The following is a 57,671-nucleotide window of genomic DNA, read 5'->3' as shown; positions in this document are numbered from 1 at the left end:
CACGATCGACCCCGAGGCGTTCCCCGGCTGGAAGGAACGCTTGGGCAAGCCGTCGGACGCCGACGTCGCCGCACTGGCCAACGACCCCGAACTTCGCGCCGAGGTCCAGGCCGCCGTCGACGAGGCGAACAAGACGGTCTCACACGCCGAGGCGATCAAGAAGTTCCGCATCCTGCCGTCGGACTTCTCCGAGGAGACCGGCGAGATGACCCCGACGTTGAAGGTCAAGCGCAACGTGGTGGTCGACAAGTTCTCCGACGACATCGACGCGCTGTACACGAAGTAGTCCCGTCGCCACGCGTCTAGAGCAGTTGCTCCAGACGCGCGGCCATGTGTCGCCACTGCCATCTCTCTTCTGTGAACGCGCGGCCGGTGGCGCCCATGGCCGCGGCCGCGGCGCGATCGCTGAGCATGGCGAGGGCAGCCAGCGCGATCGCCGGGACATCGCGGCCGTCGACCACCGTCCCGGTCTCGCCTTCGACGACCGTCTCCGGTGCACCACCCGACCGTCCGGCGATCACAGGCACGCCCGTCGCGGAGGCCTCGAGGTAGACGATCCCGAACCCCTCCACATCGAGTCCGCCACCGCGTGTGCGCGCGGGCATGGCGAAAACGTCGGCGATGTTGTGGTAGGCGCCGAGTTCCGCTGCGGGAACCGAGCCCGTGAAGATCACGTGGTCGGTCACCCCCTCGTCGCGCGCGAGACGATGCAGGGCGTCCGCGTAGGGCCCGCCCCCGACGATGACGAGCTTCACGTCGGGCATCTCCCTGCGGATCAGCGGCAGCGCGCGGATCAACATGTCCTGCCCTTTGCGCGGCACCAGTCGCGACAGACACAGGATGGTCGGCGCGTCACCGAGCGACAGTCTCGCACGTAACTGTTGGCGCGCAAGGGGGTTCGGCGCGAACCGGGTCGTGTCGACACCCGGCGGCAGGTACTCGAGCGCCGCGTTTCGCCCGAATGCCGAAGCAAACCGATCCCGGGTGTACTTGCTGACGTAGGTGATCGCGTCCGTGTGATTGCCGATGTGGCGCAGCACCTGGCGTGCGCCGGGCAGCATCGACCAGCCCACCTCGTGGCCATGCGTGCTGGCGATGATCCGGTTGGCGCCTGCCCGACGCAGCGCGGGCGCCATCACCGCCAAGGGCGCAGCAGCGCCGAACCACACGGTCTCGATGTCTTCGCGACGAATGATGTCGGCAGCCCGGCGGGCGACGAACGGTGTCGGCAGCATCAGCGTCGTACCGTGTCGATACACGCGATAGGGCTGTTGCGCATCGAATTCCAGATGCCCCTTCCATCGCGACGCGTAAACGACGATGTCGTCGGAGGGAAGTAGGTCGACGAGATTCTGCAGGTACGACTGGATTCCACCAGCCCGTGGCGGAAAATCGTTGGTCACCAACAGAGTTCGACGCACCGCACTCCCTATCCCGGAACCTGTTGCGCGAGCCATCCGCGCCATTCGGCGATCAGACGGTTGCGATCGACGCCGAGCGCGGTCACGATCGCGTTGTCCTGTCGGCCGGCGTCTCCCGACGCCGCGACCCCTCGATACAGGGCCTTGAGCCGTACCTCACCGTAGCGGTCGGCGACATAGGCCGCGAGCGCCCACGCGGTTTGGTAAGCCAGCGCAGAGCGGTCCGACGCGACATCGAATTCCTGATCCGACGGCAGTGCATTCGGACTCTGCCCGGCTCGCACGGCGGCGGCGAGGTCCGGAGCGGCGTCGTCGAGCCGTACATAGGTGCCCTTGCGGCCGACATACTCCGCGACGCCCTCCGTGATCCAGAGCGGCGCGTCCTTTGCGGTCACCGACCGCGCGGCGACGTGGGTGAGTTCGTGCCGGAGCACCACGGCAAGTGCCGGTTGCGGCAGTTCCTGCGCCGCGGGGGCGAGGACGACGCGTTGGCCGACCACCGTGTCGCCGTCGACGCGATCGAACACGGTGGCCGCCGCGGCCGACGACGTATCCGTCGGCGAGCTGTGCGCGATCGCGGCGAACTCCTCAGGCGTTGCCGTCGCCACCACGACGGCACGACGCGGCCATTGCGGTCCCCAGAACGCCGTGACCGCTGAGACCGACTGCCGCAGGACGTTACGCGTGCGGTCCACGGTCCCGTCCGTGCCCGGGTACGAGAGCACTGTCGACGCTCCTCCCCCGGTGAGCACATCGGTGGCCTCGAGTCCGGGCAGATCCCACAGTTGCTGCGCCGCGGCCTCGTCGCCGAGAAGCGTTGCGTCACCGACCAGTTTCCAGTCGTCGCCGTACCGGGCGACCACCAACTCCTGATCAACGGTCACCGTCGGCTCGTCGACGCCGGGCGACGCTGCACCTCCGAGTGCGTAGTGCAGTTGCACCGGCGCCACCCAGGTATCGGTGCTGCCCTGCGCGGCGAGTCTGGTCTGCACCTCGGCGGGCAACTGGATCTCGGCGCCCTGCACCGGCGCCAACCGATATCCGAACTCCTTGAACCGCACCGGAGTTCCCCGACGAGGCGGACTCTGGGTGGATGCCGCTGTGGTGGATGCCGCTGTGGTGGCCGCGGTCGAGCTGCTGCTGTCGGAGAGGTTCTGCGACGCGACTACGAGGGATTGCCGGAAAGGTTCGCTCGCCGTGCCGTCGAGGACGGCGTCGAGCGCACGGCGATCTCCGTCGGTCAGGGCTGTGGTCAGGCTGTCGAGAAGACGCGCAACACCCTCTGACCGCTCCTGCAGGTAGATGTTGGGGTTGGTGCTCGTCGTGGAGACCGTCGACGACGACGATGCACGGACACCCTCATCCGACGAACACGCCGAGGCACCGGCCATCAGCGTTGCAGCGGCCAGGACCACCCATGCGACGCGCGCAGCCGAACGATCAGGATGCACGCTGTCCGCGCATCACGCGTAGCGACGCGCGGCCGCGTACGGCCCGGCCTGGTCGATGGGAACCACCTTGACCGGGACACCGAACGTCGACGCGTGGATCACATAGCCGTCGCCGACGTACATTCCGACGTGGTGGGCGTCCGGGTAATAGATGATCAGGTCCCCGGGCTGCAGGTCGTTGCGATCGACGGCCGTACCCGAACCCATCTGGGCCTCACTCGAGCGCGGGAGAGTCTTTCCGGCCTGCTGGTAGGCCCACACCATGAGCCCCGAGCAGTCGAACGAATCAGGACCGGTTGCGCCCCAGACGTACGGGTCGCCGATCCGGGTGAGAGCGGCCTGGACGGCGGCAAGCGCCGCGGAGGTGCCCTTGGGCACCGCACGGGGGTCGAAATCGAACTTGGGTCCGCGCAGGGCATTGAGTTGCTTGCCGGTCATCGACTCGTAGACCGCGCGTACCTGAACGGCCTGGAGTTGGAGATTGGCCTGCTTGGCCTGCAGATCCCCGCGAACACGCTCGGCGGCCGACACAGCCGTGGTGGCCTCGGCGGCGGTGCGGTCGGCCTTCGCCTTCGCCGACGCCATCTGGGCGCGGGCCTTCTTCAGCCCGGTCAGATCTGCCGACGCCTGTCGCGAGATCACCTCGAGACCCGACATCTGGTCGAGCAACGACTGCGGCGAGTCACTGACGAGCACGGCGTAGAGCCGGTTGACGCGGGCACCCTTGTAACTGGCACGCACGATCGTGTCGACACGCTTCTGGTACGCGCCGAGAGTCTTTCGAGAGGTCTCGAGACTCTTCTGGGCGTCCGCCGAGTCCTTGCGGGCAGTGGTGACGATGTTCCGCTGCTTGTCGTACTCGATCTGCGCGTTGTGCATCGCTTCCGACGACTTCTCGGCGTCGGTGCTGAGCTTCTTGTACTCGGTGAGGAGTTGGTCGGGTGTGCGAGCGGGCTCCGCGTGCGACGGTCCCGCGATCGACATCGAGAAGACCTGCGCCACAGCGATGATCAGCGCAATCACGACGACGGTCACTGCCGAATGCGGTCGACGCCTCGTCGCCTTCGATCCCGCAACCACTCTGTGTTCACTCTCCTCACCGCCGACGGTCTCGTTGGCTCCTCGCGGACACGAGAACGCCGCGCGCTCCACCCTAACGTGAGCGTCACGGCCCAGACCGCCGGTCGGGCGGATCACGTATCTCGACGTGAACCGCCCGACCTCACGAACTCTCGATCAGAATCTTCCGCGCTCAGTAGCGGCGGATACCGACCAGACTCCAATTCTTCACGACGTCCTTCTTCACGGGGACGCCGTAGGTCGATGCGTGGATGAACTGTCCGTTGCCGATGTAGAGGCCGACGTGTCCACCACCGTTGAACACCAGGATGTCGCCGGGCTTCGCAGCGGCCAGCGAGGCGACCGGTGTACCTCCACCGAGCTGCCCGTAGCTGTCACGCGGAATCGTCAGCCCTGCCTGACGGAACGCCCAGCTGGTCAGTCCGGAGCAGTCGAACGCGTCGGGACCCGCGGCGCCGTACGAGTACGGGGCGCCGATCTTGGACTCGGCGGCACGCACTGCCTTCTCACCCGCGGTCTGCGTGGGGGCGAGCAGCGAGCGACCACCCTGCGGACGCAGCTGCGGCGGGATCTGGTTGTCGTTGATACCCGGAAGCGTGAACTTGCCGACGTTCGGGATCTCGACCGTGGCGTCGGGCGCCTTCGCGACGTCCTGCTTCTTGACGACCGGAGCCTTGTGCTCCTGGAATTGCGCCGGGATCTGCTTGGTGTCGACGCCCGGTAGTTCGAAGGTGCCGACATTGGGCACGGTGACCGGGGCGGCCAGAGCGGGACCAGCGGCAGCGGCAAGCGAGCCGAATGTGATCGACCCGGCGATTACCGCCTTCTTTGCGACCTTGCCGCGGTCGGGCTGTTCCAAACGATGTTTGGCCACGAAGGGTGTTCTCCTTTGTTCTCCCTCTACCGCCGACCGGGTTAGCTGTCGGATTCGGGCCGGAAGAAATGGCCCTACGCACACGCGCGTCCGGATGCGAACACCGGAACGAGAGCGCGATTCACCCCATTCGGATCACTCCGAAAAATGTGTGGTTCCCCGGTACGCCGGGACTCGACAGTCCTGGCGATTGAGCGGTGACCCCTGCGAACCTCTCCTGTTGGAGCGGGACGCTCCGCAAAGGTCTCGGAAAGGTTACGAAACCCGGAGCGTGTCTGTCCACTAGCCGACAAACAGCGTGTTCGACCTGTGGAGACTAACCGGCACGCAGCGTAGGCGATTGCGCGCCCGGATTCCCCGGTTGAACTGCGCGAATGGCTGCCCTTGCAGATCGTGCATCAGCGCTGGAGGCCATTGCAGCACGGGTGAACGTATCGATGGCGGCGACGATCTCGGCGTCGCCATCGCGGGTCGCGACATGGCGCTCATGCCACCTCGCGGCGGGAGCGTCATCGCAGGTCAGTGGTCCAAAAAGTACTGTCATCACACACTCGTCGCACGCGTGGTCGCGACCGGGGCAGGTGCTGCAGTCGATGTCCATGATGTGATCTCCGTCTCAGTGGGGGTGCAGAGCCCTGGATGCGCGTGCCGTCGGGAGGCTTCCCCTCCTCCCGACGGGTCTGCGCATCCGCCGACTCCATCTGACGGCGAGACTAGGCACCCCCACCGACAAGTTCGGTCAGGTCTCGTCGAGATCACGGCCCCCTCGCCCCGGCGTCCCAGTGAGAACACGCGCCCCACCAGCAACGACTCGGAGCTGTCAGAGGTTCGAACTACTGTTCGCGAGGTGACAAGCAGCGGTGACCAATTGTCGTTCTCCGACCTGGATGACGACGCCGACGACGAGTTCTCGGATCGTTCCCTGTTCGACACGACGCTCGTCGTCGTCGACCTCGAGACCACCGGCGGGAGCGCCACCGACGATCGCATCACCGAGATCGGGGCGGTCAAGATCCGCGGGGGCCAGGTACTGGGCGAATTCGCCACACTCGTCGATCCCGGGGCACCCATCCCTCCCCAGATCGTCGCGCTGACCGGCATCACCGAGGCGATGGTCTACGACGCTCCCCGTATCGACGAGGTGCTGCCGTCGTTCATCGAGTTCGCACGCGGTTCGATACTCGTCGCCCACAACGCGCGTTTCGACATGTCGTTCCTCCGGCAGAACGCGCTCCGACTGCACCTCCAGTGGCCGTTCACGGCAACGCTGTGCACAGTCACCATGGCCCGACGGATACTTGGACGCGACGAGGCCCCGACGGTCCGCTTGTCCGCGCTGGCCGACCTGTTCGACGTCACCGTGCGCCCGACGCACCGCGCGCTCGACGACGCCCGCGCCACCGTCGAGGTCTTTCATCATCTCCTCGAGCGCGTCGGCAACCAGGGGGTACAGAGTTACCGCGAGCTCACCCGGTACCTGCCGCGCACCGATCCGAGAGTGCGCGCGAAGCGCCACCTCGCCGACAGGATTCCCGCGCGCCCCGGCGTCTACCTGTTCCGCGGTCCGAGCGGCGAGGTCCTCTACGTCGGCACGGCGTCGGATCTCCGTCGACGCGTGCGCTCCTATTTCTCCGGTACCGATCCCCGGCGCCGGATCGGCGAGATGGTCATGCTCGCCGATCGTGTCGATCACGTCGAGTGCGCACACGCACTCGAGGCCGGTGTACGCGAACTACGGCTACTCGCTGCACACGCACCCGCCTACAACCGTCGGTCGACGCAACCGCACCGCGGATGGTGGGTGACGCTGAGCAGCGAACGTTTCGCTCGTCTGCGCGTCACCCGGGCGCCGGGCGAGGTCAGCATCGGACCGGTCGGCAATCGCACCACCGCCGCGACGATCGCCGAGCTGATCGCGCGCGCCGCGGGACTGCGGACGTGCTCCACCCGACTCGGCGCGTCCGCGACTCATCACTGGTGTCGTCTACCCGACGACGGCGGGCCCGTCGTCGGGGGTTGTGCCGCGGCATCGGCCCGGCCGCAGACCCTTCCCGACTATCTGCCGGCCGTGACCGCCGTCGTCGACCTCGTGGCAGGACGATGCGACGACATCCTCGACGCGCTCTCGAGACGCCTCGACGTCATCTCCGAGGCCCAGATGTTCGAAACGGCCGCGCGTCACCGCGACAGGATGGCTGCAGCCATCGATCACCTCGCGCGGTGTCAGCGCCTGGCTGCGCTGTGCACCATCTCCGAACTCGTCGTCGCGCGTTCCGACGGCGCCGGCGGTTGGGAACTCGCGGTGATCCGGCACGGTAGGCTCGCGGCCGCGGGAGTCGCTCGGCGCGGACACGCGCCGATGCCGGTGATCGCCTCGCTGGTCGCTGCCGCCGAGACCGTCGTCCCCGGCGACGGACCGCTGCGAGGAGCGTCGCCCGAGGAGGCGGGCCTGCTGTCCCGCTGGGTGACCGATCCCGCTACGCGCGTCGTGGACGCCAGCGAGCCGTTGGCGACACCGGCCGCGTCGGCACAGCGGTGGCTCGCCTGGTCTCAGACGGCACGGCACGCCCGCGACGCTCCGACAACCCGGCACCGGTCGCACCCGCGCACCGACAGCGGCCGACTACGCTTGCCCGCATGATCACCGCCATCGTCCTGATCGACGCCGACGTTCACCAGATCCCCGAGACCGCGCAGGCCGTGGCAGACATTCCCGGTGTGGAAGAGGTGTACTCGTGCGCGGGAGATGTCGACCTGATCGCGAAGATCCGGGTGCGCGATCACGAGCAGATCGCCGAGGTGGTCACCGGCAAGATCAATCGTCTGCCCGGTGTGCGGCACAGTGCTACGCACATCGCCTTCCGCAGCTATTCGTCGAGCGCCGTCGAGGGCGGCTTCTCCATCGGCGAAGAGTGACCGGTTCTATGTGGTGGCGAGCCGCCCACTGACCTCGACCCACCTGTCGAGGAGCCGGGCCGCAGCGCCCGAGTCGATCGATTCGGCAGCACGTTCGGTCGCCGCCACGAAGGCCTCGGCCAGTCCCGCGTCGTCAGTCGGCGTCTTCTGCTCGGTGGCCACGAGCGCGCCCGCGGCGTTGAGCAGTACCGCGTCGCGCACCGGTCCGGTCGTTCCCGACAACAGCTCGCGCGCAATGGCGGCGTTCACCGTGGCGTCGCCGCCCTGCAGGGCCGACAGGTCGACGTAATCGATACCGAGGTCGCGCGGGTCGATCGTGAGCTCGGTGACCGTCCCGTCGACGACCTGCCACACCGACGAGGTCGTGGTCGTCGTCAGCTCGTCGAGTCCGTCGTCGCCACGCACGACGAGCACCGAACCACCCCGGTCGGCGAACGCCTGTGCGAGAACGGGAGCGAGGTCTCCGAACGCGCAGCCGATCAGTCCTGCGCGGGGATTGGCCGGATTGGTCAGCGGACCGAGCACATTGAACACCGTGGGGATGCCGATCTGCTGGCGGGCGGGCGCGGTGAACCGGAACGCCGGATGAAAGACCGGCGCGAAGCAGAATCCGATGCCTATCTCGTCGATGCATGCGGCGACCTCTGTGGCGCCCAGCGAGATCGTCACCCCGAGTGCCTCCAGGACATCGGCTCCGCCGCTCTTCGACGACGCCGCCCGGTTGCCGTGTTTGACCACGGGCTCACCGGCCGCGGCCACCACGATCGACGTCATGGTCGAGATGTTCACGGTGTGCGAGCGGTCGCCGCCCGTACCGACGATGTCGATCGCCGCCCGATCGGTGTCGACGAGCGTCGCGTGCTCGAGCATCGCCTCCGACAGACCAGCGAGCTCGGCGGGCGCGGCGCCCTTCATCTTCACGCCGACACCGAACGCGGCGATCTGCGCCGACGTCGCGCTGTCGGTCATGACCTCGTTCATCGCCCATCGCGCCTGGTCGGCTGTCAGGTCGATCCCGTCGGTGACGGCCCCCAAGATCTGCGGCCAGGTGTAACTCTGCTCGCTACTCACCCCATGCACCTTAGTTGACCTGCGTACTCGGGCATCCCGCGGTCACGGGAGCGTGCGCGCTCCAGCGTTCATCCCGGCCGTTGCGCTATCTGCCAGCCCAGTGGCAGCCCCAAGTGCCTCGAGGCCAGGCTCGCCATCCGCGAGCGCTCCTGCGACAGATGCAGCGCGTCGACGCGTTGTACACGTGCGAGGACCACCGCCTGTAGCCCCGTAGGGATCTCGAAACGGTCTCCCACCACGTCGACGGACACCATCTCGTAGTCGTCGAGTGCTGCCACTTCCGCCGCCGTCGCGACGTTCGCGGCGGGCAGGGCCAACACATGCCGCACGATGGCCTGGGCGTCGGGACGCAGGGCCGAGTCGTCGAGGACCGACGAACTCGATGCCGCCTCGTCGTCGGACTCGGCGACCACGACGACGTCCGCGTCGGCGAGCGTCAGGACGTCGCGCGACGCGCCTTTGTCACCGATGACCGCGCGCCGCAAGGTTTCCCAGCGACCCGGGGCCACCGGACGACCGTTGAGATCGAACTGCAACCCAGCGCGACGTGGCGGCGGATCCCGCCGACCCGAGATACCCATGGCGTCGAGCAAAGCACGCCTGCGACGCTCGGTCCACCGACGGTCCTGACACGCCGAAAGGCGTGTCCGAGCGGCGCCTACCAGCGGGAAGAGAAATAGTTCCCACGAATATCCGACCCGAGTGGTCAGGGCGTACTACGAACCGTCATACTTCAATCTGTGACTAGCGCTGTAGGTACCTCGGGAACAGCCATCACCTCGCGCGTGCACTCGCTCAACCGCCCCAACATGGTGAGTGTCGGCACGATCGTGTGGCTGTCCAGTGAGCTGATGTTCTTCGCTGGACTTTTTGCGATGTATTTCGTCGCACGCGCCAATGCCGGCCCCGCCGGTTGGCCGCCGGAGCCCACCGAACTGAACCTGAAACTGGCCATCCCGGTCACCACCGTGCTCATCCTGTCGTCGGTGACCTGCCAGATGGGCGTCTTCGCCGCCGAGCGTGGCGACGTCTTCGGGTTGCGCCGCTGGTACATCCTGACGTTCCTGATGGGCGCCTTCTTCGTCTGCGGCCAGGGCTACGAGTACTACCACCTGGTTGCCGAGGGCACGACCCTCTCGTCGAGCGCCTACGGTTCGGTCTTCTACATGGCGACCGGATTCCACGGCCTCCACGTGATCGGCGGTCTCGTCGCCTTCATCTTCCTGCTGGTTCGCACCAAGCTCGCCAAGTTCACACCGAACCAGGCGACTGCCGCGATCGTCGTGTCCTACTACTGGCACTTCGTCGACATCGTGTGGATCGCACTATTCGTCACCATCTACTTCATCCGATGACACCGATCGCAACGAATAACTGACTCGAGGCGGGAGTGCTTCCACCGGAACCACGTTCGCGCCAACAGCTAGAGAAGTCCGTCCGCTTAGTAGAGAGACCATGATGAGTTCATCTCCACCGGGACCGTCGGATAGCCCTTCCGACGTTGGTCAGGTCGACACAGTCACCTCGAGCAAGGCGCCGAACGCCGCGAAGAAGTCACGTTCGCGTCGTAAGCTGCGCCGCCGCGCAAGTGGCGCGCTGCTGTTGCTCGCGGGCCTGATGATGGCAGGCGTGCTCGCCTCCCTGCTGTCCCCCAAGCCACAGGTCGCCGTCGCCGACACCAACGACGCCGCGCTGATCCAGGACGGCAAGAAGCTCTACGAGAGCTCGTGCATCACCTGTCACGGCGCCAACCTGCAGGGCGTGACCGACCGCGGTCCGTCATTGATCGGCGTCGGCGACGCAGCCGTCTACTTCCAGGTCTCGACCGGCCGTATGCCCGCGGCCCGTGGTGAGGCCCAGGCACTGCGCAAGCCCCCGAAGTTCGACACCGCACAGATCGATCAGCTCGGTGCGTACATCCAGTCGCAGGGCGGCGGTCCTCGCCCGCTGTTCGAGAAGAACCCCGACGGAACGCGCAAGACCGAGAAGGTCATGCAGCGTCAGGCCGACGGATCGATGAAAGAGGTCGTGCTCCCCGTCCTCGCGCAGGAGTCGCTGCGTGGCGAGAACCTCGGACGCGGTAGCGAACTGTTCCGCCTGAACTGCGCGTCGTGCCACAACTTCACCGGCCGCGGCGGTGCGCTGTCGTCGGGCAAGTTCGCCCCGACACTCGACAACGTCAAGGAACAGCAGATCTACACGGCCATGCTCACCGGGCCGCAGAACATGCCGAAGTTCTCCAACCGTCAGCTCTCGCTCGACGAGAAGAAGGACATCATCGGCTTCATCAAGTACGTCACCGAATCCAAGCCACAGGGCGGTCTGAGCCTCGGCGGCTTCGGCCCGGTCAGTGAGGGCATGGTGATGTGGTTTGTCGGAGTTGTGGCGGTCGTCGCCGCCGCGATGTGGATGGGATCACGAACATGAGCACCACGGACAAGGACACGCCGTCCGCCGATGAGCTGGACCAGATGACCAATGACGACCTGGTCAAGCTGGGTACCAACCTCGACGGCGTCGAGATCATCCATCGGGGTGAGCGTTTCCCTGAACCGGGCACCAAGGCCGAGAAGCGCGCCGAACGACAGATCGCGGTGTGGCTGACCATCGCCGGGATCTCCGCGCTGGCCTGCTTCGTGATCTTCCTGTGGAACCACTGGGAGTTCGCTCTCCCCGGCACCTCCGACTACTGGCGCTACACGCTGAACACGCCTCTTCTCGGTGTCACGTTCGGACTGTCGATCCTGTCGATCGGCATCGCACTCGTCCTGATCACCAAGAAGTTCATCCCGTCGGAGATCGCGGTCCAGGACCGTCACGACGGCCCCGGATCGACCGAGGTCGACAAGAAGACCATCGTCGCCGAACTCGTCGACTCGGGCACCAAGTCGACCCTCGGTCGACGCAAGATGCTCATCGGCTCCGGACTGTTCGCGTTCGGCGCGCTTGCTCTGACGGGCGTCGTCGCGGGTCTCGGCGGATTCATCAAGAATCCGTGGGCCAAGCGCGAGGACGCACCGCTGTGGCACACCGGCTGGTCGCCGATCTACAACCCGAAATCGCAGCCCAACGAGACGGTCTTCCTGCGTCGCGACACCGGCAACCCCTACCAGGTGGCCCTCGTCCGACCCGAGGACCTCGACTCGGGCGGCATGGAGACGGTCTTCCCGTGGCGGGTCTCCGACGGCTACGGCGAGACCGAGGAGTCGCGCGAGAAGCTGCTCTGGGGCCTGCGTTACGTGTCCAATCCCGTCATGCTCATCCGTCTGCGTCCCGAGGACGCCGCCCGTGCGATCAAGCGCAAGGGTCAGGAGAGCTTCAACTACGGCGACTACTTCGCCTACACGAAGGTCTGCAGCCACCTCGGCTGCCCGACCTCGCTCTACGAGCAGCGGACCAACCGCATCCTCTGCCCGTGCCATCAGTCGCAGTTCAACGCTCTCGAGTACGCCAAGCCGGTGTTCGGTCCGGCTGCCCGTGCACTGGCGCAGCTGCCGCTGACGGTCAATGATCAGGGGTACATGGTCGCCGCAGGCGACTTCATCGAGCCCGTCGGACCCGCATTCTGGGAGCGCAAGTCATGAGCAATCGTCTCGCGAAGCAGGCCGAAGAGGTCGATTCCCGGTATCACCTCGCCGCAGGCATGCGGCGTCAGATCAACAAGGTGTTCCCGAGCCACTGGTCGTTCATGCTCGGCGAGGTGGCGCTCTACAGCTTCGTCATCCTGCTGATCTCTGGTGTGTACCTCACCTTCTTCTTCGACCCGTCGATGTCGGAGGTGACCTACCACGGCGCCTATCAGCCGCTCAACGGCGTGATGATGACGCGCGCCTACGAGACCACCCTGAACATCTCGTTCGAGGTTCGCGGCGGTCTGTTCGTCCGCCAGATCCACCACTGGGCAGCGCTGCTGTTCGCGGCGTCGATCATCATCCACATGGCGCGCATCTTCTTCACCGGCGCGTTCCGACGCCCCCGTGAGGCCAACTGGATCATCGGCTGCCTGCTGCTGATCCTGGCGATGTTCGAGGGATTCTTCGGATACTCACTGCCCGACGACCTCCTGTCGGGTACCGGCGTCCGCGCCGCGATGAGCGGCATCGTCCTCGGCATCCCGCTGGTCGGCACGTGGATCCACTGGGCATTGTTCGGTGGTCAGTTCCCGGGCGACATCATCATCCCTCGCCTGTACGTGCTGCACATCCTGCTGTTCCCGGGCATCATCCTGGCACTCATCGGCGCCCACCTGGCGTTGGTCTGGTACCAGAAGCACACCCAGTTCCCCGGTCCCGGACGCACCGAGAAGAACGTCGTCGGCGTTCGTATCCTCCCGGTGTTCGCCGCGAAGGGTGGCGCGATGTTCGCGTTCACCGCCGGCATCCTCGCGATCATGGCCGGCATCTTCCAGATCAACCCGGTCTGGGTGATCGGTCCGTACAACCCGGCGCACGTGTCCGCGGGTTCGCAGCCCGACATCTACATGATGTGGACCGACGGTCTGGCCCGTCTGATGCCTGCGTGGGAGCTCTATCTCGGCAACTACACGATCCCGGCCATCTTCTGGGTCGTCGTGATCATCACCCTGATGTTCGTGGTGATGTTCGCCTACCCGTGGATAGAGAAGAAGTTCACCGGCGACGACGCGCATCACAACCTGCTCCAGCGCCCGCGCGACACCCCGGTGCGGACGGCGATCGGCGCAATGGCGTTCTCGTTCTACATCATCCTCACGTTGAGCTGTATGAACGACATCATCGCGCTGAAGTTCCACATCTCGCTGAACGCGACGACGTGGATGGGCCGTATCGGTCTGATCATCGTGCCTCCGCTGGCGTACTTCATCGCCTATCGGTGGGCGCTCGGCCTACAGCGCAGTGATCGCATGGTTCTCGAGCACGGCATCGAGACGGGCATCATCAAGCGCCTGCCGCAGGGTGAGTACATCGAGATCCACCAGCCGCTCGGCCCGGTCGACGACCACGGTCACGCGATCCCGCTCCCCTACGAGGGTGCAGCGATCCCGAAGCGGATGAACAAGCTCGGTTCGTCGGGCGCGCCCGGTACCGGTTCGGTCATGGTCGCCGATCCGCCCGAGCAGCAGAAGCGCAACGTCGAGTTCGCGCACGAGCAGGAGCGCGAGGAGATCGACGCCCTGCGGGAGCTGCAGGCCAAGGGCGGTAACCCGCTCGACTGACCTGCGTCCGATACAGCAGTCACCACACGGCTGCCGTCGCTTCACCGCGACGGCAGCCGTGTGTCGTTGTGGGACAGCACTTCTGCGGGTCGATGGTGATGGCCGGAACCGGCGGTCGCCCGACAGCGTGACAAGCGCGAGACGGCGCGCGACCTGGCGGGGTTCCACTCCCCTCCCCCGCCGAGTCGCTACGGTGAAACGATGACACGACTGCGACACATCGGACGTCGCCGACCGGACTCCCTCCACGAGCTGACGAAGGGTCTCGGCACTCTCGACGCCAACCTCTTCCAGACGATCGCTCGTTCGCCGAGTCCCCTCCTCGATCGCACGATGCCACCACTCACGGCCGCCGCAGATCACTCGAAGCTCTGGATGGGCATAGGCGCGGGCCTCATCCTCAGCGGGCGCCCGCGCTGGCAGCGCGCCGCCGTCCGTGGCCTCACCTCGCTGGCCGTCACGAGTCTGGTCACCAATCAGGGGGCCAAACGCATCCGGCAGCGCAAGCGCCCTTCCCCGTCGGTCGTGCCGCTCATCCGCCGCGGCGCACACCAACCGACGTCGAACTCACTGCCCTCCGGCCACTCGGCAAGTGCCGCAGCATTTTCCGTCGGTGTAGCGCTCGAGTCCCCACCGCTGGGTCTCGTCATGTCGGCACTGGCCGGCCTGGTCGGGCTGTCGCGTGTGGCCACCGGTGCCCACTACCCGGGTGATGTGTTCATCGGGTTCGGCATCGGCGCGGGTATTGCGACACTCGGCGGCAAGCTCGTGCCGCCGATCATCCCGCACAACATCGCCACCCCGGCCCCGAGCACGGTGAACGCTCCCCTTCCGCACGACGGTGCGGGGCTCGTCGTACTCGGCAATCCCGCATCGGGAAATGGAAACGGCGCCGAGGTCCTCCGCGCCGTGCGGACCCAGTTCCCCGGTGCCGAAGTCGTCGAGCTCGGACCAGACGACGATTACGCGGCCATCGCCCGCGATGCCGCAGCGCGTGCCACCGCGCTCGGCGTCTGCGGTGGCGACGGTACTGTCGCCACCATCGCTGCCGCGGCGCACGACGCCGACCTGCCGCTCGCCGTCTTCCCCGGCGGAACCTTCAACCACTTCGCTCGCGACATCGGGTGTGCGGATGTCGACGCGTCGATCGCCAAGGTGCGTTCGGGCACCGCAACCCTCGTGGATGCGGCGACACTCAACGACGAACGACTCATCCTGAACACGGCCAGTATCGGCGCCTACCCGCACTTCGTGCGCGCACGAACGAAATGGGAGCACCGGGTGGGCAAGGGCGCCGCCAGCGCACTCGCCATGCTGCAGGTGGCACGCCACTCGACACCGGTAGAGATCACCATCGACGGCGCCACGATGCAGACGTCACTGTTTCTCGTCGGCACGTCGATGTACGGCTCCGCCGGATTCGCGCCGGCACGCCGCGAGCGACTCGACGACGGACTCCTCGACGTCCGATTCCTGGAGTCGGGCCCACGATTCGCGACGATCCGCGTCCTGTCGAGCCTGGTGACGGGACTCCTGCAGCGCTCCAAGCTCTATCACGAGATGCAGGTCCCCGAGTTCACCTTCACCACAGCCGAGCCCACGACCATCGCCCACGACGGTGAGGTCGGTGAGGCCTACACGTCGGCACACTTCCGCGCGGCATACCGGGCGCTCAAGGTCTACGGCGACAGCATCGTGCCCGACTGAGGGCGGCCCCGAAGCATGACGTACGAACGTCGCTGTCGGCCCCGGGCCACTCCGCGGTACGTCACCACACGTTGCGGTAGATCACCAGACGTCGCCCGCCCGCCAGTCGCAGGTCAGCCGTTCGTCGAACGACACGTTGACGCCGACCGCACGGACGAGGACGGCGCCCTCGTCATCCGGCGTCGACACCCAACCGTCAGGGCTGAGCACTCCGAGACTTCCGCGCCACGCCCGCCAACCGTGCGTGCGATACAGCCGCGCGCCCGCGTCGGAGGCGCCGAGGGCACCGAGATCGTATGCACGCTCGATCACCTCCTCGACGGCGGTCATGACGGCACCGCCGAACCCACGCCGCTGGTGCTGGGGAGCCACGGCGACAGCCTCCACGTAGCCGCAGCGCAACGGCCTGTCGCCGACGAGTACCGCGCGGGCGACGACTGCCGCGTGTGCGAGGAGTTGGTCGTCGGCGTCGACGACCAACGCGTGCATTCCCCCGAGCGCATGGTCGAAATCGAACGCGTCGAAATCCCCGTCGAAAGCCGTCTCGCACAGCCTGCGCAATTGCGCGAACCGGTGTGTCTCGAGCTGGGAAGTATGACACAGCCGCACCCGAAGGTCGGGTGCGGCTGTGGTCACGTGCGGCTTGAGTGCCGTGTCAGTGCTTCTCGGGTCCGACGATGTACTCGAAGACGAGACCCGCGGCGCTACCGATGATGCACGCGGCGGCGAAGATCGCCAGCCAGATGTTGCCGGTGGCGAATGCGATCGCGAACAGTGCAGCGCTGGCGGCGATGAGGATCGGCCACCACGAACCGGGGCTGAAGAAGCCCAGTTCGCCTGCGCCGTCTTCGATCTCGGCATCCTCGTAGTCCTCGGGGCGGATTTCCACGCGTCGCGACACGAACCGGAAGTAGGTGCCCGCGATCAGCGTCAGACCCGCGCTGAAGAACATGCCGACCACGCCGACCCACTCGACACCGTTGTCGGTGAGAGCGGTCAACACGGTGTAGATGACGCCCGCGCCTGCGAAGAAGAGCGTGAGCAGTTCGAAGAGTCTGGCTTCGATTTTCACTGGAGTGCTCCGATCGTGCAGTTCGCGATCTTCGTGTTGCCCGCGTCGCCGGTTGCCCCGACCGAGCCGTCGGTGGCACGACGGGTGTCGAACGGAACGGTGACGACCGACTCGGGCTGCTGGCAGATGTGCTGCAGCGCCTGAGCGTTCGTAGCCTGCGGACGCGCCTGCCGGTACTTGATGTAGGCGTCGAAGTCCTGTGGCGACACCGCACGCACCTCGAAGTTCATCATCGAGTGGTAGGTGCCGCACATCTCGGCGCAACGTCCGACGAATGCGCCCTCGCGGTCGATCGACGAGATCTGGAACCGATTGTCGGTGTGGTTCTGCTTCGGGAACGGCATCACGTCACGCTTGAAGAGGAACTCCGGAACCCAGAAGGAGTGGACGACGTCGGCGGAGGCGAGGTCGAACTCGATCCGCTTACTCGTCGGGAGAACGAGGACCGGGATCGTGGCCGACGATCCCACCGTCTCGATCTGGTTGAACTTCAGGTAGTCACGCACATCGTTGCTGCGTCCACCGTCGGGACCGGGGAGCTCTATGGTCTCGCCGTCGTGGATCTGCCGGGTGTTCTGGGTTTCGAGATCGAACGGGTTGCCGTCGCGGACGAAGCCGTTGTAGGTGCCGCCGTCGTTGAACGTGACGTCCCGGTAGCCGAACTTCCAGTTCCACTGGAACGCGGTGACGTCGACGACCACCTTCGGGTCGTCGGTCTTCTTCTCGACGTTGGTCTGCACGATCACGGTGAAGTAGAAGAGCACCGCGATGATCACGAAGGGGATGGCGGTGTAGGCCAGTTCCAACGGCACGTTGTAGGCGGTCTGGCGCGGGAACTCGTCCTTGCCCTTGCCCGGCTTGTAGCGGTGGAAGGTGATCGTCCAGAAGATCAGAGCCCAGACGATGATGCCCATGACGAGGGCGGCGATGACCGACCAGGTCCACAGGTTGCCCATGTCCGTGGCCTCGGGTGTCACACCGTGCGGCCAGCCGAACCGCATCGCGGTACGTGCGTCGCAACCCGACATCAACAGTGCACCGACGCCGAGCGCCGCGACAGCTCCGGCCCGCTTGAGGCCGACCCGGTTGGCCTTCCGCGACGCGGACGTGACACGCCGTACGCGGGGCCGTTCACCGTGTGCCAATTTCACGCCTTCCTGCCAGCTCGGAACCGCCGATCCCGACGTCCGAGTCGCATCCCACCTGACCTGCAACGACGCTGTCGGCGACATCGGGCCGTGCAAGGCAACTCTCACCGTGCAGCGGGCACCGAAGCGCAGCCTTCGCGCCATGTACTACGCAGCGTAGACCAACTCGTGGGAACTTTTTCGGTTGGGGTGACTTCGCGCGTCGAAATCGTTTCCGTCGTTGGCCGGGACCCGCGCGACCCCGTGTTTCGGCGGATTGCGGGGTGTGGCCGACGGGCCGTCGCCTGCCCGCATACGGCATACTCGTGACCGCGGCGGTGAGGTCACTGCCGCTCAACGATCCCCGCGTCGAAAGAGGCTTTACTGGTGTGTGGCTTGCTCGGTCTGTTGACCTCTGACGACACGGCGGCCGATGCCGTCGACCTCGTCGCCAACGCCTCGCACTGCATGCGTCACCGTGGCCCGGACGAGCCCGGAACGTGGAACGACACCGACATTGTGCTCGGCTTCAATCGGCTGTCGATCATCGACATCGACCATTCACATCAGCCGCTGCGCTGGGGACCTCCGGAGAATCCCGACCGGTACGCGCTGGTCTTCAACGGCGAGATCTACAACTATCTGGAGATCCGTGCGCAACTCGCCGCCGACGAGGGCGCGATTTTCCGCACCGAGGGCGACGGCGAGGCGATCGTCGCGGCCTTCCACCACTGGGGGCCCGAGTCCGTTCGGCGGCTACGCGGCATGTTCGCCTTCGCCATCTGGGATACCGAGACGCGCTCGTTGTTCTTGGCCCGCGATCCGTTCGGCATCAAGCCGATGTTCCTCGCGACCGGTCCTGGCGGTACCGCGTTCGGCAGCGAGAAGAAGAGTCTCCTCGAGCTGATCGGGCGCCTCGGGCTGCCCGACACCCTCGACGAGCGCGCCCTCGAGCACTACGTCGTGTTGCAGTACGTCCCCGAACCCGAGTCGCTGCACTCGTCGATCCGTCGACTCGAGTCCGGCTCCTACGCGACCGTGCATCCGGGCGGTGCACCGTCGATCACGCGCTATTTCACTCCGCAGTTCTCGGTCCGCCCCTTCACCGACGCCACTCGCCAGAAGCGATACGACGAGATCGCCGACGTCCTCTCCGACTCCGTGGCCAAGCACATGCGCGCCGACGTCACCGTCGGTTCGTTCCTGTCCGGCGGCATCGATTCGACGGCCATCGCGGCGCTGGCGATCCAGCACAACCCCGACCTGATCACGTTCACCGCAGCATTCGAACGCGAAGGCTATTCCGAGGCCGACGTGGCAGCGGAGTCCGCGGCCGCGATCGGTGCCCGACACATCGTGCGCATGGTCACCCCCGAGGAGTACATCGCGGCGATCCCGGAGATCATCTGGTATCTCGACGACCCGGTGGCCGACCCAGCGCTGGTTCCGCTGTACTTCGTCGCACAGACCGCCCGTGAGCACGTCAAGGTCGTGCTCTCCGGGGAGGGCGCCGACGAACTCTTCGGCGGCTACACCATCTACAAGGAACCACTGTCGCTCAAGGGCTTCGACAGGCTACCCACTGCGCTACGCCATCTGGCGGGCAAGGTCTCCGATCGCATCCCCGAGGGCACGCGCGGCAAGAGTCTTCTGCATCGCGGGTCGCTGACCCTCGAAGAGCGCTATTACGGTAACGCCCGCAGCTTCGACGACGCCCGACTGCGCGCGGTGCTCCGCGACTATCGACCCGAGTGGACACACACCGACGTGACCGAGCCGATCTATGCGCGCAGCGACGGCTGGGATCCTGTCGCGCGGATGCAGCACATCGACCTGTACACGTGGCTACGCGGCGACATCCTCGTCAAGGCCGACAAGATGACGATGGCCAACTCGCTGGAGCTGCGCGTGCCGTTCCTCGACAACGAGGTGTTCAAGGTGGCGGAGGCACTGCCCTTCGACGAGAAGATCAGCCACGGGACCACCAAGTATGCCCTGCGCAAGGCGCTCGAACAGATAGTTCCGCCGCACGTGCTACACCGCAAGAAGCTCGGATTCCCGGTCCCCATCCGACACTGGCTGGCTGGTCCGGAGATGTACGACTGGGCGCGGGAGACCATCGAGAAGTCGCAGACCGACTACCTGCTGAACAAGCAGCCGATTCTCGACATGCTCGACGAGCACCGGGCAGGCATCGTCGACAACAGCCGACGGCTCTGGACGCTCCTCATGTTCATGATCTGGCACGCCATCTTCGTCGAGAAGACCCTCGTGCCCGAGATCACCGACCACAGCTATCCCGTGCGGCTCTAGACGCACGGGACGGCGGACCTCAGATCGCCGCGGCGATCTCCTTCGCGGCGTCGGCGCCGTACGCGCCCTCGATGCGCTCGAGTGCCTCGTCACGGTCCCATGCCCAGTCCTGCGTCGAGATCGTCTCGAGAACCAACACCGCGACCATCGATCCCACCTGAGCCGCGCGCTCGAAGCCGAGTCCTGCCGACACCGACGAGAGGAATCCGGCGCGGAAGCCGTCGCCGACGCCCGTGGGATCGACCTTCGCGGTCTCGGGAACCACGGCGACGTGTGTGCGTGTGCCGTCACGGTCGACGATGTCGACGCCGTCACCACCGAGCGTGGTGACGCGCACGCCGATCAATTCGGAGACCTGTGCCTCCGACAGCCCGGTCTTCTGCCGCAGCAGGCCCCACTCGTAGTCGTTGGTGAACAGGTAGGCCGCGCCTTCGATCAACTCGCGCGCCTGCTCGCCGTCGAGCCGGGCCAGTTGCTGTGACGGGTCTGCGGCGAACGGGATGCCGAGGCGTCGACATTCGCGCGTGTGGCGGAGCATCGCCTCGGGGTCGTCGGCACCGATCAACACGATTTCGGGGTTTCCGACGCGGTCGACGACGTCAGCGAGATCGATGTCGCGCGCCTCGCTCATCGCACCGGCGTAGAACGTCGCGAGCTGTGCCATCGTCTCGTCGGTGGTGCACATGAATCGGGCGGTGTGCTGTGTCTCCGAGATCCGCACGCCGCGGCAGTCGACGCCGTGGGACTCGAGCCACTGGCGATAGTCGTGGAAGTCGGCGCCCACCGCGCCGACGAGGACCGGCGACTGCCCGAGCTCACCCATCGCATACGTGATGTTGCCCGCGACTCCCCCGCGTCGGACGACGAGGTCTTCGACCAGGAAACTCAACGAGATGTGCTCGAGATGGTCGGCGAGAATCTGTTCGGAGAACTTTCCCGGGAACTTCATCAGATGATCTGTCGCGATGGAACCACATACAACGATTGCCACTGTTTCCCCAAGCCTCTCCGCGGTGTGGTGGTCGTCGGACTCGTCATGGATGCCCGACACGAACCGCAACACACGCTACCCAAGGTGCCGGAAATGACTGACCGCACCCCGGCTACTGCCGGGATGCGGTCGGTGACAGGCGTGAAAGACGACGCTCAGTTGAACGAATCGCCGCAGGCGCAGCTACCCGTCGCATTGGGGTTGTCGATGGTGAAACCCTGCTTCTCGATCGTGTCGACGAAGTCGATGGTCGCGCCCTGCACGTAGGGCGAACTCATCCGATCGACGGCGAGCGTGACACCACCGAAGTCGGCGGTCAGGTCTCCGTCGAGTGAGCGGTCGTCGAAGAAGAGCTGGTAGCGCAGTCCCGCGCATCCGCCGGGCTGGACGGCGATGCGCAGCGACAGGTCGTCGCGGCCCTCTTGATCGAGCAGCGCCTTGGCCTTGGCTGCTGCCGCGTCGGTCAGGATGACGCCGGTGGTGGTCGCTGTTCCGGATTCGTTCTGAACGGTCATCGATGCTCCTCGTACTGTGATGGTGCCGTTGGTGCTCGGCCCCGGTCGTGCTGCCCTGGTCACGCAGGCTCGGTGTACACCTCGCTGCGACAGCGGACTCGAACGCGTCGGCTGACGATGCAGGCCTGTTGTTCGTCTCTTGTCAACCGTACCCCCTGTGTACCTATTCCCGGTGCCCGCAGACTGTCGTCGACCCTCAACCGTCCTCGCCCGACGTGGTGGCGGCTCGCGTGGCGAGGGCGGTGAGCTGAGCACGCGCGTCGCTCATCGCGAGTTCGACAGAACCCGCCTGCTCGACGATGGAGTACGCATGCGCAATACCCGCTGCGGCGATCTCCTCGGGCGTCAGCGCCACCTGACCTGCGAAGACGATGGTCGGCGCTCCTGTCTCAGCCGCGGCGGCGTTCAGCGCCGACACGACCTTCCCGCGCAGTGTCTGGGAATCGAACTTGCCCTCGCCGGTCAACACGAGATCCGCGCGAGCGATCTCCGACGCCTGGTCGGTGGCCTCGGCGACCACGGTGGCTCCCGACACACGGTGCGCGCCCAGGGCGAGCAACGCGGCACCGAGCCCTCCTGCCGCCCCGGCGCCGGGTTCTGCGCTGATATCTCTGCCCGCCACCGACCCGAGCACGCGCGCCCACTGGGTCAGTCTCTCCTCGAGACGCCCCACGGTGTCCGGGTCCGCGCCCTTCTGCGGCCCGAACACCGCGGCGGCACCGAGAGGCCCGAGCAGGGGGTTCTCGACGTCGGAGGCCGCCACCAGGGCGACGTCGGCAAGTCGGGCGCTCGCCGCCGCGGTCCCACCGAGCGCGTCGATCATGCCGCGTCCGCCGTCGGTGGTGGCACTTCCCCCGAGCCCGACGACGATCTCACGCGCCCCCGCGCGCAGCGCGGCGTCGACGAGCAGGCCGACCCCGAAGGTGTCGGCCGACTGTGCGGTGCGTGGCGTGGGTCCGCCACCGAGTTGGTGTAGTCCGCATGCCTGGGCGCACTCGATATAGGCGACCGGTTTGTCGGGGTTCCTGTCGTCGAGCAGCCACTGCGCGGTCACCGAGGCGCCGAGGGGCCCGACGATCTTCTCGGTGACGCGACGCCCGAACCGTGTCGCGAGTACGTCGACGAATCCAGGTCCCCCGTCCGATTGCGGAGCGAGCGTGATCTCGTCGTCCGGACGCCCCGCCGACCACCCCTGTCCGATGGCACTCGCCGCCTCGACCGCGGTGAGTGTGTCACCGAAGGAATCGGGTGCGATCAGTACTCGCATCAACGACCTCCATGCCGACCGTTGGAACTGATGTCGGTGCAGGTGCGCGCGCTCACGCCCGGAGAGGCCATGCACCGGAAGTATAGGGAGGTCCGCGAACCCCGGCAGCGCAGATCACCTACCCTCGAAGGCGTGAGACTGCCATGGAACAAGGACGACGACACCGCCGATGAGGGCTCCGTGTCGACTGCGGATACGCCGATGACGATCGACGAGCCCACGACCGAGACCAGGGGCAGTGCGTACACACCGGGCAAGGGTCGCCCGACGCCGTCTCGTCGCGAAGCCGAGGGTCGACGTCGCGGCCCGGTGGCGCCGCCGCCGACCACCCGCGCAGAGGCTCGCGCCCGCAAGAAGCAACTGAAGAGCACCATGAGTCGCGAGGATCGCCGCAGACTCAACGACGAACGTCGGTCCCAGCGTGCTGAGCAGCGCGAGAAGATGATGGAGGGCGACGAGCGTTACCTGATGCCCCGCGACAAGGGCCCGGTACGCCGCTACACCCGCGACATCGTCGATTCCCGGCGCAACTTCGCGGGGCTGTTCATGCCGTTCGCCATCGTGTTGATCGTGGTGATGTTCCTGCCGTCGATCGCCGCGTACGCCAATTTCGTGCTGCTGGCCTTCGTCGTATTGATGGCCATCGACGCCGTCATCCTCGGTCGTCTCGTCAACAAGCGTGTTCAGGAGCGATTCCCCGACACCGACGACACAGGCTTCCGACTCGGTTGGTACGCCTTCACCCGCGCCATGCAGCTCCGCCGGATGCGCGCGCCCAAGCCACAGGTCTCCCCGGGCGACGAGGTCTGAGCTGACGATGACCACGAGGGGCACCCGCACACTGGTGCTCGGGGGCGTGCGGTCGGGCAAGTCGGGTGTGGGTGAGTCGATGCTCGCCCACCAGCGCGCTGTCCGTTATATCGCCACCGGGCCGACTCTGACCTCAGACGCCGAGTGGGTGGCGCGCGTCGAGCAACACCGGCGCCGACGTGACGCGCGGTACACGACTGTCGAGACCACTGACCTCACCGCGGAACTGTCGGTCGCACCCGACACCGCGACACTCGTCGACGACCTGGGCAACTGGCTGGCAGCCGACATCGACGCCACCGACGGGTGGACGTCGCCGACCGATCGTTCCGAGCGCACCGAGCAACTGTGCGCAGCCATCGCCGGCGTCACCGCGGACCTGGTGATCATCAGTCCCGAGGTCGGCTTGGCACCGGTCCCTTCGACACCGGCGGGTCGCCTGTTCCAGGACGAGCTCGGCGCCCTCAACGCGGCCGTCGCAGCCGTCTGCGACCGTGTGCTGCTCGTGGTCGCCGGTAGGGTCGTCGAACTCCCCGCCCCCGCAACGCCGACGGCACCGTCCGTTTCGCCGACGGCACCGGAAACCGCGCCCGCAGCACCGGAGGTCTCGCCGACAGCACCGGAGGTCTCGCCGACAGCACCAACATCCGCGCCGACGGCACCGAGATCTGCGCTGACGGCACCATCGGCTCCCGTGGTCGCGGCGCTCGCGGCGCGTGAGATCGATCCGATCGACGCCGAGGTCTTCGACCACATCGACCGTCCCGACGATGCCGTCGCCGACGCCGCACGGGCTCGCCAGCTCACGTTGACCAAGCCTGCTCGATCACTGGGAAGACTCGAGGAACTCAGCGTGTGGGTGTCCGCATGCCAGGGTGTGTGCCCGCCACGGTCGATCGAGCAGGCCACGGTCGTGGTGTTCGCCGGCGATCACGGTGTGGCGCAGGCCGGTGTCTCGGCCTACCCGCCCGAGGTGACCGCCCAGATGGTCGCGAACATCGCCTCGGGCGGCGCCGCGGTCAACGTGCTGGCCCGACAGCGCGGCGCGACGGTGCGGGTCGTCGACATGTCGGTCGACGCCGACACCCCGCCGGAGGTTTCCGGATACAAGGTCCGACGCGGCAGCGGCGATCTCCGTGTCACCGACGCACTGTCGATCGCCGAGGCGCGCTCGGCAGTCGCCGCCGGTCGTGCGATCGTCGACGACCTCGTCGACTCCGGGGCCGACCTGCTGATCGCGGGCGAGATGGGCATCGGAAACACCACGCCTGCCGCGGTTCTCGTCGGCACACTCACACGTCATGAACCGGTCGAGGTCGTCGGACGCGGCACCGGCATCGACGACATCGGGTGGATGCGCAAGACCGCGGCGATCCGCGACGGCATGCGGCGCGGACGACGCCACCTGCACGATCCCCTCGCGCTCGTGGCCGCGGTCGGGGGTGCCGACCTCGCTGCGATGGCCGGTTTCCTGGCGCAGGCCGCGGTGCGGAAAACGCCGGTGATCCTCGACGGTGTCGTCGTCACCGCGGCGGCGCTCGTGGCTGCAGAACTCGCGCCGGGCGCGCCCGCCTGGTGGGTTGCAGGGCACCGCTCGGTCGAGCCGGCGCACGCTTTCGCGCTCGAGCACCTCGATCTCGAACCCATCCTCGACCTGCAGATGCGGCTCGGCGAGGGCAGCGGTGCGTTGATGGCATTGCCCATCGTCTCGTCGTCGGTGGAGATCCTGCGCAGCATGTCGACGTTCGACGAGGCGGGCGTCAGTGATGCCGAGTCCGCGGAGGCCGAACACGAGGCCACGCAAGCCGGTGATCACCTCGCCGACGATCCCCGATCAGAGGATTCCGCGACGACCAGCAGCGCGGGGGTCTGACCCGAGCGTGCGCGAGAGGATGTCGCCGGTCGACGCCGTCGGAGGCGCGCTCTCATGGCTCACCATCATTCCGGTCAGTCGGCGCGACGACACGTTCGACCGGCGGTTCGGCGGAGCTGCGATCTCCGCTGTACCGGTGGTGGGACTGCTACTCGGTCTTCTCGTCGCCGTCATCGCGTGGGGTCTGAGCCTCACGCACCTGACCGCAACCCTGATCGGCATCCTGCTCGTCGTCGTACTCGGCATCGGTACGCGTGGTATGCATCTCGATGGTCTGGCCGACACCGCGGACGGACTCGGCTGCTACGGCTCCCCCGACAAGGTCGCTGAGGTGATGCACAGCGGTTCGACCGGACCATTCGGCGCCGTGACGATCGCGGTCGTGATGATCGTCGACACCGCCGGGTTCGCCGCGCTGTCCGATCAGTCGCGCTGGTCGGCGATCGCCGCGGCAATCGTGCTGGGACGTGTGGCGGTCGTCGTCGCGTGCCGATCGTCGCTTCCACCGGCGCGCACGACCGGGTTCGGCGCGCTGGTTGCGGGTACCCAGCGCACTTCGGTCATCGTGTGGTCGGTACTCACGTTCGTCGCCATGATCCTGGTCGGCGGTTGGCAGCCCTTGTCCCACAACGACTTCGACGTCGCTTCGGCTGTCCGCGCGGGCGCCACCGCACTCGTCGTGCTGGCCTTCGCCTCGTTGTTCACCCGACACTGCTCACGGCGCATGGGCGGCATCAACGGCGACGTCCTCGGCGCGGTCGTCGAGTTGTCGACGGCCATCGCACTGGTCGGTCTGCTGATCTGAGCCCGTCCGGCGTGGCGGATCAGGCCGGGTAGAGCGTGGTCATCCAGCCGTGGGTGTCGGCGAACGTACCGCGCTGGATGCCGGTGAGTGTGTCCCGCAGTGCCTGCGTGACCTCACCTGTCGTGCCGTCACCGATGGTGTAGTCGTCGGTGTCGCTCTTGACGTGACCCACCGGGGTGATGACGGCGGCGGTGCCGCATGCGAAGACCTCGGTGATATCGCCCGACGTCACACCTTTTCGGAGTTCCTCGGTCGAGATGCGTCGTTCCTCGACGGCGAAACCCGCATCGGTGGCGAGCGTCAGCAGCGATTCGCGGGTGATGCCCGGCAGCAGCGAGCCGGACAACTCTGGGGTCACCAGTCGCGCGTCGGCGCCGGAGCCGAACACGAAGAACAGGTTCATGCCGCCCATCTCCTCGATGAAGCGACGTTCGACGGCGTCGAGCCAGACCACCTGATCGCATCCCTGCGCGGTGGCCTGCGCCTGCGCGAGGAATGCCGCGGCGTAATTACCGCCGCACTTGGCGGCTCCGGTACCGCCGGGAGCAGCCCGCACGTATTCGGTCGAGAGCCACACGCTCACCGGCTTGATCCCACCGGAGAAGTAGGCGCCCGCCGGGGAGGCGATCACCGAGTAGACGTACTGCGACGACGGCGCGTTCACACCGAGCCCCGCCTGAGACGCGAACATGAACGGACGCAGGTACAGCGACTCCTCGCCGCCTGCGGGCGGAACCCATTCGTTGTCGGCGGCCAGGAGCGCACGCAACGACTCGATGAAATCGTCGACGGGTAGGGGCGGCATGGCAAGGCGCTCGGCGGAGCGCTGCAGCCGCAGCGCATTGGCCTCCGGCCGGAATGCTGCGATCGAACCGTCGGGCTGCCGGTAGGCCTTGAGGCCCTCGAAGACCTCCTGACCGTAGTGCAGCACCATCGCCGAGGGATCGAGTGCGATGGGACCGTAGGGCGTGACCTTCGCGCTGTGCCAACCACGGTCGACGTCGTAGTCCACCAGCACCATGTTGTCGGTGAAGTACTTGCCGAATCCGGGTGCGGACAGAATCTCCGCACGACGGGATTCCGACACCGGATGGGGATGCTCGGTACGGGTGAACTGCAAGGTCATTGGCCTATGGTAACGCCGCGAGGCAAACCGATCGTCACCGCCACCGCCGATCGGGCCGGGCCCGATCGGGGCGCATGGACCCGCGCGCGGATCACACGTGCGACTCGACGAACGGCGGGATGACGACCTCGCACGTCAGATCGCGCCCGCGCACGTCGACGACGACCTCCGCACCCTTCTTGATCCCGGTCGACGTGTCGATCAATGCCAGCGCGATGCCCTGCTTGAGGGTCGGCGAGAACGTTCCCGACGTCGTCTCGCCAACGACGTCGCCGCCCGGCCCCGAGAGCACGGTCAGACCCGCTCGCGGAACTCCGCGTCCCGTCGCCTTCAGCCCGTACAGCCGTCGGGCCGGCCCTGCCTCCTTCTCGGCCACCAGCGCGTCACGACCGAAGAACGTCGACTTGTCCCAGCCGACCGCCCAACCGCTACGCGCCTGATTGGGGGTGATCTGCTCGGTCAACTCGTGCCCGTGCAATGCGTATCCCATCTCCGTGCGCAACGTGTCGCGGGCGCCCAACCCGGCAGGCTGTCCGCCGGCATTCGTCACCTCGGCGAGCAACGCGTCGAAGACAGGGCCCGCGTCGCTCCAGCGCGGCAGGATCTCGTATCCCCGCTCGCCGGTGTACCCGGTCCGGCACACACGCACCGGATACGCGGCGCTCTCCGTCTTCAGCTCGGCATCAGCGAAGGCCATGTACTCCATGTCGGTCGGAAGCCCAACTGCGGCAAGAACATCGGGACTCTTCGGGCCCTGGACGGCGAACACGGCGTAGTCGCGGTGTTGGTCGGTGATCTCGACACCGCCGGGCGCGGCACCACGAAGCGCTGCCACGACCTTCGACGTGTTCGCCGCATTGGGAACGAGAAACACCTCGTCGTCGGAGACGAGATAGGCGATCAGATCGTCGATCACTCCCCCGGACTCATTGCAGCACAGCGTGTACTGCGCCTTACCGGCGTGGATCTTCCCGAGATCGTTCGTCAGCGTCGAGTTGACGAAATCGGCCGCGCCCGAACCCGTCACGAGAGCCTTACCGAGGTGGCTGACGTCGAAGATGCCGACCGCTCCGCGCACTGCGTTGTGTTCTGCAACGGTGCCCGCGTACGAGACGGGCATGTGCCATCCGCCGAACTCGGCGAAGGTGGCACCGAGTGCGTAGTGACGGTCGGCGATCGGTCCCGCGAGCAATTCGGTCATGGGGTGCAGGTTACCGACCCGCGACGGATGCGCGCACCCCACCTGAGTCGACGGTCGGTGCAGGCCACCCGACCGCGGGTGACCCCCTCACGGCACGCCGTATCCCTGCACCCCCTCGACGGTGCGCGGATCGAAGTGATCGACCGTGATGCCCTGCGCCTCAGCGCCACCCACGGTTGTCACCGTGGTGCCATCCATCGCGACGACAATGTTCGTGTGCTGCCGGAAGTGACTGGGCGCGTCGTAAATGACGATGTCGCCGGGCTCGGGCACATGCGAGGCCGCACGCCATCGACCACTCGAGTGCAGATAGTCGGTCAGGGTGGCCACACCGGGTATCCGCCACGATCCCGAGTTCGGGTTGTCAAACGGCACACCGGCTTTGCGCATGACGGTACTGACGAAATCTGCGCACCAGGATTCCTCGACGCCGTCCGAGTAGATCGTGCCGGGCGCGTTGCGGTCGTACTCCGCGTGCACGACGTCGACGATCCGTGCACGCACCGGGCTCAGCCCGCTGGTATCGGTCGTCGGAAACGTCTGCCTCGCCGGGCCGACACCGGCCTCGGCGACAAGCCGGGAGACCGGGTCATCGTGCCCGGACACGGCACGGACACCGATCGCACCCGCGCCCGCGACCACCCCGACGACGAGCGCGGTGATCACCCATGCCCGCCGACGACGACGTCGCCCGGCCGGCGCTCCCCGAGGACTGTGTCCGGTGTTCGAACTCGGGCTCTGGCGCACACTCACCGGCCCACTGTAGGTAGCCCCGGACGGGCACACCCACCCCGTCTCCACCATGTCGGTCCGCGGAATGACGTGGCAGAGTTGAGCGGGTGAGTAAGAACGAGAGCGTCGACCGGACACGCGGTCCCAAGATCCAACTGGCAACCTCCCTCGACAAGAACGACGAGGCACTCGTGATCGGGCTGGTCGCGCCCGAGGGCCCCGACGCGGACGACACCGACGCCGCTCCCACCCTGTTCATCGGCGACGGCCTGCTCGACGACGCCCAGGCGTCGGCCATCAGCGATGCACTCGTGGCAGTGGGCGCAGCAGGTACGCACGGGGACGTCTCGTCGATCCCGGCGCCCGAGTCGCTCGGTGTCGACGTCGTGGTCGCTGTCGGCCTCGGCTCGGCCGACGACGTCGAGAATCCGGAGAAGCTCCGTCAGGCAGCGGGCATCGCCGCTCGCGCGCTGGCCGGTCGCCGACAGGTCACGACGACGCTCGCCGCCGGCGGCATCGAACCCGTGGCCGAGGGCTTCTTCCTCGGCGCATATCGCTTCGACGAATTCCGTTCTGCCAAGAGCCTTCCCACGAAGACGCCGCCGACGACGGTTCGACTGCTTGTGGAGAACACCGGGAAGTCCGCGACCGCACAACTCGACCATGCCGTCGCGATCGGCGATGCAACCGCGATCGCCCGCGATTTCGTCAACACCCCGCCCAGTCACCTCTACCCCGAGGAGTTCGCCGAACGCGCCCGACTGCTCGGCAGCAAGGCGGGCCTGAAGGTGGAGATCCTCGACGACACCCAGCTCGAGAAGGACGGGTACGGCGGGATAGTCGGCGTCGGCAAGGGCAGCTCGCGCCTGCCTCGACTGGTCCGACTGACCCACGCCGGCAAGAAGGACGCCAAGAAGGTCGCGCTGGTCGGCAAGGGCATCACCTTCGACACCGGCGGCATCTCCATCAAGCCTGCGGCCAACATGGACCACATGACCTCCGACATGGGAGGTGCCGCGGCCGTCATCGCCGCCACCATTCTGGCCGCGCGCCTCGACGTCGACGTGTCGGTGACGGCCACTGTGCCCATGGCCGAGAACATGCCGTCGGGCACCGCTCAGCGGCCCGGTGACGTGCTCACCCAGTACGGCGGAACCACCGTTGAGGTCCTCAACACCGACGCCGAGGGACGCCTCGTCCTCGCCGACGCCATCGTCCGCGCCTGCGAGGATGATCCCGACTACCTCATCGACACCGCAACGCTGACCGGCGCCCAGATGGTCGCACTCGGCGCGCGGACACCGGGCGTCATGGGTACCGAGGAGTTCCGTGACCGCGTGGCCGACCTCTCGCAGGAAGTCGGCGAGAACGCGTGGCCGATGCCGCTGGCGGCAGAGTTGCGGGCAGACCTGAAATCGCGTGTTGCCGATCTCGCGAACGTCACCAACCACCGCAACGGCGGCATGCTCGCCGCCGGATTGTTCCTCAAGGAGTTCGTCGCCGACGGCGTCCAGTGGGCCCACATCGACGTCGCCGGACCGGCTTTCAACAGTGGCGCGCCGTGGGGCTACACGCCCAAGGGAGGCACCGGCGTCCCCGTCCGAACCATCGCGCGCGTGATCGAGGACATCGCAGCGAACGGATGACACCGCACCCACCCGCCACCGCCGCCGGCTGTGCACGCGGCCAACTCGCCAACGCGGTTGCGTCGACACGTCACATGACGCGGGCCGGTGGCGGGTAGGGTTTAGCGCGTGGGCAGCGGCCACCCGCCGACGCCCCTGCCGCGGTGGCGCACACACCACCACGGCAGACCACACACAGTCCAGACACACATGTCGAGTCGAGGAGTCAACAGCGATGGCCTTCTCCGTCCAGATGCCAGCCCTTGGTGAAAGCGTCACCGAGGGGACAGTCACCAGGTGGCTGAAGGAGGAGGGAGACACCGTCGAGGCCGACGAACCATTGCTCGAAGTCTCCACCGACAAGGTCGACACCGAGATCCCCGCGCCGACATCGGGTGTGCTGACGAAGATCGTCGCCCATGAGGACGATGTCGTCGAGATCGGCGGCGAGCTGGCCCTGATCGGCGAAGAAGGCGAAACCGCCTCCTCGGACGACTCGGACGACTCCGCGAGCGGTAGCGAGCCCGAGGAGGTGGGCGAGCCCGAGCCCACGCCCGAGGCACCCTCCACCGACGCCGATGCTCCCGCCGAGAAGCCCGCAGCGGCAACCGCTCCCAGCGGATCGGCATCGGGCACCGACGTGCTCATGCCGGAACTCGGCGAATCCGTCACCGAGGGCACCGTCACCAACTGGCTCAAGAAGGTCGGCGACGAGGTCGCCGAGGATGAGCCGCTTCTCGAGGTCTCGACCGACAAGGTCGACACCGAGATCCCCTCGCCCGTCGCGGGCACGCTCCTCGAGATCGTCGCCGAGGAAGACGACGTCGTCGAGATCGGCGGCAAGCTCGCGGTGATCGGCGACAAGTCGGCCGCCGCGGCCTCCGAGCCGGAGCCGGAGCCCGAACCCGAGCCCGCCAAGGAAGAACCTGCGCCTGCCAAGGAAGAGGCCGAGCCCGAACCCGAGCCGGCCAAGGACGAGCCCGAACCCGCCAAGGCCAGTGCTCCGGCGGCGACCAAGGAGTCGAACGATCCGCCGACCGTCGAGTCGACGCCGTATGTGACCCCGCTGGTCCGTAAATTGGCCGCCGACAACGACATCGATCTGAACTCCGTGAAGGGAACCGGAGTCGGCGGGCGTATCCGCAAGCAGGACGTGCTGGCGGCCGCGGAGGCCAAGAAGGCTCCCGCAGCCCAGTCGGCACCCGCTGCATCGTCGGCTCCGGCCGCCGCGGCGTCGGCCCCTGCGGCCCACGGCCCGGAGGTCAGGCCCGAGCTCGCCGAGTTGCGCGGCACCACGCAGAAGATCAGCCGTATCCGGCAGATCACCGCGAAGAAGACGCGCGAGTCGCTGCAGCAGAGCGCCCAGTTGACGCAGGTCTTCGAGATCGACATGACCAAGGTCGCCGCCCTGCGCAAGGCTGCCAAGGAATCGTTCAAGGCCTCCGAGGGAGTGAACCTCACCTACCTGCCGTTCATCGCGAAGGCCGTTGTCGAAGCGCTCAAGGCACACCCGAACGTCAACGCGTCGATCGACGAGGACAAGAAGGAGATCACCTACTACGACAAGGTGCATCTTGGCATCGCCGTCGACACCGAGCAGGGTCTGTTGTCGCCGGTCATCCACAACGCCGACGACCTGTCGCTTGCCGGTCTCGCGCGTGCCATCGCCGACATCGCGTCCCGTGCCCGCTCCAACGGCCTCAAGCCGGACGAGCTCGCCGGTGGAACGTTCACCATCACCAACATCGGCAGCCAGGGCGCGTTGTTCGACACCCCGATCCTCGTGCCGCCGCAGGCGGCCATGCTCGGCACCGGCGCCATCGTCAAGCGCCCTGTGGTGATCACCGGCGACGACGGATCGGAATCGATCGCGGTGCGCTCGATGTCGTTCTATCCGCTGACCTACGATCACCGGCTGATCGACGGTGCCGACGCGGGACGCTTCCTGACCACCATCAAGAAGCGGCTCGAAGAAGGCGCGTTCGCGGCCGAATTGGGGCTGTAGACACCGCATGCTGATCGCTGTCGCCGGCTCGAGTGGTCTGATCGGTTCCGCACTGATCAGCTCGCTGACCGACGCCGGGCACACGGTCCGCAAGCTGGTTCGGCACGAGCCCCGCTCCGACGACGAGTTCGGTTGGGACCCCGAATCTTTCGGCGTCCCAACCGAGGCGCTCGACGGCGTCGACGCGGTGGTCAGTCTCGGTGGTGTCGGAGTCGGCAACCAACGGTGGACCGGCCGGTTCAAACAAGAACTCCGTGACTCGCGCATCACCCCGACCGAGGTGATTGCCGAGGCCGTCGCGACGGCCGGCGTACCGACTTTCGTCAGCGCCAGTGCCTCGGGCTATTACGGCGACACCGGCGAGCACGCCGCGACGGAATCCGACGGCCCCGGCGCCGGGTTTCTCGCCGACCTCGTCGTCGACTGGGAGAACGCCGCCACGCAGAACGCGGGTGATCGGACACGCGTGGTGCTGTTGCGCACCGCTCCGGTCCTGTCTCCTTCCGGCGGCCTTCTCGCAAAGCTGCGCCCGATCTTCAAGCTCGGTCTCGGCGGCACGATCGGCAGTGGGCGACAGTACTTCTCGTGGATAACGCTCGTCGACGAGGTCCGTGCCATCGAGTTCTTGCTCTCCTCGACGATCAGCGGTCCGGTCAATCTCGCCGCGCCGGGTTCGGTCCCGTTCGCCGACTTCGTGTCGTCGTTCGGCCGGGCCGTGCACCGTCCGACACTCGCCCGGGTGCCCGGATTCGCCGCCAAGCTGGTGGGCGGCGAGATGGCAGAGGAAATGATTCTGTTCAGTCAGCGCGTCACGCCCCGGGTCCTGAGCGACAACGACTTCACCTTCACCCATCCGGACATCGACTCCGGGTTGGCCTACGCGAATCGGTGATCATCCACATGCCACGCGAATCCATCCGCCGAGACCCTGCCGCCCCAATCGAGGTGCGCCACCTCGGCATCGTCGACTATCGGGACACCTACGACAGGCAACACGCCCTGGCAACCGAGCGCGCGGATGGCACCCTCGATCACGATCTGCTGCTGCTCCTCGAGCATCCGTCGACGTACACAGCGGGTAAACGCACCGAGGACTCCGACCTCCCCACCAACGGCGCGGAGGTGATCGACGTCGACCGCGGCGGGCGGATCACCTGGCACGGCCCCGGCCAACTCGTCGGATATCCGATCGTGGCACTCGCCGAGCCCCTCGACGTCGTCGACTACGTCCGACGTGTCGAGTCGGCGATGATCGCCGTCTGCGCGCGGTTCGGAGTCACCGCTGGACGTGTCGAGGGTCGCTCCGGGGTGTGGGTGTGCGACGACGCAGGCGAACGCAAACTGGGACAGATCGGCATCCGCGTAGCCCGCGGTGTCACCCTGCACGGCTTCGCACTCAACGTGAATCCCGACATGAGCGCCTTCGACGCCATCGTCCCGTGCGGCATCGCCGACGCCGGGGTCACCTCTCTCTCACTCGAGTCCGGTCAGGAGATCACCGTCGACGACGTACTCGTCGACATCGTCGACGCCGTACGCGCGGCATTCGACCACAGCGACGTGACCCGGATAACGGGGCCGCGGGAGACCGCCGAACCGGGCGTAGCATCGGTGCGGTGACCGTGTCTGATTCACAAGCCCCAACCCCCACCGCACCCGACGGCCGCAAGTTGCTGCGCCTCGAGGTCCGCAACGCGCAGACTCCGATCGAGCGCAAACCCAAGTGGATCAAGACGCGCGCGACGATGGGCCCGGAGTACTCCGAACTCAAAGGTCTCGTGAAACGTGAAGGGCTGCACACGGTCTGCGAAGAGGCCGGGTGCCCCAACATCTACGAGTGCTGGGAAGACCGTGAGGCGACATTCCTGATCGGCGGTGAGCAATGCACGCGTCGCTGCGACTTCTGCCAGATCGACACCGGGAAGCCGGCCGAACTCGACCGCGACGAGCCACGCCGGGTCGCGGAGAGCGTCCAGGCGATGGGTCTGCGCTACTCGACGATCACCGGGGTCGCGCGCGACGATCTGCCCGACGAGGGTGCATGGTTGTACGCCGAGACCGTGCGCGCCATTCACGGCCTGAATCCCGGCACAGGAGTCGAGAACCTCATCCCTGACTTCCACGCCAAGCCCGATCTGCTCGCCGAGGTCTTCGACGCCCGTCCCGAGGTGCTCGCACACAATCTCGAGACCGTGCCGCGGATATTCAAGCGCATCCGCCCGGCATTCCGGTACGAGCGGTCGCTCGACGTCCTCACCCAGGCGCGCGACTTCGGGCTCGTCACGAAGTCGAATCTCATTCTCGGCATGGGCGAGACCCCCGAGGAGGTCCGCGAGTCCATCGTCGATCTGCACGATGCGGGATGCGACATCCTCACCATCACGCAGTACCTGCGTCCGTCACCGCGCCACCATCCCGTCGAGCGGTGGGTGAAGCCCGAGGAGTTCGTCGAGCACTCCGATTTCGCCCGCGAGGTCGGGTTCGCCGGTGTGATGGCCGGACCGCTGGTGCGCTCCTCGTATCGCGCAGGCCGACTGTACGCGCAGGCGATGGCACATCACGGCCGGGAGCTGCCCGCCGCGATGGGGCATCTCGCCGAGGAGGGATCAGCGAGCCAGGAGGCTTCGAGCCTGCTCGCACGTCTCGCACGCTGAACCGTTCCGCCTCCCTTCTCCCGACCACCGAATGGCTGTACCGCCCGCACGGTAGGGCTCGACCAACCCCCCACCTCCCGTCCGACGACCGGACGTATCCTAGAGGACATGGCAAAGGCGTCTGCAGCAAGCAAAGAGGAAAAGGCCGCGGCGAAGAAGGCTCGGCGTAAGGCGTCGCGCGAGCGCTACACGCAGCTCTGGCAGGCATTCCAGATGCAGCGGAAAGAAGACAAGCGGCTCATTCCGTACATGGTCGGCGTCTTCGTCCTGGTCGTGGCCGTGTTCGTGGTCCTCGGACTCACGATCGGGAGCCCGTGGCTGTTCATCCCTGTCGGGGTGATCCTCGGCCTTCTCGCCGCCTTCGTGCTGTTCGGTCGTCGTGTCCAGAAGACCGTCTACACGCGCGCCGAGGGACAACCGGGCGCCGCGGGTTGGGCGCTCGGGAACATGCGTGGCCAGTGGCGAGTGAGCCAGGCGGTCGCGGGTACCAGTCACCTCGACGCGGTGCACCGCGTGATCGGCAAGCCAGGGGTGATCCTGGTCGCCGAGGGTTCACCCACCCGCGTGCGCTCGTTGGTCGCACAGGAGAAGAAGAAGGCCGCGCGAGTCGTCGGCGACACCCCCATCTACGAGGTGTACGTCGGCAACGACGACGACCAGGTGGCGCTCTCCAAGCTCGAGAAGCACCTCAACAAACTGCCGCGCAACATCGACGGCAAACGGATCGATGCTCTCGAGGGCCGTCTCAGCGCGTTGAGCTCGCGCGGTGCCGGGCCGGCGATGCCGAAGGGACCGCTGCCCGCAAATGCGAAGATGCGCAGTATGCAGCGCACCGCGCGGCGTCGCAGCTGATCGGACCGCACTTCGCGCAGTGACCGCCGGTGACGTGCAGACCTGGCGGCGCGAGACCGGGACGATCACGACCGGTCAACGGGTGCGGATCATTGCCGTTCCGGTCGCGCGATCATGTAGTGCGCGGCCGTTGTAGTCGTTCATGAGCGCAGGGACGATGAAGACGATCAGGAGCTGACGCGCGAGTGCGCGAATCGGCCCGACGGCAGCGAACCCTGTGGTGCCATCGAGCTCGGCAGCCGTGCGCTCAGGGCCGAGGTCGACGCGTGCCACCCGGGTGCCGACGGCGAATTGCCCTGGCGTGAAACCGAACAACGTCACGGTGAGCACACCGACGACGAACCACACGGCCAGGATCACCGTGCCCATGTCGGGAGAGCCGAAGCGCACGAACAACAACGACAGACCACCCGCGATGATCCAGTCGACCATCAGTCCGGCCACCCGGTGCCAACCGCCCGCGAGTGATCCCGGCCCCGCCTCGGGAAGCCCGAGGTCGGCGCCCCGGTATTCGACGTCGACGTCCTGGCCCGCCTGCGGCCCTGACAGCCATGATCCGGTAGCGCGGCCCATCCGAACGCCTCCCTGTCGTGATGTCGCCGGCGCCAACGTCACCGGCAGTGCTTCTCCGTGAACGAGACACCTACGCGATGCCCTCGTCCCTGCACGTCAGTGTATGCCCCACGTGGGTTCGGCCATTCGGGCATCCACGGCGCACCATTGGTCGTGGTCTGATTCACCGCGCGCGAAAGGCGAGGATCAGGAATAGTGAAGGTGTCCCACGTCCGCGGTGTGTAACACAGGAGAAACACGTCCTTGACGCGCGGGCAACGTCCTGTCCATACGGTCTGAGCTGAGATCCGCTGCTGTCTCTCGGTGGCGGATGAGCGTGTCGGGTGACCGTGTCTCGGCCACCCGCCGGCGAAATAGTGAAGGAGTCACCGCACGGTGTACAGCAGCAAAGAAGAACTACTCGAGGGCATCAAGAAGGAAGGTGTCGAGTACGTCGACATCCGATTCTGCGACCTTCCCGGTGTGATGCAGCACTTCTCCATCCCTGCGGACGCGTTCGATGAGAGCGTCTTCGAAGACGGCCTCGCCTTCGACGGTTCCTCGGTCCGCGGATTCCAGTCCATCAACGAGTCGGACATGATGCTGCTGCCGGACCCGGCAACCGCTCAGATCGATCCCTTCCGCAAGGCCAAGACGATGAACGTCAGCTTCTTCGTCCATGACCCGTTCACCCGTGAGGCCTACAGCCGCGACCCGCGCAACGTCGCCCGCAAGGCCGAGGACTACCTCGCATCGACCGGCATCGCCGACACGTGCTTCTTCGGCGCCGAGGCCGAGTTCTACATCTTCGACGGAGTGTCCTACGGCTCCGAGATGAACGGAACCTACTACGAGGTCGAGTCCGAGTCGGGCTGGTGGAACGCCGGTTCGCCGGTCGATCCCGACGGTTCCCCGAACCTCGGCTACAAGGTGCGACCCAAGGGCGGCTACTTCCCCGTCGCACCGTATGACCACTACGTCGACCTGCGCGACGAGATGTCGACCAACCTCACCAATGCGGGCTTCGAGCTCGAACGCGGTCACCACGAGGTGGGCACCGGCGGTCAGGCCGAGATCAACTACAAGTTCAACACGCTGCTCCACGCAGCCGACGACGTGCTGCTGTTCAAGTACATCATCAAGAACACGGCGTGGGCCAACGGCAAGTCGGTCACCTTCATGCCGAAGCCGCTCTTCGGCGACAACGGTTCGGGCATGCACGCCCACCAGTCGCTGTGGAAGGACGGCAAGCCACTGTTCCACGACGAGGCCGGCTATGCGGGTCTGTCGGATCTGGCGCGCTACTACATCGGCGGCATCCTGCACCACGCACCGTCGCTGCTGGCGTTCACCAACCCGACCGTCAACTCCTACAAGCGTCTGGTGCCCGGCTACGAGGCCCCGATCAACCTGGTCTACAGCCAGCGCAACCGGTCGGCCTGCGTGCGTATCCCGATCACCGGCAACAACCCGAAGGCCAAGCGCCTCGAGTTCCGTTGCCCGGACAGCTCGGGCAACCCGTACCTGGCATTCGCCGCGATGATGATGGCAGGCCTCGACGGCATCAAGAACAAGATCGAGCCGCACGAGCCCGTCGACAAGGATCTCTACGAGCTTCCCCCCGAGGAGGCCAAGAACATCCCGCAGGCACCGACCTCGTTGAGCGCCGTCATCGACAAGCTCGAAGAGGATCACGAGTACCTCACCGCAGGCGGAGTGTTCACCGAGGATCTGATCGAGACCTGGATCGCGCTGAAGCGTGAGAACGAGATCGAGCCCGTCCAGATCCGTCCGCACCCGTACGAGTTCGCGCTCTACTACGACTGCTGAGTCTCGACGACACCACTGTCACGCGACTGCCCGCCCGAGGTCACCTCGGGCGGGCAGTCGCGTGTCGGCGACGAACCGGTGACAGATTTCACACCGTGCGATGGGGCCTTCCTACCCTCACACAACGTGCCAACTACACGTAATCTCTTGGTCATGACCCGCATGCTTTTCGTTGAAGATCTCGTGCCCGGTGACCGCATCAACATCGACGGCGTCAAAGCCGTGGTGCGCAAGCAGATACCGCACGGCGAGATCCAGCGACTCATCGAACTCGCCCACAGCTCCGACAGCCGCACCGACATGATCGTCGACGTCGGCGTCAAGGTCGAAGTCTTCTGACCTGAGACCCTGACCGTCCATCTCGCGAGATCCGTTCAGGCGTCGTTCATTCCGGCACTGCCGGTTCGCCGATGCGCTCGTCGCTCCCGAACCGCTCAGGGGTCCTCCTCGTCAGCCATGCGACAAGTAGTGCGGTCACCACGAGCACACCACCACCGACCCACGCCGCTGCCGACGCTCCCTCGATGAACGCCTCGCGCGCGGCACCCATGACGGCCTGGGCCTGACCGGGATCGACATGCCGCACCGTCGCCGTCGCGCCCGCGAGACTCGTACCTGCCTCACCCACCGCCAGATGGCTGGGAAAAGTTGTGCGGTACACCAGATTCAGCACACTGCCGAGCACGGCAATGCCCAGCGCGCCGCCGAGTTCGCTCGATGTCTCCAGCAGTCCTGATGTGGCACCCGCCCGCTCAGCGGGCGCAACACCCATCACGTAGTCGGCAATCACCGACGACGCCGCGACTATTCCACTCGCGAGCAACGCCGACCCGATCAGTACGACCAGAAGCGTGTGCACCCCCAGCAGTCCGGCGAGCACAGCGAAACCCCCTGCGCCCATCAACAATCCGATGATCATCACGGGTGGCCTGCCCCACCGCACCGCCGCGGTTGCGGCGAGCGGTGCGGCGATGGCGACCACGAGACTCGGGACGATGCTCCACAACGCCGCCCTCATCGGCGAGTAGCCGAGGACCGACTGCAGATACTGCGTCACCATGATCGAATTGCCGAGCAACGCGAACATGCACACGATATTGGTCCAGATCGACACCGAGAACCGACGATCGCCGAAGAGGCGCAGGTCGATCATCGGGTCGATCAACCGCTGCTGACGCAGGACGAACACCGCACCCGCCCCGATCACGATCACGAGTACGGCTGCTCGCTCCACGGACCAGCCGTGCGCGGCCAGTTCCTTGACGGCGTAGATGACCGGAAGGATCGCACCGAGCGCGAGCATCGCACTGAGCACATCGACCCGCCGGCCGACGACCGCGGTGTCCGACGGTAGTAACAGAGGTGCCGCGACGAGCAGTAGCACCATCACGGGAACATTGATCAGGAACACCGAGCCCCACCAGAAGTGCTCGAGCAACAGGCCCGAGATGATCGGCCCGACCGTCACGCCACCTGCGAGCACGGCGTTCCACGCAGCGATGGCCTTGGCACGATCGGCGTCGTCGTCGAAGATGTGGCGTATCAGCGCCAGCGTCGACGGCATGAGGGTCGCCCCCGAGACCGCCAGTACCGCCCTGGCCAGGATCAGTAACGACGCCGTCGGCGCGAACGCGGCGAGAATCGACGCACCGCTGAAGCCCACGGCCCCGACCATGAGCAGACGCCGATGGCCCACCCGGTCGGCGATCGACCCCATTGTCAGTAGCAGCCCAGCGAGCACGAATCCGTAGACGTCGAAGATCCACAATTGCTGTGTCGCAGAGGGATTCAGATCAGATGCGATGAACGGTACGGCGAAGAACAGTACTGAGACGTCCATCGAGACGATGAGCATGGGCAAGCACAGCGCTGCCAGCGCCGGCCACCGGGGACGAGCAGTCATCGAACACTCCATTTCTGCGTATGTCATAGACTGTTTATGTAGTACGCAGATGATAAGCAGATAACTGTGTACTGCACAAGCAGTTTGTACGATGAGAGGATGAGCACCACCGAGAATCCGACGCACCCGCAGCTTCCCCGCTCGGTGGCGCAGTTGTGGGGACGGGAGTCGGCCACGGTCCGCCGCGGCCCCAAACCCTCGCTGACCATCCGCGACATCGCGCGGGCTGCGGTGGCCATCGCCGATGAGCGAGGGTGGGAGGCGGTGTCGATGAAGGCGATCGCGGACTCGTTGGGGCTGTCGACGATGTCGCTGTACCGCTATGTCGACGGCAAGGATGACGTGGTCGACCTCTTGGTCGACGAAGCGTACGGCCTCCCCGACCCGGACCTGACCGCGTCGGGGACATGGCGCGAACGGATCTCGGCCTGGGCGCGCGCGGCGGCGACCACACTGCGAACCCGTCCGTGGATCACCGAGATCCCCATGTCCCGCCCCCCGATGGGGCCGAACACCGTGTCATGGACCGAAGCAGGCGTGCAGGCGTTCGACGACGTCGAACTGTCGGGGCAACAGAAGCTCAACGCGCTCCTGCTCGTCGACGGATTCGTGCGCCAGCACGTCCGTCAGTCGACGCAGATGGGACTCCTCGGCCGGGGAGTCGACCGTGTCGCAGCCGACGACCCCGGTCAGTCGGGCGACTCGTCGTCACATGACAGCGGCGCCTACGAGGCAACGATGCTGCAACTCATCGACGCGGCCCGTTTTCCCGCGCTCACCGCCGCGATCTCGGAGATGTCGGCGGACGACGACTTCTTCACCGAGCAGTTCGAGTTCGGCCTCGCCGTGCTCCTCGACGGCCTCGAGGCGATGATCGAGCGCACGCGCCGATGACCAGCCGCGGTCAAGGTGAGAGTTCGGCGATGATCGCGCGGATGATCCAGTCGCGGTAACGATCGATACTCCAGCCCCTGTTGAGGACGAGGAGTTCGTAGATCTCCGGCGAGGTCAGCGTCCACAGCGTGTCGCGCGCATGGTCCACCGGGACCTCTGCGCGCAGGCTGCCCGTGTCGTCGAGGTGGTGGGCGAGTTTCTCCATGCCGGCCAGATGCTGCGCCGTGACCTGCATCCACAGCGCGTGGAGCGTGGCGTCGGTGCGGGCACCGTCGCGAATGGCGATCATCAATCGGCCGGCCCGTTGCATCCGCGGCGCCGCCGACGTCACATACTTCTCGATCTTGCGACGCGGGTCCGGCTCGGCGTCGACAGCCCTGCTCTCCGGACGATCGGCGACTGCGATCTCCTGATCGTCTCCGGCCAGCGCGTGGTCGAACGCGATCTTGATGAGTCCGGCCTTGCCGTCGAACGACTTGTAGACAGTCTCCGGCGACACTCCCGCGGCACCGGCAATCTCGGCCACCGTCACGTGAAAACCCTTGCGTTCGAAGAGGTCTGTGGCAGCGAGCACGATTCCACGCCTGCGCTCACGCGCAGCGTCGCGGCGTCCGGACGCATCGTATCCGCGTGCACTATTGACTCCGGCCATGCTGCAATCAATACTCTATTTTCATTACAGTCTTTCTGTAGTGAAAGGTTGGGCTCACATGACGAACCCCGACGTGACGACGACCGTCGCCCTGCGATCTCTCACCGATATGGGCAGTGCCGACCGCGCGGCATTCGACGCGACAATCCACCCCGACGCGAACAACCGAGAGGCAGTCGACGAACCTCCGGCCTGTCGCGGCCGCGGGCCCGAGGCCTTCTGGCAGTCAGCGGTCTGGTTGCGCACCGCGTTCGACGATCTTCGCCACGAGGCCCATGCGGTCGTGGCGGCAGGCGACATCGTCGTGATCCACGCGACGATGTCCGGGACACACAGGGGGCCATTCGTCACCTACGACGAGAACGCCCGTGTCAAACAGGCGTTCGCGCCCACGGGCAGATCCTTTGCGGTGTCCCACACGCACTGGTACCGCATGAGTGACGGTCTGTGCATCGAACACTGGGCCAACCGTGACGACCTCGGAATGGCCGAGCAACTCGGCTGGATTCCACCGACCCCCGCCTACCTCTGGCGGTGCCGCCGAGCACGGCGGGCGGCACAGACGGCACACCACCCGAACTAGATCAGCCCACGCGCGCGGCGTCCAGTTCGACGAACAGTGCCTGATTCAGCTCGAACGCGCAGATCGCTTCTGCGACAAGACGTTCGACGCCGGACTCGTCGATGGAGAGCGCATCGATCCGCTCGCGATAAGCATCTTTGTACCGCTTGAGTTTGTCGATGCCGTCGAAGACGTAGAAGCTCAACGTCGACGCGTCGAGTCCGTAGTGTTCACGCATTCGGTGCGCGACGACCTGGCCACCCGAGAGGTCTCCGAGGTAGCGCGTGTAGTGATGCGCGACGTAGCGGGCCGGATCGGTCCTCGTCGCCTCGATGGCGTCGACATAGCGGTCGACGGCCGGCAGCGGCGTGACGGTCTCGGGGTCGACGCCGAGCGCGTGAAGGTCACTGCGCAGTCGCGCCGACCGGAGTAGCCGGTCATCGAGTACGGCGTCGGCGATCGGGTCCCCGACCAACGAGCCACCTACGTGTTCCAGCGCGGAGTACACGAAGTACAACTGCGAAGCCAGGCGTCCGTACTCGTCGGCGTCGAGGCGACCGGACAGCAGGTCGTCGATGAACGCCGCGTTCTCGGCCCGCTCGTGTGCGTCCGCGGTGGCCGCGCGCAGGCGCTGGGAGATGGTTGTCATGATGCAACCAGTGATACCACTACGCCGCGGTGATCGGAACCGCGGAGATCGAACGTCTCGACCGCTGATGCGACGAATCCCCGCACGACGACGTGATCGAGGGCGAGGAATGGTCTGCCACCCCACCTGTCCGTCGGATACGTGGGTACGAAACCCGCTCCGGCTTGATCGACCGTGTCGACGAAGCCGCGCTGTAGGAAGTCGCGATAGCGGACCTGATCCCACGTCGCATTGAAGTCACCGGCGACGATCGCCCGCCCGGACGGGATCGCCTCGAGTCGCGCGCGCAGCAGATCCATGTCACGAACCCAGATGTCGGTCTTGCCACGCAGCGGGGCTCCAGGATGCACCGCGAACACCTGTGTGTCGCGTGCCCCGGGCAGATCCGTCCGCGCCCTCAGGTTGTGCAACACGGTATTCGGATCGATCTCGGCCTGCCCGGTCAGCGGCCCACGACTGAATATCGCAGTCCCCTGGGCGAACGGTCCCGGCACCGCGTAGGAGTACGTCAACTGTCTGCCGACCGTGCTCTGCAGACGGTCGAGCACCTCGGGAGTCACCTCCTGCAGCGACACGAGGTCGACCCGCTCACGCGCGACCACCTCCGCGAGTTGGTCGACGTCGCCGCCACCGACCATCAGGTTCGCCGTCAGCACGGTGAACCTCTCCCCTGCCGGTGACGACTGCGACACCCACAACGGCAGCTGCGTGACGCACAGTGCGACGAGCGCAGCAATCGCGAGCGGCAGCGTCAACCAACGTCGGAGCACAACGAACACGACGACGGCGAGTACCGCGGGGACGATGACGAAAGGCACCGCACTGGTGAGGAAGATCGTGAGTTCGCCCCGGGAGCGGAAGTAGTGGAGCCAGACCGCGACGCCCGTGGCGACCATCATCACCCAGCCCGCTCCGAGCAGAACGAACGTGAAGAACCGACGCATCAGGCTCCGAGCACTCTCATCGGGTCGGCGTACTCACGCGCCGAACACCTTCAGCACGACGGCTTTGGCGCGGCGGGTGACCCGCAGGTAATGATCGAGGAACTCCGCCGCCTGATCCTCCGGCCACCCGGCGGCAAATGCGATCTGCCGCAACTGCTTTCCAGGTCCGGGTAGCTGATCGACCGGCTTACCACGTACCAGCACCAGGCAGTTACGCGCCTTGGTCGCGGTGATCCACGCGTCCTTGAGTAGCGCGACGTCGTCCTCGGCGAGCAGCTCTGCCGACCCGATCGCGTCGAGCGACTGCAGGGTCGACGTGTTGTGCAGCGACGGGTAGCGGTGCGCGTACTTCAGTTGCAACAACTGCACTGTCCACTCGATGTCGGCGAGGCCGCCACGGCCGAGCTTGGTATGCGTTGCCGGATCGGCACCCCGAGGTAACCGTTCGGCGTCGACGCGCGCCTTGATGCGTCGGATCTCCTTGACCGCATCATTCGACACACCACCCGCGGGATAGCGGATGCGGTCGGCCATGTGGAGGAACTCGATGCCGAGTTCCTCGTCTCCCGCGACCTGATGCGCACGCAGCAGTGCCTGCACCTCCCACGGCTGGGCCCACTGGTCGTAGTAGGCGGCGTAGGCGGCCAGCGTGCGCACGACCGGACCGTTGCGGCCCTCGGGACGAAGCCCCGTGTCGACGATCAGCGGCGGGTCGTCGCTGGGCGAGCCGAGCATCGAACGCACCACCTCGGCGATGGTCTGTGCCCACCGCACGGCCTTGGTCTCGTCCTCGCCCGGATTGGGCTGGCACACGAAGAGAACGTCGGCATCCGACCCGTAGCCGAGTTCACCGCCGCCGAGTCGACCCATGCCGATCACCGCGATCCGAGCCGGCGCCTGCCGTCCCTCGTCGCGTTCGGAGTCCTGGATGGCAAACGACAACGCCGCGTTGAGCACGGCCGCCCACACACTCGACAGCGCCTCGCACACCTGCGGGACCTCGAGCAGACCGAGCACGTCCGCAGACGCGATACGCGCGAGTTCGGCACGGCGATGCGATCGCGCCGCGGCAACCGCTCGACGCAGATCCGGCTGTCGAACCGTCGATGCGACGAGCCCCTTCGCGACGTCCTCGGGCCGCACCTCGCACAGCCGCGGACCGTCGGGACCGTCGGTGTAGAGGTTGATCACCTCGGGAGAACGCATCAGCAGGTTGGCGATGAACTCCGACGTACCGAGAACGTGCATCAACCGAGCCGCGACGACGCCGTCGTCGCGCAGCAGGCGCAGGAACCAGTCGTTGTCCATGACGTCGCACAGCCTGCGGTAGTTCAGCAGTCCGGCGTCGGGATCCGGTGTGTCGCCGATGTATTCGAGCAACTGAGGAAGGATCAGTCGTTGGACCTGCCCTCGCCTGCCGGACGCCGAGGCCAGCGCGCGGATGTGGCTGAGAGCGCGCTCGGGCTGTGCGTAACCGAGCGCGGAGAGCCGTCGTGTCGCCGACTCGTCGGTCAGCGTCAGCTCCGTGGTGTCGAATCTGACGGCGGCCTCGAGCAGCGGCCGGTAGAACAGTTTCTGGTGCAGTCGTCGTACGCGGAGGCTCTGGTGCTTGATCTGCCTGCGCAGCACCGACGTCGCGTCGAGGTCGCCCTCACGCCGGATGTGCGCGGCGCGGGCGAGCCAGCGCATGTTGTCGTCGTCGTCGAACTCCGGGAGCAGATGGGTCCGCGACATGCGCTGCAGCTGCAGTCGGTGTTCGAGCAGGCGCAGGAACTGATAGGACGCATTGAGATTGGCTCCGTCGTCACGACCGACGTAGCCTCCCGCGGTCAACGCATCGAGTGCGTCGACGGTGGCTCGCACCCGCAGGGTCTCATCGACGCGGCCGTGGACCATCTGCAGCATCTGCACCGCGAATTCCACGTCCCGGATACTGCCGCTGCCGAGTTTGAGATTCCGGTCGCGCTCCTCTTGCGGCACAAGGGATTCCACGCGTCGCCTCATCGCCTGCACTTCGGGGACGAAATCGTCGCGCTCGGAGGCCTGCCAGACCATCGGATTGATCGCGTCGTGGTAGCGCTGACCGAGTTCCATGTCGCCGGTCATCGGCCGCGCCTTCAACTGGGCCTGGAACTCCCACGTCTTGGCCCATCGGTTGAAGTACGCGACGTGCGACTCGAGGGTGCGGGTCAGTGCACCGGATTTACCCTCGGGCCGCAGCGCGGCGTCGACCTCGAAGAAGGCCAGCGAACCCACACGCATCATCTCGCCCGCGATACGCGCGGCCGTCCCGTCGGCGGGCTCGCTGACGAACACGACGTCGACGTCGCTGACGTAGTTCAGCTCTCGCGCGCCACATTTACCCATCGCGATCACCGCCAGCCGAATCGGGATCGGCGAGTCGCCGCAGACCTCGCGGAAGGCCACGGCCAGCGCGGCGGTCAACGCGGCGTCGGCGAGGTCGGCGAGCAGCGCACCGATCTCGGGGAACCAGATGACCGGTTCGTCCTCGACAGTCGACGCGACGTCGTGGGCTGCGACCTGCAACACAAGGTTGCGGTAGGCGGCACGTAGTGCGACAACGGCCTTCGGGCCGCTGAAACCTGCTCGGTAGATCTTGTTGCCGCGCTCGATTTCGCCCGGCTCTGCGACCGCATCGACCGCGGCGAGCATTTGCCGGTTGATCTCGTCGGTGCCGGGGAGTTCCGCCGGGATCAGCCGCCGCCATGCCCCCGGCTCGGCAACGACATGGTCACCGAGCGCATCCGACGATCCGAGGACGGCGAGGAGTCGGCCGCGAAAACCCTTGTCCGTGCGCAGCAGACGATCGACCTCGGACCATTCGTCCCCGAGCTGCGCGCGCAACCGGACGATGGCGCGCAGCGCGAGATCGGCGTCCGGAGAGCGCGACAACGACCACAGGAGTTCGATCGACTCCTCGTTGTTCCACCCGAGGTCAGACAGATTCTTCTTGGCGTCGGGGTCGAGCAGACCCAGACGCCCCACTGCCGGTACGCCGCCCCGACCTCGAAGTGTTGTCACACCCTAGAAAATAGCGTCCCGACCGTCGATACCGGACACTGGTCGGCAACAAGGCGCTTCTCGACACCCCACGACCGTCGACCGCGCGCCGCGTCGGTCGATCTACCCTGAGATCACAGAGGCAGGTAATTGCGCAGCTCGAACGGTGTGACGAGACTGCGGTAGCTGTCCCACTCCGCCCACTTGTTGCGGAGGAAGTAGTCGAAGACATGCTCGCCGAGCGTCTCTGCGAGCAACTCCGACTTCTCCATCTGGTGCAGCGCGTCGGCAAGGCTGCCGGGCAGTTCCTTGTAGCCCATCGCCCGACGCTCGGCGGGCGTGAGCGCCCACACGTCGTCCTCGGCCTCGTCGGGCAGTTCGTAGTCCTCGACGATTCCCTTGAGGCCTGCGGCGAGCAGCACCGCGAAGGTCAGGTAGGGGTTGCACGCCGAATCGGGGCTACGCACCTCGACACGCCGCGACGACGCCTTGTTGGGTGTGTACAGCGGCAAGCGGACCAGCGCCGATCGATTCGCCCCACCCCACGTGGCCGCTGTCGGCGCCTCGCCACCGTGGATCAGACGCTTGTAGCTGTTCACCCACTGATTGGTGACCGCGCTGATCTCGTTGGCGTGATGAACAATTCCGGCGATGAACTTCTTGCCGGTGTCCGACAGCTGCATCGGGTCGTCGGGGTTGTGGAAGGCGTTGGCGTCACCCTCGAACAGGCTCATGTGGGTGTGCATCGCGGAGCCGGGGTGCTCGCTGAAGGGCTTGGGCATGAACGTCGCCCACACACCCTCGCCGATGGCGACCTCCTTGATCAGATACCGGAAGGTCATGACGTTGTCGGCCATCGACAGTGCGTCGGCGTAGCGCAGGTCGATCTCCTGCTGGCCGGGCGCGCCTTCGTGATGGGAGAACTCGACGGAGATGCCCATCGACTCGAGCGCTTCGATCGCGTGCCTGCGGAAGTTGGGCGCGGCGTCGTGGACGGCCTGGTCGAAGTAGCCCCCGCTGTCGGCGGGTGTCGGCACGCTGCCGTCGAGCGGAGCGTCCTTCAGGAGGAAGAACTCGATCTCGGGGTGCACGTAGCAACTGAACCCCTGGTCGGCGGCCTTGTTGAGCTGGCGTCGGAGGACATGTCGCGAGTCGGCCCAGCTCGGTGTGCCGTCGGGCATGACGATGTCGCAGAACATGCGGGCCGAGTGGTGTCTGCCCGACGATGTGGTCCACGGCAGGATCTGGAACGTCGACGGATCGGGTTTGGCAACGGTGTCGGCTTCCGACACTCGCGAGAACCCTTCGATGGCCGAGCCGTCGAAACCGATACCCTCTGAGAACGCACCTTCGAGTTCTGCCGGTGCGATCGCCACGGATTTCAGATATCCCAGGACGTCGGTGAACCATAGGCGTACGAATCGGATGTCGCGCTCTTCGAGGGTCCGCAGCACGAATTCCTTTTGGCGATCCATGACCGCCGACATTAGAAGTAGCCTGTTAAATCGGTGTTACGTTCATAAGTCGAACTCGGCAACCTGCGCATTTACCGAGGTCATCTCAGCATGCGAGAGAGGGATTCAACGATCCGAGATCGGACAGGTAATCGTCGACGACGCCGTCGACGCACCGATTACCCTGTAGCGCCGCCGTGTGGCCGTACCCGTGGACGGTGAGCAATGTGCCGCCAGTTCGCCGCGCGAGCGTTTCACCCGCGGCGTAGGGGGTCGCCGGGTCGTGTGTCGTCGCGATCACGAGAGGCGGGGGCGAGGCACCGACTGCAGGCCTCGCTGACGACGGGGACCCTGATACCCCGTCCCCGACCACCCCGTCCCTGGCGGTCGCGGTACTCGCGGGAGGCCAGAAGGCGCACGGATCGAGTGGCGCCAACCCCGAGCCACGGCCGTCGTCGGAGTACGGCGCCGCGGCGCGCCGGCGGCGATCGAGGTCACCGGCGACGCGCCGGTCGGTGATGCGCGGCCCGTCGGCGCAACCGACGGCGAGGTACGCGTCCGCCGAGTTGTCGTAGGCTCCGCCCGGTCCGCGCCCCTCCAGCATGTCGGCCAGTGACATCAAGGTCTGGCCCCCTCTCCCGGCGGCGAGGTCGGCGAGTCCCGAGCGCAGCGTCGGCCACAGATCGCTGCGGTAGAGCGCCATGCTCGTGGCGTCGACGGCCGATTGATAGGTCAGCACGCGCCCACCACCTGCGGGGACCGGCGCCGTCGTCAGCGGACGAACGAGGGCCTGGTACCGCCGGAGCACGTCTGCGGGGTCGGTCCCCAGCACGCAGCCGGGCACCATGGTGCAGTCGCGGGCGAATGCGTCGAAGGTGTCCTGGAACGCACGCGCCTGCGCCACCGACGACTCGATCGGGTCGGCGTCGGGATCGACCGCTCCGTCGACGACGAGCCGGAAGAGCTTCGTCGGATAGCGCTGTCCGTATTCGAGACCGATCTTCGATCCGTACGAGAAGCCGATGAAGTCGATCCGCGCTCGGCCGAGCGCGGTGCGGAGACGATCGACGTCGTCGACGACCTGCGATGTGCCCACGAGCCCGAGGAACTCGGCGCCGACCCGCTCGGCGCAGCGTCGGGCGTCGGTGCGGTTCTGGTTTTCGGCGGCCGTGATGCCTCGCTCCGACCTGTCGCCCCGGTCGACGTCCCGCTCGGCGTCGAGTTCGGCTGCGGTACGACAACGCACCGCGGGTGTCGAGGCGCCAACACCCCGCGGGTCGAATGCGACGACGTCGCTGTGCGCGGTGAAGCGTTGCGCTGCAAGACGATCGACTGCACCGAGCAGATAGTCGACGCCTGACGCCCCCGGACCGCCGGGGTTGAGCAACACAGTCGTGTCGCTGTGCTGGGATGCGCGCAACCGCGCGAGGGCGAGCGTGATCGTTCGACCTCCCGGCTCGGCCGGGTCACGAGGAACCGCGAGAGTCCCGCAGTCGACTCGCGCGGCTGCCGAGCCGAGTGCCGCGCCCGCGGGGCACGCTTCCCAGCGAATCGTCGCACCGCCGTCTGAGCGTTCGTTCGTGGCGCATCCGCTACTGGCGAGTGCCGTCACGACCAGTAGCGAGACGAGCGCGGCCCCACCCGGTGCCAGACGACGAAGAGCCGGCATCCGCCCCCGAGACGAGCAGGTCATTGGCGTGATGTTACGGATGCGCGGCACGACTCCCGCACAGCGCCACCTTCATGAGTGTGAGCAAGCACACTCCCATCAGTGGTCATCGAGCACGCCATCGGTGGGAAACTTGAAGGCGTCCGACAACAGCCCGGGTACCCGCCATGCGGGACTCGAGGAAGAAAAGAGACAACGATGTCCCACGAGGCAGCTCATTCCGACGCGCCCATCTACGGCGGCGCCCCGACATCCGGTGACTCGGCTGCGACGCCGCGCCGTCGCACCACTCGCATCCATCACCTCGCTCAGATGAAGGAACAGGGCGAGAAGTGGTCGATGCTCACCGCGTACGACTATTCGACAGCCCGCATCTTCGACGACGCGCAGATCCCCGTCCTCCTGGTAGGCGATTCCGCCGCCAACGTCGTCCTCGGCTACGACACCACCATCCCCGTCTCGATCGACGAATTGATCCCCCTCGCCCGTGCGGTCGTCCGCGGTGCTCCCCACGCACTCGTCGTCGCCGACCTCCCCTTCGGCAGCTACGAGGCGGGCCCGCAACAGGCACTCGAGACGGCGGTGCGCTTCTTCAAGGAGACCGGCGCCCACGCGGTGAAGCTCGAAGGTGGCGAGCGCGTCGCCGACCAGATCGCCACGCTGACCGCTGCCGGCATCCCCGTGATGGCGCACATCGGATTCACCCCGCAGAGCGTCAACGGCCTCGGTGGATTCCGCGTCCAGGGTCGTGGCGACGCCGCCGACCAACTCATCGCCGACGCCATTGCCGTCCAGGAGGCAGGCGCGTTCGCCGTCGTCATGGAGATGGTGCCCGCCGAACTCGCCGCCCAGATCACCCGCAAGTTGACCATCCCGACCGTTGGCATCGGAGCAGGTAACGAGACCGATGCACAGGTTCTCGTCTGGCAGGACATGGCGGGATTCACCCACGGTAAGACCGCCAGGTTCGTCAAGCGCTATGCCGACGTCGGCGGCGAATTACGCACAGCCGCAGCAACTTACGCCGACGAGGTGCGTCGCGGCATTTTCCCTGCGCCCGAGCACAGCTACTGAGTCTCGCGCCGCCGGGTCTCGCGCCCGGCTCGCATCGCTATCGGCGCCAGTGTCCGCAACCGGCGTGAACGACCCCGCACGAGGTGCACACCGCGTGCGGGGTCGTGTCGGCTGAATGGCCGCTCGCAGCGGATTGCGGTCTGGGCGCATCCGCCAGATGGCGGACCACACTGTCCGAACCCGCGTCGTTGTGGCGGTTCCGACTGTGATTCATCGTACGTAGGCTCATGTTCGTGACCGAGACCACGACCGACGGCAGCTGCCGTCCCGGGTTCGACCCGGAACTCAAGGCGGGGCTCGCCGTGGTCGGCGGGGTCTTCCCGCCGACGATCACACCCGATCTCATCGGGTTCATGCGTAAGTCGTACGCCTCGCCGCCGATCGGGCAGATCCTCGCCGGGCGCGCTGTCGATCACCGTGAGTTCGTCGTCACCGGCTACCGCGGCGACGACATCGTCGTCTCGGTCTTCAGTTCGCCGCGGGCCACCGGACGTCGACCGGCCATCGTGTATGCGCATTCCGGCGGACTCATGTTCGGCGACCGCTTCAACGCCCTCGACATCAACCTCGAGTGGGTGGAGCGACTCGGTGTGACACTCGTGTGCCCCGAGTACCGGCTCGCGCCCGAACATCCCGATCCCTACGCACGCGAGGACATGTACGCGGCACTCGAGTGGACCGCACGGCGGGCCGACGAGATCGGTGTCGACCTCGGACGAGTGATGGTCGGCGGTGCCAGTTGCGGTGGCGGCCTCGCCGCGGGTATGGCCCTGGCCGCGCGCGATCGCGAGGGGCCGCCGATCTGCGCGCAATTGCTGGTCTACCCGATGCTCGACGACCGCAACATCACCGCGTCGACCCACCAGTTCGACGGCGTCGGCGTCTGGGACCGGGTCAGCAATGAAACTGGTTGGCGCGCAAGCCTTGCCGACGCATACGGCAGTGCCGACGTCTCGCCCTACGCCGCACCGGCACGCGCGAGGGATCTGCGCGGGTTGCCGCCGGCCTTCCTCGACGTGGGCACCGCGGAGATCTTCCGCGACGAGACCGTCGCCTACGCGCAGGGGCTGTGGGCTGCCGGCGTCAACGCAGAACTCCACGTCTGGCCCGGCGCCTTCCACGCATGCGACATCTTCGCCCAGCACACGGCGTTGGCAAAGGCCATGTTGCGCACCAGATTCTCCTGGATCGAACGCACGCTGGCCGACTGAGACGCCCCCGACAACCCCAGAGAAGAACATTCGCTTCGGCCACACCCGGTCGCAGCGCGATGAATTGCACCCAAGGAAAGGATCGACACGATGAGTGCACCGATGATCGACGCCGACAAGGTCGCCGCAGCAGCAGAGGTGGTGAACGGAGCCGTGCCCGCGGTTCCCGGAGTGGTGGCAGGTGTCACCACCGACCGCGAGAACATCTACCTCGGGGCCGCAGGCAAACGCTCGGTCGACTCCGACGTTCCCATGACCACCGACACCACGTTCGCGATCTTCTCCACCACCAAGGCGTTGACGGCGACCGCGGCGCTGCAACTCATCGAATCCGGGGATCTCGACATCGACGCGCCGGCAAAGAGCTACGTGCCGGCACTCGGTGAACTGCAGGTGATCGAGGGCTTCGACGACGCCGGCGAGCCCATTCTGCGCGCCCCGGCCTCCGACATCACCACTCGCCAATTGCTCTTGCACACAGCGGGACTCGGCTACGACTTCTTCAACGAGACCTACAATCGGCTGGCCACCGACCACGGCCAGCCCTCGATTGTCACGGCAACCATGGAGTCGCTGACCACACCGCTGTTGTTTGATCCGGGAACGCAGTGGGAGTACGGCACCAACATGGACTGGTGTGGACTGGTGGTGGAGGCGATCACCGGTAAGCGACTCGACGACGTGATGAAAGAACGCATCTTCACACCGCTCGGGATGAACAGTTCGTCGTTCCGGCTCACCGCAGACCTCCGCTCCCGTCTGGCCACGATGCACCAGCGCGAGGCCGACAGCTCGCTGCGGCCGCTGCACGACTTCGTGCCGCCCGCCGAACCCGAGGTGCACATGGGTGGCCACGGCATCATCTCCACCGTGGAGGACTACCTGAAGTTCATCAGGATGTGGCTCAACGACGGCCGGTCGGACTCGGGTGAAGAGGTCCTGCGGAGTCAGACGGTCGAGTTCGCAGCGCAGAACCATCTCGGTGATCTGAAGGTGAAGATGCTGCCCGGCGTGATCGCCTCGCTGTCCAACGACGCCGAGTTCTTCCCCGGACAGTCGAAGTCGTGGTCGTTCTCGTTCATGGTCAACGACGAGGAGGCACCGACCGGACGGCCTGCGGGCTCGCTCGGTTGGGCGGGCCTGGCCAATCTCTACTACTGGATCGATCGACGCAACCGCATAGGCGGGTACTGGGCGACCCAGATCTTCCCGTTCGCCGACCCGGATTCCGTCGGCGGCTATCTCGACATGGAGACCGCCGTCTACCGGGCACTGCGCGGCTGAGGACGCACGCCGCCGGACCCGACCGAGTCGTCAAACGGCCGCTCGGGGTCCGGTGGCGCGATACCCTGCTAAGTCACAGCAGGACGAACAGGGGATTCATGCAGGAACTGCTCGGTCGGATCTCGGCGCTCGACCCGAGCGCCAGCCTCGGCATCCGTGTCATCGCCTGCTTCGACGAGCTCATCGTCGGGCAGGTCAACGTGCACGGGCTCCTCGCTGCGGCTGCCGCGTTGGCAGGCTGTCCGGCAGGACTCGACCACGCAGGCGAGATCACCCGGGTGTCATCGATGGGCGAGACACTCGAGCGGAATGCTCCCCCTGCCGTCCCCTCCGAGCGGGTGTCCGACGAGCTGACCGTGTGGATCGAGCGCGAGGGGCAGGCACAACCGAACGACGCGATCATCCTCGAACGTCTCGCCCTCGCGGTCCGAATCCGGTTCACCGACCACGGCCCCGGCTCGGCGACCAGGGACATGCATGCCGTGCTCGACGACCAGATCGACCAACAACGACGTCGTGAAGCCGCCGCGCGCCTTGGATTGTCGGCGGGGACACGCTATCGCGTGGTCGCGGCTCCCCTCTTCGCGCAATGGACGCATTCCGTACCGTGGCCCAGCGATGTGATGACGACCCCGCACGGCACGCTGCACGTGCTCATCGCGCCCGCGTCGACCACCGACGCGCCGGCGACCCCCAGCGGGATCGGCGGGATCGCGCAGATCGACGACCTGCCCTACTCGCTGCGCACCGCCACCATCGCGCTCCGCCTCACCCGCGCACCCGCGCAGGGATCGATCTGTGCCGACGAGTTCGGAGGTCTGATCGACATACTCGCCGACGTCCGCAGCGAATCGTCGAATCCCGATGTCGCAGCCCTGGATTCACTCATGAGAGAGGCCCCCTGGACGTCGGAGACAGTCGACGCGGTGTTGGCCTCCGCGACGGTCCGGCAGGCCTCACGCACGCTCGGAATACATCACTCCACGATGCAGTCGCGCCTGGAGACGATGCGCTCGGCGCTGGGGTTCGAACCGATAGACGGATACGGACGGACCCGGCTCGGCCTCGCCTACCTGCTGTGCAGACTTCGCCGCTCGCGGGTGCTCGACCTACCCGCACCCGGCGCGGCAGCCCCACGCATAGGGTGAACCCATGCGAAGCCTGTACCCGCCCATCGAGCCGTACGCGTCAGGACACCTCGCCGTCGACGACGGCCAGGAGATCTACTGGGAGACCTCCGGCAACCCGAACGGAAAGCCTGCTGTGTTCGTGCACGGCGGGCCGGGCGGTGGCACCTCGGCGGACCAACGCCGCTTCTTCGACCCGGCGCGCTACCGGATCGTGCTGTTCGATCAACGCGGCTGCGGAAAGTCGCGCCCGCACATCGCCGACGGCGCCGACCTCTCGGTCAACACCACACCCAAACTGATCTCCGACATGGAGGCGCTGCGCGAGCACCTCGGCATCGATCGCTGGCAGGTCTTCGGCGGCTCGTGGGGGTCGACGCTCGGTCTCGCCTACGCGCAGACCCACCCCGGGCGTGTCACCGAGTTGGTCCTCCGTGGGATCTTCCTGCTACGCCGCAGCGAAATCGACTGGTACTACAACGGCGGAGCCGCCCACATCTATCCGGATGTATGGGAGTCCTATCTCGCGCCCATCCCAGAGAACGAGCGCGACGGCGACCTCGTCGCCGCCTACCATCGGCTGCTCACCTCGGACGACACCGATGTTGCCGTGGCAGCGGCTCGCGCATGGACCGGGTGGGAGCAGGCGACGAGCTATCTGATCCCCAAACCCGACGAGGCCGCGGCCACCAAGGAGGACGCCGGCGAGCGGTTCGACCTGGCATTCGCCTCGATCGAGAACCACTACTTCATGCACCACGGATTCCTCGACGACGGCCAACTCCTCCGTGACATCGATCGAATCGCCGACATCCCGGCGGTCATCGTGCAGGGCCGCTACGACGTCGTCTGCCCGATGCGCAGCGCCTGGGATCTGCACCGCGCGTGGCCGGCGGCGACGCTGCACGTCGTCGCCGACGCCGGCCACGCGTCGTTCGAGCCGGGCATCGCACACCACCTCGTCGAAGCGACGGATGGTTTCGCCGATCGCTGAGAGGCGTCACCTACACTCGACTCACCGGGATCCCGACAGGAGGATGTGTTGGCCGCACGCGAGCAGGTCGAGGTAGAGCTCAAATTCGATGTCGATCCGGGAATCACCCCGCCCGATCTCCGGGTTCTCCCCGGTGTCGTGGCGGCTGCAGCCCCGGAGACGTTCACCCTCGACGCAACCTACTTCGACACCGAGAACCTCGATCTCGCCTCGAATCGAATCACCATGCGGCGCAGGCGCGGTGGGCACGACGAGGGCTGGCACCTCAAGCGACCCGCCGACATGCCGGGCTCACGACGTGAACTGCAGGTGGGCTTCGACGACGCACCGGCCGACGGCGACATACCGGATGAACTCGTCAACCCGGTGCTGGTCTACACACGGCATCGTCCACTGATCCCGGTGGCAGCGATATCGACGGTGCGGACGATCACCACGTTGCTCGGAACCGATGACGTGAAGCTCGCCGAGTTCGCCGATGACCGGGTGACCGCGCAGTCGCTGCTGCCGGGCGGGACGTCGCAGCAGTGGTCGGAGTGGGAGTTCGAGCTCCTCGAAGGCGGCACCCCCAAGCTATTGAAGGCTGCACACAAGTTGTTGGGAGCCGCGGGCGGCCGGGAGCCGTCGAGCGCGTCGAAGTTGGCACGCGCGATCGGCTCGACCCCGGTGGTCACGCCACCGCAGGCGCTGGGATCACACCCGTCGGCCCTGGAGCTGGTGATCGCCGACGTCACCCGCCACCGCAACTCGCTCATCGCGTGGGACCCGCTGGTCCGTGAGGACGCCGACGACGCGGTCCACCAGATGCGGGTGACCGCGCGACGCCTGCGCAGCGTGTTCTCGGGATTCCCGACTGTGCTCGACGCAGGCCGCACCGAACACATCGCACAGGAACTCAAGCTTCTGGCACGTATTCTCGGCGAAGCCCGCGACTCGGAGGTGCAGTTGCAGATCGACTCCGGTCTGCTTCGCGACGAGGCGGCCTCGGACGCACTCGTGCACGCGTTGGCCGGCAGAGAATCCGAGACCCATGATCGGGCGGTGGCCGCCGCGCATGCCGCGATGGCATCACAACGTTACTTCCGGCTGCTCGACGCCATCGACGAACTGATCGCCGACCCGCCGGCGGGACCCGATGCCGACATCCCGGCAACGACCGCGGTCGACAA

The 57,671-nt window shown here is 66.5% G+C and carries 51 protein-coding genes and 1 riboswitch (2 of these 52 cut by a window edge); of the genes, 28 read left to right on the top strand and 23 right to left on the bottom strand.

Translation table 11 applies throughout. The annotated features are described in order from the left end of the window. Positions 1 to 286, top strand: the 3' end of a protein-coding gene (locus LK459_RS19285) for an AMP-dependent synthetase/ligase (protein WP_227920113.1). 1,517 nt of this gene lie to the left of the window's left edge; only the last 286 of its 1,803 coding nucleotides appear in the window; its start codon lies off the left edge, out of view; the stop codon is at positions 284 to 286. 16 nt (positions 287 to 302) lie between these two features. Here LK459_RS19285 and LK459_RS19280 read toward each other — a convergent pair whose 3' ends face one another. The 4 genes from LK459_RS19280 to LK459_RS19265 form a co-directional block, all read right to left on the bottom strand. Next, a complete protein-coding gene (locus tag LK459_RS19280) occupies positions 303 to 1,421 on the bottom strand; it encodes a glycosyltransferase family 4 protein (RefSeq protein WP_227920111.1) in 1,119 nt (372 codons plus the stop codon). Between the two features lie 8 nt (positions 1,422 to 1,429). After that, positions 1,430 to 2,872: a peptidase MA family metallohydrolase gene (locus tag LK459_RS19275; RefSeq protein ID WP_227920110.1), complete on the bottom strand. Its 1,443-nt coding sequence runs from the start codon at positions 2,870 to 2,872 to the stop codon at positions 1,430 to 1,432. Between the two features lie 12 nt (positions 2,873 to 2,884). After that, positions 2,885 to 3,856, bottom strand: a complete 972-nt coding sequence (locus tag LK459_RS19270) for a C40 family peptidase (protein ID WP_227923875.1) — start codon at positions 3,854 to 3,856, stop codon at positions 2,885 to 2,887. A gap of 268 nt (positions 3,857 to 4,124) precedes the next feature. Continuing rightward, entirely contained in the window at positions 4,125 to 4,826 is a 702-nt protein-coding gene (locus tag LK459_RS19265; RefSeq protein WP_007237770.1) for a C40 family peptidase, read from the bottom strand. Between the two features lie 15 nt (positions 4,827 to 4,841). Then, a riboswitch (cyclic di-AMP (ydaO/yuaA leader) is annotated at positions 4,842 to 5,025 on the bottom strand. Between the two features lie 648 nt (positions 5,026 to 5,673). Here LK459_RS19265 and LK459_RS19260 point away from each other — a divergent pair. Together LK459_RS19260 and LK459_RS19255 are read left to right on the top strand one after the other, a co-directional pair. Beyond that, a complete protein-coding gene (locus LK459_RS19260; RefSeq protein ID WP_227920109.1) occupies positions 5,674 to 7,467 on the top strand; it encodes a DEDD exonuclease domain-containing protein in 1,794 nt (597 codons plus the stop codon). Continuing rightward, positions 7,464 to 7,742 (top strand): Lrp/AsnC family transcriptional regulator, encoded by a 279-nt coding sequence (locus LK459_RS19255; protein WP_005176218.1) that lies wholly within the window; start codon positions 7,464 to 7,466, stop codon positions 7,740 to 7,742. Before LK459_RS19260 ends, LK459_RS19255 begins: the two co-directional genes overlap by 4 nt. A 6-nt stretch (positions 7,743 to 7,748) precedes the next feature. Here LK459_RS19255 and trpD read toward each other — a convergent pair whose 3' ends face one another. Both trpD and LK459_RS19245 read right to left on the bottom strand, forming a co-directional pair. Further along, a complete protein-coding gene (gene trpD, locus LK459_RS19250; RefSeq protein WP_039993591.1) occupies positions 7,749 to 8,813 on the bottom strand; it encodes an anthranilate phosphoribosyltransferase in 1,065 nt (354 codons plus the stop codon). A gap of 68 nt (positions 8,814 to 8,881) precedes the next feature. After that, a complete protein-coding gene (locus tag LK459_RS19245; RefSeq protein WP_227920107.1) occupies positions 8,882 to 9,394 on the bottom strand; it encodes a hypothetical protein in 513 nt (170 codons plus the stop codon). Positions 9,395 to 9,553: 159 nt separating this feature from the next. Between LK459_RS19245 and ctaE the strand changes: the two genes are divergently transcribed. The 5 genes from ctaE to LK459_RS19220 all read left to right on the top strand — a co-directional run bounded on the left by ctaE (position 9,554) and on the right by LK459_RS19220 (position 15,714). Next, positions 9,554 to 10,168, top strand: coding sequence for an aa3-type cytochrome oxidase subunit III (gene ctaE / locus LK459_RS19240; RefSeq protein ID WP_174299120.1), 615 nt, complete (start codon positions 9,554 to 9,556; stop codon positions 10,166 to 10,168). A 103-nt stretch (positions 10,169 to 10,271) separates the two neighbouring features. Next, on the top strand, positions 10,272 to 11,240 hold the full coding sequence (gene qcrC / locus LK459_RS19235) for a cytochrome bc1 complex diheme cytochrome c subunit (protein WP_039993645.1): 969 nt from the start codon (positions 10,272 to 10,274) through the stop codon (positions 11,238 to 11,240). After that, positions 11,237 to 12,397, top strand: a complete 1,161-nt coding sequence (gene qcrA, locus LK459_RS19230; protein ID WP_005176195.1) for a cytochrome bc1 complex Rieske iron-sulfur subunit — start codon at positions 11,237 to 11,239, stop codon at positions 12,395 to 12,397. Before qcrC ends, qcrA begins: the two co-directional genes overlap by 4 nt. Then, positions 12,394 to 14,007: a cytochrome bc1 complex cytochrome b subunit gene (gene qcrB / locus LK459_RS19225; protein ID WP_227920106.1), complete on the top strand. Its 1,614-nt coding sequence runs from the start codon at positions 12,394 to 12,396 to the stop codon at positions 14,005 to 14,007. The genes qcrA and qcrB overlap by 4 nt, the downstream gene beginning before the upstream one ends. 201 nt (positions 14,008 to 14,208) lie before the next feature. After that, a complete protein-coding gene (locus tag LK459_RS19220) occupies positions 14,209 to 15,714 on the top strand; it encodes a bifunctional phosphatase PAP2/diacylglycerol kinase family protein (protein ID WP_227920104.1) in 1,506 nt (501 codons plus the stop codon). Between the two features lie 81 nt (positions 15,715 to 15,795). Here LK459_RS19220 and LK459_RS19215 read toward each other — a convergent pair whose 3' ends face one another. The 3 genes from LK459_RS19215 to ctaC are packed head-to-tail and all read right to left on the bottom strand — an operon-like array spanning position 15,796 to position 17,937. Then, entirely contained in the window at positions 15,796 to 16,350 is a 555-nt protein-coding gene (locus LK459_RS19215; protein ID WP_227920103.1) for a GNAT family N-acetyltransferase, read from the bottom strand. Between the two features lie 19 nt (positions 16,351 to 16,369). Then, a complete protein-coding gene (locus LK459_RS19210; RefSeq protein WP_007237762.1) occupies positions 16,370 to 16,786 on the bottom strand; it encodes a cytochrome c oxidase subunit 4 in 417 nt (138 codons plus the stop codon). After that, the gene (gene ctaC, locus LK459_RS19205) at positions 16,783 to 17,937 is read right to left on the bottom strand and encodes an aa3-type cytochrome oxidase subunit II (protein ID WP_007237761.1); all 1,155 of its coding nucleotides are present in this window, start codon (positions 17,935 to 17,937) and stop codon (positions 16,783 to 16,785) included. The genes LK459_RS19210 and ctaC overlap by 4 nt, the downstream gene beginning before the upstream one ends. Before the next feature lie 363 nt (positions 17,938 to 18,300). On the opposite strand from ctaC, the gene asnB reads away from it, so the two are divergent. Next, positions 18,301 to 20,226: an asparagine synthase (glutamine-hydrolyzing) gene (gene asnB / locus LK459_RS19200; protein ID WP_227920101.1), complete on the top strand. Its 1,926-nt coding sequence runs from the start codon at positions 18,301 to 18,303 to the stop codon at positions 20,224 to 20,226. A gap of 19 nt (positions 20,227 to 20,245) precedes the next feature. Here asnB and LK459_RS19195 read toward each other — a convergent pair whose 3' ends face one another. From LK459_RS19195 to LK459_RS19185, 3 genes are all read right to left on the bottom strand, one after another. Next, the gene (locus LK459_RS19195) at positions 20,246 to 21,217 is read right to left on the bottom strand and encodes a carbohydrate kinase family protein (protein WP_217997285.1); all 972 of its coding nucleotides are present in this window, start codon (positions 21,215 to 21,217) and stop codon (positions 20,246 to 20,248) included. Between the two features lie 155 nt (positions 21,218 to 21,372). Next, positions 21,373 to 21,732, bottom strand: a complete 360-nt coding sequence (locus LK459_RS19190) for a HesB/IscA family protein (RefSeq protein ID WP_007237758.1) — start codon at positions 21,730 to 21,732, stop codon at positions 21,373 to 21,375. A 196-nt stretch (positions 21,733 to 21,928) separates the two neighbouring features. Then, the gene (locus LK459_RS19185; RefSeq protein WP_227920099.1) at positions 21,929 to 22,999 is read right to left on the bottom strand and encodes a glycerate kinase family protein; all 1,071 of its coding nucleotides are present in this window, start codon (positions 22,997 to 22,999) and stop codon (positions 21,929 to 21,931) included. Between the two features lie 132 nt (positions 23,000 to 23,131). On the opposite strand from LK459_RS19185, the gene LK459_RS19180 reads away from it, so the two are divergent. The 3 genes from LK459_RS19180 to LK459_RS19170 are packed head-to-tail and all read left to right on the top strand — an operon-like array spanning position 23,132 to position 26,487. Next, on the top strand, positions 23,132 to 23,809 hold the full coding sequence (locus tag LK459_RS19180; RefSeq protein WP_039993588.1) for a DUF3043 domain-containing protein: 678 nt from the start codon (positions 23,132 to 23,134) through the stop codon (positions 23,807 to 23,809). A gap of 7 nt (positions 23,810 to 23,816) precedes the next feature. Then, positions 23,817 to 25,682 carry a nicotinate-nucleotide--dimethylbenzimidazole phosphoribosyltransferase gene (cobT, locus tag LK459_RS19175; RefSeq protein ID WP_227920098.1) on the top strand — a complete coding sequence of 622 codons (1,866 nt, stop codon included), beginning with the start codon at positions 23,817 to 23,819 and terminating at the stop codon, positions 25,680 to 25,682. 19 nt (positions 25,683 to 25,701) lie between these two features. After that, entirely contained in the window at positions 25,702 to 26,487 is a 786-nt protein-coding gene (locus LK459_RS19170) for an adenosylcobinamide-GDP ribazoletransferase (protein WP_227920096.1), read from the top strand. A gap of 19 nt (positions 26,488 to 26,506) precedes the next feature. Here LK459_RS19170 and LK459_RS19165 read toward each other — a convergent pair whose 3' ends face one another. The 3 genes from LK459_RS19165 to LK459_RS19155 form a co-directional block, all read right to left on the bottom strand. Beyond that, positions 26,507 to 27,613 (bottom strand): branched-chain amino acid aminotransferase, encoded by a 1,107-nt coding sequence (locus tag LK459_RS19165; protein ID WP_007237753.1) that lies wholly within the window; start codon positions 27,611 to 27,613, stop codon positions 26,507 to 26,509. Positions 27,614 to 27,704: 91 nt separating this feature from the next. Beyond that, on the bottom strand, positions 27,705 to 28,814 hold the full coding sequence (gene gcvT / locus LK459_RS19160) for a glycine cleavage system aminomethyltransferase GcvT (protein ID WP_227920095.1): 1,110 nt from the start codon (positions 28,812 to 28,814) through the stop codon (positions 27,705 to 27,707). A gap of 87 nt (positions 28,815 to 28,901) precedes the next feature. Then, positions 28,902 to 29,480 carry a CHAP domain-containing protein gene (locus tag LK459_RS19155; RefSeq protein WP_007237751.1) on the bottom strand — a complete coding sequence of 193 codons (579 nt, stop codon included), beginning with the start codon at positions 29,478 to 29,480 and terminating at the stop codon, positions 28,902 to 28,904. 173 nt (positions 29,481 to 29,653) lie between these two features. On the opposite strand from LK459_RS19155, the gene LK459_RS19150 reads away from it, so the two are divergent. The 6 genes from LK459_RS19150 to LK459_RS19125 all read left to right on the top strand — a co-directional run bounded on the left by LK459_RS19150 (position 29,654) and on the right by LK459_RS19125 (position 36,682). Next, the gene (locus LK459_RS19150; protein ID WP_227920094.1) at positions 29,654 to 31,192 is read left to right on the top strand and encodes a leucyl aminopeptidase; all 1,539 of its coding nucleotides are present in this window, start codon (positions 29,654 to 29,656) and stop codon (positions 31,190 to 31,192) included. Positions 31,193 to 31,406: 214 nt separating this feature from the next. Then, complete coding sequence (gene sucB / locus LK459_RS19145; RefSeq protein ID WP_227920092.1) at positions 31,407 to 33,176, top strand: 2-oxoglutarate dehydrogenase, E2 component, dihydrolipoamide succinyltransferase; 1,770 nt, start codon at positions 31,407 to 31,409, stop codon at positions 33,174 to 33,176. A 7-nt stretch (positions 33,177 to 33,183) separates the two neighbouring features. Beyond that, complete coding sequence (locus tag LK459_RS19140; RefSeq protein ID WP_227920090.1) at positions 33,184 to 34,068, top strand: TIGR01777 family oxidoreductase; 885 nt, start codon at positions 33,184 to 33,186, stop codon at positions 34,066 to 34,068. A gap of 8 nt (positions 34,069 to 34,076) precedes the next feature. Continuing rightward, positions 34,077 to 34,796 carry a lipoyl(octanoyl) transferase LipB gene (lipB, locus tag LK459_RS19135; protein ID WP_227920089.1) on the top strand — a complete coding sequence of 240 codons (720 nt, stop codon included), beginning with the start codon at positions 34,077 to 34,079 and terminating at the stop codon, positions 34,794 to 34,796. Next, positions 34,793 to 35,830: a lipoyl synthase gene (gene lipA, locus LK459_RS19130; protein ID WP_007237746.1), complete on the top strand. Its 1,038-nt coding sequence runs from the start codon at positions 34,793 to 34,795 to the stop codon at positions 35,828 to 35,830. Before lipB ends, lipA begins: the two co-directional genes overlap by 4 nt. A gap of 108 nt (positions 35,831 to 35,938) precedes the next feature. Then, on the top strand, positions 35,939 to 36,682 hold the full coding sequence (locus tag LK459_RS19125) for a DUF4191 domain-containing protein (protein WP_227920087.1): 744 nt from the start codon (positions 35,939 to 35,941) through the stop codon (positions 36,680 to 36,682). Between the two features lie 75 nt (positions 36,683 to 36,757). Here LK459_RS19125 and LK459_RS19120 read toward each other — a convergent pair whose 3' ends face one another. Continuing rightward, positions 36,758 to 37,255: an RDD family protein gene (locus LK459_RS19120; protein ID WP_227920085.1), complete on the bottom strand. Its 498-nt coding sequence runs from the start codon at positions 37,253 to 37,255 to the stop codon at positions 36,758 to 36,760. Between the two features lie 375 nt (positions 37,256 to 37,630). Between LK459_RS19120 and glnA (LK459_RS19115) the strand changes: the two genes are divergently transcribed. Continuing rightward, the gene (gene glnA / locus LK459_RS19115; protein WP_007237743.1) at positions 37,631 to 39,064 is read left to right on the top strand and encodes a type I glutamate--ammonia ligase; all 1,434 of its coding nucleotides are present in this window, start codon (positions 37,631 to 37,633) and stop codon (positions 39,062 to 39,064) included. 153 nt (positions 39,065 to 39,217) lie between these two features. Further along, positions 39,218 to 39,403: a hypothetical protein gene (locus tag LK459_RS19110; RefSeq protein ID WP_227920084.1), complete on the top strand. Its 186-nt coding sequence runs from the start codon at positions 39,218 to 39,220 to the stop codon at positions 39,401 to 39,403. 46 nt (positions 39,404 to 39,449) lie between these two features. Here LK459_RS19110 and LK459_RS19105 read toward each other — a convergent pair whose 3' ends face one another. Further along, positions 39,450 to 40,967: an MFS transporter gene (locus LK459_RS19105; RefSeq protein ID WP_227920082.1), complete on the bottom strand. Its 1,518-nt coding sequence runs from the start codon at positions 40,965 to 40,967 to the stop codon at positions 39,450 to 39,452. 99 nt (positions 40,968 to 41,066) lie between these two features. On the opposite strand from LK459_RS19105, the gene LK459_RS19100 reads away from it, so the two are divergent. Next, positions 41,067 to 41,861, top strand: coding sequence for a TetR/AcrR family transcriptional regulator (locus LK459_RS19100; protein WP_227920081.1), 795 nt, complete (start codon positions 41,067 to 41,069; stop codon positions 41,859 to 41,861). Between the two features lie 10 nt (positions 41,862 to 41,871). Here the strand turns inward: LK459_RS19100 and LK459_RS19095 are convergent, their stop codons facing one another. Beyond that, positions 41,872 to 42,513 carry a TetR/AcrR family transcriptional regulator gene (locus LK459_RS19095; protein WP_227920080.1) on the bottom strand — a complete coding sequence of 214 codons (642 nt, stop codon included), beginning with the start codon at positions 42,511 to 42,513 and terminating at the stop codon, positions 41,872 to 41,874. Between the two features lie 58 nt (positions 42,514 to 42,571). Here LK459_RS19095 and LK459_RS19090 point away from each other — a divergent pair, with 58 nt between their 5' ends. Then, positions 42,572 to 43,096 (top strand): ester cyclase, encoded by a 525-nt coding sequence (locus tag LK459_RS19090; protein ID WP_227920078.1) that lies wholly within the window; start codon positions 42,572 to 42,574, stop codon positions 43,094 to 43,096. 1 nt (position 43,097) lies between these two features. Here LK459_RS19090 and LK459_RS19085 read toward each other — a convergent pair whose 3' ends face one another. The 5 genes from LK459_RS19085 to LK459_RS19065 all read right to left on the bottom strand — a co-directional run bounded on the left by LK459_RS19085 (position 43,098) and on the right by LK459_RS19065 (position 50,836). Next, a complete protein-coding gene (locus LK459_RS19085; protein ID WP_227920077.1) occupies positions 43,098 to 43,724 on the bottom strand; it encodes a biliverdin-producing heme oxygenase in 627 nt (208 codons plus the stop codon). Next, on the bottom strand, positions 43,721 to 44,668 hold the full coding sequence (locus LK459_RS19080) for an endonuclease/exonuclease/phosphatase family protein (protein ID WP_227920075.1): 948 nt from the start codon (positions 44,666 to 44,668) through the stop codon (positions 43,721 to 43,723). The genes LK459_RS19085 and LK459_RS19080 overlap by 4 nt, the downstream gene beginning before the upstream one ends. A gap of 33 nt (positions 44,669 to 44,701) precedes the next feature. Beyond that, a complete protein-coding gene (locus LK459_RS19075; RefSeq protein ID WP_227920073.1) occupies positions 44,702 to 47,710 on the bottom strand; it encodes a bifunctional [glutamine synthetase] adenylyltransferase/[glutamine synthetase]-adenylyl-L-tyrosine phosphorylase in 3,009 nt (1,002 codons plus the stop codon). Between the two features lie 113 nt (positions 47,711 to 47,823). Continuing rightward, positions 47,824 to 49,164 carry a type I glutamate--ammonia ligase gene (glnA, locus tag LK459_RS19070; protein WP_227920071.1) on the bottom strand — a complete coding sequence of 447 codons (1,341 nt, stop codon included), beginning with the start codon at positions 49,162 to 49,164 and terminating at the stop codon, positions 47,824 to 47,826. An 85-nt stretch (positions 49,165 to 49,249) separates the two neighbouring features. Then, the gene (locus LK459_RS19065; RefSeq protein WP_227920070.1) at positions 49,250 to 50,836 is read right to left on the bottom strand and encodes an alpha/beta hydrolase; all 1,587 of its coding nucleotides are present in this window, start codon (positions 50,834 to 50,836) and stop codon (positions 49,250 to 49,252) included. 174 nt (positions 50,837 to 51,010) lie between these two features. Here LK459_RS19065 and panB point away from each other — a divergent pair, with 174 nt between their 5' ends. The 6 genes from panB to LK459_RS19035 form a co-directional block, all read left to right on the top strand. Continuing rightward, positions 51,011 to 51,886 carry a 3-methyl-2-oxobutanoate hydroxymethyltransferase gene (gene panB / locus LK459_RS19060; RefSeq protein ID WP_227920068.1) on the top strand — a complete coding sequence of 292 codons (876 nt, stop codon included), beginning with the start codon at positions 51,011 to 51,013 and terminating at the stop codon, positions 51,884 to 51,886. A gap of 227 nt (positions 51,887 to 52,113) precedes the next feature. Beyond that, positions 52,114 to 53,097, top strand: a complete 984-nt coding sequence (locus LK459_RS19055; RefSeq protein ID WP_227920067.1) for an alpha/beta hydrolase — start codon at positions 52,114 to 52,116, stop codon at positions 53,095 to 53,097. A gap of 90 nt (positions 53,098 to 53,187) precedes the next feature. Continuing rightward, the gene (locus LK459_RS19050; protein WP_407648646.1) at positions 53,188 to 54,381 is read left to right on the top strand and encodes a serine hydrolase domain-containing protein; all 1,194 of its coding nucleotides are present in this window, start codon (positions 53,188 to 53,190) and stop codon (positions 54,379 to 54,381) included. A gap of 98 nt (positions 54,382 to 54,479) precedes the next feature. Next, a complete protein-coding gene (locus LK459_RS19045; RefSeq protein ID WP_007237729.1) occupies positions 54,480 to 55,529 on the top strand; it encodes a helix-turn-helix domain-containing protein in 1,050 nt (349 codons plus the stop codon). A 4-nt stretch (positions 55,530 to 55,533) separates the two neighbouring features. Beyond that, complete coding sequence (gene pip, locus LK459_RS19040; protein ID WP_227920065.1) at positions 55,534 to 56,502, top strand: prolyl aminopeptidase; 969 nt, start codon at positions 55,534 to 55,536, stop codon at positions 56,500 to 56,502. A 48-nt stretch (positions 56,503 to 56,550) separates the two neighbouring features. Next, a protein-coding gene (locus tag LK459_RS19035) for a CYTH and CHAD domain-containing protein (RefSeq protein WP_227920064.1) crosses the window boundary here: on the top strand, positions 56,551 to 57,671 show its 5' portion. It continues 376 nt past the right edge of the window; the window shows 1,121 of its 1,497 coding nt (coding positions 1–1,121); its start codon is at positions 56,551 to 56,553; the stop codon falls past the right edge of the window.

It is taken from the genome of Gordonia otitidis (assembly GCF_020735545.1).
GTDB classification, from domain to species: Bacteria; Actinomycetota; Actinomycetes; order Mycobacteriales; family Mycobacteriaceae; genus Gordonia; species Gordonia otitidis.
The sequence above is the reverse complement of the archived record's forward strand: the minus strand, read 5'-3'. Positions and strand labels throughout refer to the sequence as shown.

What these genes read in the sequence shown, in the direction of transcription:
- LK459_RS19090 (WP_227920078.1), top strand. Translation starts at nt 42,572, where the DNA reads ATGACGAACCCCGACGTGACGACGACCGTCGCCCTGCGATCTCTCACC.
- LK459_RS19085 (WP_227920077.1), bottom strand. Translation starts at nt 43,724, where the DNA reads ATGACAACCATCTCCCAGCGCCTGCGCGCGGCCACCGCGGACGCACAC.
- LK459_RS19125 (WP_227920087.1), top strand. Translation starts at nt 35,939, where the DNA reads ATGGCAAAGGCGTCTGCAGCAAGCAAAGAGGAAAAGGCCGCGGCGAAG.
- LK459_RS19270 (WP_227923875.1), bottom strand. Translation starts at nt 3,856, where the DNA reads ATGTCGATCGCGGGACCGTCGCACGCGGAGCCCGCTCGCACACCCGAC.
- pip (WP_227920065.1), top strand. Translation starts at nt 55,534, where the DNA reads ATGCGAAGCCTGTACCCGCCCATCGAGCCGTACGCGTCAGGACACCTC.
- LK459_RS19100 (WP_227920081.1), top strand. Translation starts at nt 41,067, where the DNA reads ATGAGCACCACCGAGAATCCGACGCACCCGCAGCTTCCCCGCTCGGTG.
- LK459_RS19050 (WP_407648646.1), top strand. Translation starts at nt 53,188, where the DNA reads ATGAGTGCACCGATGATCGACGCCGACAAGGTCGCCGCAGCAGCAGAG.
- LK459_RS19065 (WP_227920070.1), bottom strand. Translation starts at nt 50,836, where the DNA reads ATGACCTGCTCGTCTCGGGGGCGGATGCCGGCTCTTCGTCGTCTGGCA.
- LK459_RS19185 (WP_227920099.1), bottom strand. Translation starts at nt 22,999, where the DNA reads ATGCGAGTACTGATCGCACCCGATTCCTTCGGTGACACACTCACCGCG.
- qcrA (WP_005176195.1), top strand. Translation starts at nt 11,237, where the DNA reads ATGAGCACCACGGACAAGGACACGCCGTCCGCCGATGAGCTGGACCAG.
- LK459_RS19095 (WP_227920080.1), bottom strand. Translation starts at nt 42,513, where the DNA reads ATGGCCGGAGTCAATAGTGCACGCGGATACGATGCGTCCGGACGCCGC.
- qcrC (WP_039993645.1), top strand. Translation starts at nt 10,272, where the DNA reads ATGAGTTCATCTCCACCGGGACCGTCGGATAGCCCTTCCGACGTTGGT.
- LK459_RS19170 (WP_227920096.1), top strand. Translation starts at nt 25,702, where the DNA reads ATGTCGCCGGTCGACGCCGTCGGAGGCGCGCTCTCATGGCTCACCATC.
- LK459_RS19120 (WP_227920085.1), bottom strand. Translation starts at nt 37,255, where the DNA reads ATGGGCCGCGCTACCGGATCATGGCTGTCAGGGCCGCAGGCGGGCCAG.
- LK459_RS19245 (WP_227920107.1), bottom strand. Translation starts at nt 9,394, where the DNA reads ATGGGTATCTCGGGTCGGCGGGATCCGCCGCCACGTCGCGCTGGGTTG.
- LK459_RS19045 (WP_007237729.1), top strand. Translation starts at nt 54,480, where the DNA reads ATGCAGGAACTGCTCGGTCGGATCTCGGCGCTCGACCCGAGCGCCAGC.
- LK459_RS19165 (WP_007237753.1), bottom strand. Translation starts at nt 27,613, where the DNA reads ATGACCTTGCAGTTCACCCGTACCGAGCATCCCCATCCGGTGTCGGAA.
- sucB (WP_227920092.1), top strand. Translation starts at nt 31,407, where the DNA reads ATGGCCTTCTCCGTCCAGATGCCAGCCCTTGGTGAAAGCGTCACCGAG.
- cobT (WP_227920098.1), top strand. Translation starts at nt 23,817, where the DNA reads ATGACCACGAGGGGCACCCGCACACTGGTGCTCGGGGGCGTGCGGTCG.
- LK459_RS19110 (WP_227920084.1), top strand. Translation starts at nt 39,218, where the DNA reads ATGACCCGCATGCTTTTCGTTGAAGATCTCGTGCCCGGTGACCGCATC.
- LK459_RS19190 (WP_007237758.1), bottom strand. Translation starts at nt 21,732, where the DNA reads ATGACCGTTCAGAACGAATCCGGAACAGCGACCACCACCGGCGTCATC.
- glnA (WP_227920071.1), bottom strand. Translation starts at nt 49,164, where the DNA reads ATGGATCGCCAAAAGGAATTCGTGCTGCGGACCCTCGAAGAGCGCGAC.
- lipB (WP_227920089.1), top strand. Translation starts at nt 34,077, where the DNA reads ATGCCACGCGAATCCATCCGCCGAGACCCTGCCGCCCCAATCGAGGTG.
- LK459_RS19105 (WP_227920082.1), bottom strand. Translation starts at nt 40,967, where the DNA reads ATGACTGCTCGTCCCCGGTGGCCGGCGCTGGCAGCGCTGTGCTTGCCC.
- LK459_RS19255 (WP_005176218.1), top strand. Translation starts at nt 7,464, where the DNA reads ATGATCACCGCCATCGTCCTGATCGACGCCGACGTTCACCAGATCCCC.
- gcvT (WP_227920095.1), bottom strand. Translation starts at nt 28,814, where the DNA reads ATGACCGAATTGCTCGCGGGACCGATCGCCGACCGTCACTACGCACTC.
- LK459_RS19080 (WP_227920075.1), bottom strand. Translation starts at nt 44,668, where the DNA reads ATGCGTCGGTTCTTCACGTTCGTTCTGCTCGGAGCGGGCTGGGTGATG.
- LK459_RS19055 (WP_227920067.1), top strand. Translation starts at nt 52,114, where the DNA reads ATGTTCGTGACCGAGACCACGACCGACGGCAGCTGCCGTCCCGGGTTC.
- qcrB (WP_227920106.1), top strand. Translation starts at nt 12,394, where the DNA reads ATGAGCAATCGTCTCGCGAAGCAGGCCGAAGAGGTCGATTCCCGGTAT.
- LK459_RS19220 (WP_227920104.1), top strand. Translation starts at nt 14,209, where the DNA reads ATGACACGACTGCGACACATCGGACGTCGCCGACCGGACTCCCTCCAC.
- LK459_RS19140 (WP_227920090.1), top strand. Translation starts at nt 33,184, where the DNA reads ATGCTGATCGCTGTCGCCGGCTCGAGTGGTCTGATCGGTTCCGCACTG.
- panB (WP_227920068.1), top strand. Translation starts at nt 51,011, where the DNA reads ATGTCCCACGAGGCAGCTCATTCCGACGCGCCCATCTACGGCGGCGCC.